Annotated in this window: 43 protein-coding genes and 4 tRNA genes (1 of these 47 running past the window's edge); 37 read left to right on the top strand and 10 right to left on the bottom strand. The window is 70.2% G+C overall.

Annotated features, from left to right (window positions below; genetic code table 11):
- From serA to SD455_RS08040, 13 genes are all read left to right on the top strand, one after another.
- On the top strand, positions 1-724 hold the 3' end of the coding sequence (gene serA, locus SD455_RS08100) for a phosphoglycerate dehydrogenase (RefSeq protein WP_344685375.1). Its footprint begins 878 nt before the window's first position; the window shows 724 of its 1,602 coding nt (coding positions 879-1,602); its start codon lies beyond the left edge, outside the window; it ends in the stop codon at positions 722-724.
- A gap of 45 nt (positions 725-769) precedes the next feature.
- Positions 770-2,377, top strand: a complete 1,608-nt coding sequence (gene metG, locus SD455_RS08095) for a methionine--tRNA ligase (protein ID WP_445507779.1) — start codon at positions 770-772, stop codon at positions 2,375-2,377.
- Between the two features lie 108 nt (positions 2,378-2,485).
- Entirely contained in the window at positions 2,486-3,598 is a 1,113-nt protein-coding gene (locus SD455_RS08090) for a 3-isopropylmalate dehydrogenase (protein ID WP_445507778.1), read from the top strand.
- A gap of 69 nt (positions 3,599-3,667) precedes the next feature.
- Positions 3,668-4,741: a branched-chain amino acid aminotransferase gene (locus tag SD455_RS08085; protein ID WP_311023983.1), complete on the top strand. Its 1,074-nt coding sequence runs from the start codon at positions 3,668-3,670 to the stop codon at positions 4,739-4,741.
- Between the two features lie 70 nt (positions 4,742-4,811).
- Positions 4,812-5,585: a fumarylacetoacetate hydrolase family protein gene (locus SD455_RS08080; protein ID WP_311023984.1), complete on the top strand. Its 774-nt coding sequence runs from the start codon at positions 4,812-4,814 to the stop codon at positions 5,583-5,585.
- Positions 5,586-5,612: 27 nt separating this feature from the next.
- On the top strand, positions 5,613-7,121 hold the full coding sequence (gene gltX / locus SD455_RS08075; protein WP_070159526.1) for a glutamate--tRNA ligase: 1,509 nt from the start codon (positions 5,613-5,615) through the stop codon (positions 7,119-7,121).
- Complete coding sequence (locus SD455_RS08070) at positions 7,118-7,849, top strand: HAD family hydrolase (protein WP_311023985.1); 732 nt, start codon at positions 7,118-7,120, stop codon at positions 7,847-7,849. Before gltX ends, SD455_RS08070 begins: the two co-directional genes overlap by 4 nt.
- 71 nt (positions 7,850-7,920) lie before the next feature.
- A tRNA-Gln gene (locus tag SD455_RS08065) sits at positions 7,921-7,992 on the top strand.
- Positions 7,993-8,071: 79 nt separating this feature from the next.
- A tRNA-Glu gene (locus SD455_RS08060) sits at positions 8,072-8,144 on the top strand.
- 83 nt (positions 8,145-8,227) lie between these two features.
- A tRNA-Glu gene (locus SD455_RS08055) sits at positions 8,228-8,303 on the top strand.
- Between the two features lie 129 nt (positions 8,304-8,432).
- Positions 8,433-10,967 (top strand): response regulator transcription factor, encoded by a 2,535-nt coding sequence (locus SD455_RS08050; protein WP_445507777.1) that lies wholly within the window; start codon positions 8,433-8,435, stop codon positions 10,965-10,967.
- Positions 10,964-13,609: a LuxR C-terminal-related transcriptional regulator gene (locus tag SD455_RS08045; protein WP_445507776.1), complete on the top strand. Its 2,646-nt coding sequence runs from the start codon at positions 10,964-10,966 to the stop codon at positions 13,607-13,609. The genes SD455_RS08050 and SD455_RS08045 overlap by 4 nt, the downstream gene beginning before the upstream one ends.
- Before the next feature lie 67 nt (positions 13,610-13,676).
- Complete coding sequence (locus SD455_RS08040; protein ID WP_445507775.1) at positions 13,677-14,969, top strand: thiamine-phosphate kinase; 1,293 nt, start codon at positions 13,677-13,679, stop codon at positions 14,967-14,969.
- Between the two features lie 87 nt (positions 14,970-15,056).
- Here the strand turns inward: SD455_RS08040 and SD455_RS08035 are convergent, their stop codons facing one another.
- On the bottom strand, positions 15,057-16,385 hold the full coding sequence (locus SD455_RS08035; protein ID WP_083277605.1) for a UDP-glucose dehydrogenase family protein: 1,329 nt from the start codon (positions 16,383-16,385) through the stop codon (positions 15,057-15,059).
- Between the two features lie 79 nt (positions 16,386-16,464).
- Entirely contained in the window at positions 16,465-17,361 is an 897-nt protein-coding gene (locus tag SD455_RS08030; protein WP_396954320.1) for an IclR family transcriptional regulator, read from the bottom strand.
- 197 nt (positions 17,362-17,558) lie between these two features.
- On the opposite strand from SD455_RS08030, the gene leuC reads away from it, so the two are divergent.
- The 6 genes from leuC (at position 17,559) to SD455_RS08000 (ending at position 24,189) form a co-directional block, all read left to right on the top strand.
- Entirely contained in the window at positions 17,559-19,004 is a 1,446-nt protein-coding gene (gene leuC, locus SD455_RS08025; RefSeq protein ID WP_070161021.1) for a 3-isopropylmalate dehydratase large subunit, read from the top strand.
- A 32-nt stretch (positions 19,005-19,036) separates the two neighbouring features.
- Positions 19,037-19,636 (top strand): 3-isopropylmalate dehydratase small subunit, encoded by a 600-nt coding sequence (gene leuD, locus SD455_RS08020; RefSeq protein WP_070161023.1) that lies wholly within the window; start codon positions 19,037-19,039, stop codon positions 19,634-19,636.
- A 184-nt stretch (positions 19,637-19,820) separates the two neighbouring features.
- Complete coding sequence (murA, locus tag SD455_RS08015; RefSeq protein WP_070161024.1) at positions 19,821-21,143, top strand: UDP-N-acetylglucosamine 1-carboxyvinyltransferase; 1,323 nt, start codon at positions 19,821-19,823, stop codon at positions 21,141-21,143.
- Positions 21,144-21,163: 20 nt separating this feature from the next.
- The gene (locus SD455_RS08010) at positions 21,164-21,907 is read left to right on the top strand and encodes a lysophospholipid acyltransferase family protein (RefSeq protein WP_445507774.1); all 744 of its coding nucleotides are present in this window, start codon (positions 21,164-21,166) and stop codon (positions 21,905-21,907) included.
- A 3-nt stretch (positions 21,908-21,910) separates the two neighbouring features.
- Positions 21,911-22,984 (top strand): NAD(P)H-dependent glycerol-3-phosphate dehydrogenase, encoded by a 1,074-nt coding sequence (locus tag SD455_RS08005; protein ID WP_311023991.1) that lies wholly within the window; start codon positions 21,911-21,913, stop codon positions 22,982-22,984.
- A gap of 8 nt (positions 22,985-22,992) precedes the next feature.
- Positions 22,993-24,189, top strand: a complete 1,197-nt coding sequence (locus SD455_RS08000; RefSeq protein ID WP_344685400.1) for a D-alanine--D-alanine ligase family protein — start codon at positions 22,993-22,995, stop codon at positions 24,187-24,189.
- Positions 24,190-24,263: 74 nt separating this feature from the next.
- Here the strand turns inward: SD455_RS08000 and SD455_RS07995 are convergent, their stop codons facing one another.
- A complete protein-coding gene (locus SD455_RS07995; RefSeq protein ID WP_344685402.1) occupies positions 24,264-24,779 on the bottom strand; it encodes a DUF3515 domain-containing protein in 516 nt (171 codons plus the stop codon).
- A 335-nt stretch (positions 24,780-25,114) separates the two neighbouring features.
- Here SD455_RS07995 and SD455_RS07990 point away from each other — a divergent pair, with 335 nt between their 5' ends.
- The 4 genes from SD455_RS07990 (at position 25,115) to rsmD (ending at position 30,091) form a co-directional block, all read left to right on the top strand.
- Positions 25,115-26,155 carry an LCP family protein gene (locus SD455_RS07990; protein ID WP_445507773.1) on the top strand — a complete coding sequence of 347 codons (1,041 nt, stop codon included), beginning with the start codon at positions 25,115-25,117 and terminating at the stop codon, positions 26,153-26,155.
- Positions 26,156-26,220: 65 nt separating this feature from the next.
- Entirely contained in the window at positions 26,221-27,234 is a 1,014-nt protein-coding gene (locus tag SD455_RS07985) for a DAK2 domain-containing protein (RefSeq protein ID WP_445507772.1), read from the top strand.
- A complete protein-coding gene (locus tag SD455_RS07980) occupies positions 27,231-29,477 on the top strand; it encodes an ATP-dependent DNA helicase RecG (protein WP_445507771.1) in 2,247 nt (748 codons plus the stop codon). The genes SD455_RS07985 and SD455_RS07980 overlap by 4 nt, the downstream gene beginning before the upstream one ends.
- A 62-nt stretch (positions 29,478-29,539) precedes the next feature.
- On the top strand, positions 29,540-30,091 hold the full coding sequence (rsmD, locus tag SD455_RS07975) for a 16S rRNA (guanine(966)-N(2))-methyltransferase RsmD (protein WP_311023995.1): 552 nt from the start codon (positions 29,540-29,542) through the stop codon (positions 30,089-30,091).
- 63 nt (positions 30,092-30,154) lie between these two features.
- Here rsmD and SD455_RS07970 read toward each other — a convergent pair whose 3' ends face one another.
- Together SD455_RS07970 and SD455_RS07965 are read right to left on the bottom strand one after the other, a co-directional pair.
- Positions 30,155-30,979 carry a spermidine synthase gene (locus SD455_RS07970; protein ID WP_445507770.1) on the bottom strand — a complete coding sequence of 275 codons (825 nt, stop codon included), beginning with the start codon at positions 30,977-30,979 and terminating at the stop codon, positions 30,155-30,157.
- Between the two features lie 5 nt (positions 30,980-30,984).
- Positions 30,985-32,310, bottom strand: coding sequence for an aminotransferase class I/II-fold pyridoxal phosphate-dependent enzyme (locus tag SD455_RS07965; protein WP_445507769.1), 1,326 nt, complete (start codon positions 32,308-32,310; stop codon positions 30,985-30,987).
- Positions 32,311-32,432: 122 nt separating this feature from the next.
- Between SD455_RS07965 and coaD the strand changes: the two genes are divergently transcribed.
- From coaD to SD455_RS07925, 8 genes are all read left to right on the top strand, one after another.
- Positions 32,433-32,915 carry a pantetheine-phosphate adenylyltransferase gene (coaD, locus tag SD455_RS07960; protein ID WP_445507768.1) on the top strand — a complete coding sequence of 161 codons (483 nt, stop codon included), beginning with the start codon at positions 32,433-32,435 and terminating at the stop codon, positions 32,913-32,915.
- An 81-nt stretch (positions 32,916-32,996) separates the two neighbouring features.
- Positions 32,997-33,905: a UTP--glucose-1-phosphate uridylyltransferase GalU gene (gene galU, locus SD455_RS07955; RefSeq protein WP_085437403.1), complete on the top strand. Its 909-nt coding sequence runs from the start codon at positions 32,997-32,999 to the stop codon at positions 33,903-33,905.
- Positions 33,906-34,061: 156 nt separating this feature from the next.
- Positions 34,062-34,625, top strand: coding sequence for a YceD family protein (locus SD455_RS07950; protein WP_311023998.1), 564 nt, complete (start codon positions 34,062-34,064; stop codon positions 34,623-34,625).
- 73 nt (positions 34,626-34,698) lie between these two features.
- On the top strand, positions 34,699-34,902 hold the full coding sequence (rpmF, locus tag SD455_RS07945; protein ID WP_070161041.1) for a 50S ribosomal protein L32: 204 nt from the start codon (positions 34,699-34,701) through the stop codon (positions 34,900-34,902).
- A 68-nt stretch (positions 34,903-34,970) separates the two neighbouring features.
- Positions 34,971-35,654: a ribonuclease III gene (gene rnc, locus SD455_RS07940; RefSeq protein WP_070161054.1), complete on the top strand. Its 684-nt coding sequence runs from the start codon at positions 34,971-34,973 to the stop codon at positions 35,652-35,654.
- Positions 35,655-35,673: 19 nt separating this feature from the next.
- Positions 35,674-36,732 (top strand): bifunctional DNA-formamidopyrimidine glycosylase/DNA-(apurinic or apyrimidinic site) lyase, encoded by a 1,059-nt coding sequence (gene mutM / locus SD455_RS07935; RefSeq protein ID WP_445507767.1) that lies wholly within the window; start codon positions 35,674-35,676, stop codon positions 36,730-36,732.
- Positions 36,733-36,852: 120 nt separating this feature from the next.
- A complete protein-coding gene (locus SD455_RS07930; RefSeq protein WP_311024001.1) occupies positions 36,853-38,121 on the top strand; it encodes an LCP family protein in 1,269 nt (422 codons plus the stop codon).
- Complete coding sequence (locus tag SD455_RS07925) at positions 38,118-40,319, top strand: glycosyltransferase (RefSeq protein ID WP_445507766.1); 2,202 nt, start codon at positions 38,118-38,120, stop codon at positions 40,317-40,319. Before SD455_RS07930 ends, SD455_RS07925 begins: the two co-directional genes overlap by 4 nt.
- On the opposite strand, the gene SD455_RS07920 is transcribed toward SD455_RS07925, so the two are convergent.
- Complete coding sequence (locus tag SD455_RS07920; RefSeq protein ID WP_445507765.1) at positions 40,285-43,686, bottom strand: glycosyltransferase; 3,402 nt, start codon at positions 43,684-43,686, stop codon at positions 40,285-40,287. The two genes, SD455_RS07925 and SD455_RS07920, sit on opposite strands and share 35 nt — an antisense overlap.
- 110 nt (positions 43,687-43,796) lie before the next feature.
- On the opposite strand from SD455_RS07920, the gene SD455_RS07915 reads away from it, so the two are divergent.
- Both SD455_RS07915 and SD455_RS07910 read left to right on the top strand, forming a co-directional pair.
- Positions 43,797-43,870 (top strand) — tRNA-Gly (locus SD455_RS07915).
- 55 nt (positions 43,871-43,925) lie between these two features.
- Complete coding sequence (locus tag SD455_RS07910; RefSeq protein ID WP_445507764.1) at positions 43,926-45,143, top strand: glycosyltransferase family 4 protein; 1,218 nt, start codon at positions 43,926-43,928, stop codon at positions 45,141-45,143.
- A gap of 19 nt (positions 45,144-45,162) precedes the next feature.
- Here SD455_RS07910 and putP read toward each other — a convergent pair whose 3' ends face one another.
- Entirely contained in the window at positions 45,163-46,707 is a 1,545-nt protein-coding gene (gene putP, locus SD455_RS07905) for a sodium/proline symporter PutP (protein WP_311024102.1), read from the bottom strand.
- 69 nt (positions 46,708-46,776) lie between these two features.
- Complete coding sequence (locus tag SD455_RS07900) at positions 46,777-47,319, bottom strand: hotdog fold thioesterase (protein WP_445507763.1); 543 nt, start codon at positions 47,317-47,319, stop codon at positions 46,777-46,779.
- Positions 47,320-47,415: 96 nt separating this feature from the next.
- On the opposite strand from SD455_RS07900, the gene polA reads away from it, so the two are divergent.
- The 3 genes from polA (at position 47,416) to rpsA (ending at position 53,412) form a co-directional block, all read left to right on the top strand.
- Positions 47,416-50,151 carry a DNA polymerase I gene (gene polA / locus SD455_RS07895; RefSeq protein ID WP_445507806.1) on the top strand — a complete coding sequence of 912 codons (2,736 nt, stop codon included), beginning with the start codon at positions 47,416-47,418 and terminating at the stop codon, positions 50,149-50,151.
- Between the two features lie 53 nt (positions 50,152-50,204).
- Positions 50,205-51,635, top strand: a complete 1,431-nt coding sequence (locus tag SD455_RS07890; protein ID WP_445507805.1) for a GNAT family N-acetyltransferase — start codon at positions 50,205-50,207, stop codon at positions 51,633-51,635.
- Between the two features lie 286 nt (positions 51,636-51,921).
- A complete protein-coding gene (gene rpsA / locus SD455_RS07885) occupies positions 51,922-53,412 on the top strand; it encodes a 30S ribosomal protein S1 (RefSeq protein WP_070160151.1) in 1,491 nt (496 codons plus the stop codon).
- 94 nt (positions 53,413-53,506) lie between these two features.
- Here the strand turns inward: rpsA and SD455_RS07880 are convergent, their stop codons facing one another.
- Positions 53,507-54,754 (bottom strand): class I SAM-dependent methyltransferase, encoded by a 1,248-nt coding sequence (locus SD455_RS07880; RefSeq protein ID WP_445507762.1) that lies wholly within the window; start codon positions 54,752-54,754, stop codon positions 53,507-53,509.
- Positions 54,751-55,461 carry an IMPACT family protein gene (locus SD455_RS07875; RefSeq protein WP_445507761.1) on the bottom strand — a complete coding sequence of 237 codons (711 nt, stop codon included), beginning with the start codon at positions 55,459-55,461 and terminating at the stop codon, positions 54,751-54,753. The genes SD455_RS07880 and SD455_RS07875 overlap by 4 nt, the downstream gene beginning before the upstream one ends.
- A 331-nt stretch (positions 55,462-55,792) precedes the next feature.
- Between SD455_RS07875 and SD455_RS07870 the strand changes: the two genes are divergently transcribed.
- Positions 55,793-57,625 (top strand): BCCT family transporter, encoded by a 1,833-nt coding sequence (locus tag SD455_RS07870; RefSeq protein ID WP_070160147.1) that lies wholly within the window; start codon positions 55,793-55,795, stop codon positions 57,623-57,625.
- Positions 57,626-57,671: the final 46 nt, after the last annotated feature.

Below are 57,671 nucleotides of genomic sequence, written 5' to 3'. Positions count from 1 at the left end.
CGGGGTCTCCGTGGCGCGTTCGGTGCGTCTGGCCCTGGCGGGCGAACTGGTGCCCGACGCCGTGAACGTGGCCGGCGGCGCGATCGACGAGCTGGTCCGCCCGGGCATCCCGCTGGTCGAGAAGCTCGGCCGGGTCCTCAACGCGCTCGCCTCCGACGCCTTCACCGACATCGAGACGGAGGCCGCCGGGGAGCTGGCGGAGCACAACGTCGACGCCCTGCAGCTGGCCGCGCTGAAGGGGCTGTTCACTGACGTCGTCTCCGAGCAGGTCTCCTACGTCAACGCGCCCGTTCTCGCCGAGCAGCGCGGCATCGCCACCCGGCTGACGACCACGCCCGACGTCGAGGACTACCGCAACGCCCTCACCGTGCGCGGGGCCACTGCCTCCGGGGTCAACCTGGAGGTCCGCGGCACGCTGACGGGTCCCAAGCAGATCGAGAAGATCGTCGGCGTCAACGGCTACGACCTTGAGATCCCGTTGACCGACCACCTGGTGATCTTCGAGTACGCTGACCGCCCCGGAGTGGTCGGAGCACTCGGCCGCATCCTCGGCGAGGCGGAGGTCAACATCGCCGGAATGCAGGTCTCGCAGGACACCCGGGAGGAGCGGGCCCTGGCCGTGCTGGCCGTCGACGCGGCCCTGCCCGCCGGAGTCCTGGACACCATCGCCCAAGAGGTCGGGGCGGCCCTGGCCGCCGAGGTCGACCTCGAGGACCGCACCTGAGCCTGGACCGCGTCTGACCGGAGAGGAACTGAGGGACCACCTGAGATGTCTCAGCCTGCCTACTACCTGACCACGGCGATCACCTACCCCAACGGTGAGCCGCACATCGGCCATGCCTACGAGTACATCTCGGCGGACGTGATGGCCCGATTCAAACGGCTCGACGGCTACGACGTCCGCTTCCTGACAGGGACCGACGAGCACGGCCAGAAGGTCCAGCAGACCGCGGACCGTGAAGGGATCACCCCGTACGAGCTCGCCACGCGCAACGCTCAGGCCATCAAGAAGGTCGACGACGAGGTCCTCGGCATCTCCTATGACCGGTTCATCAGGACGACCGACGAGGACCACTACGCCGCCTCGCAGGCCATCTGGCGCCGCATGGTCGACGCCGGAGACATCTACCTGGACCGGTACGCCGGCTGGTACTCGGTGCGGGACGAGCGGTTCTTCGCCGAGGACGAGACCGAGGTCCGGGAGGACGGTGGACGCTACGCCGTCGAGACCGGCACTCCGGTGACCTGGACGGAGGAGGAGAGCTACTTCTTCCGGCTCTCCGCGTACCAGGAGAGGCTGCTGGAGCTCTATCGCTCCCACCCCGAGTTCGCCGCTCCGGCGAGCCGCTTCAACGAGGTCATCCGGTTCGTGGAGGGCGGTCTGGAGGACCTGTCGATCTCACGGACCACCTTCGATTGGGGCGTGCCGGTGCCGAAGGACCTCACCGCGGGGGACACGGAGCTGGACCACGTGATGTACGTGTGGGTGGACGCGCTGACCAACTACCTGACCGGTGCGGGCTTCCCGGACACCGACTCCGAGCAGTTCCGTCGTCGCTGGCCCGCCGACCTGCACATCATCGGCAAGGACATCTCCCGGTTCCACTGCATCTTCTGGCCGGCGTTCCTGATGAGTGCGGGGCTGGAGCTGCCACGTCGGGTGATGATCCACGGATTCCTGCACAACGCGGGCGAGAAGATGTCCAAGTCGGTGGGCAACGTGGTCGCGCCCGCCGACTGGACGGAGACCTATGGGCTCGACGCGGTGCGCTTCTTCCTGCTGCGCGAGTTCCCGTACGGGCAGGACGGCTCCTACACGCATGAGGCCGTCGTCGGGCGCAAGAACTCCGACCTGGCGAACAACCTGGGCAACCTGGCGCAGCGCTCCCTGTCGATGATCGTCAAGAACTGCGACGGCGCACTGCCGAGCCCGGGAGAGCTGACCGCCGAGGACCAGGCGATCCTCGACCAGGCCGCGAGCCTGCTGGAGATCAGCCGGACCGCTTATGAGAAGCAGGACTTCCACAGGGCGTTGGAGCGGACCTGGTACGTGCTGGGGGAGGCCAACGCCTACTTCGCCGAGCAGGCGCCGTGGCAGCTGAAGAAGACCGATGTGGCGCGCATGGGCACCGTCCTGTGGGTGACAGCGGAGGTCCTCCGCCGAGTGGCCCTGCTGATCCAGCCCGTCATGCCGGAATCCGCCACCCGACTCCTCGACGCTCTGGGCGTGGACGCCGGAGGGGACGCCGGGGCCACCAACGCCTCCAACACCGGCCCCCGCAGCTTCTCGGCCTTCGGCGAGGAGCTGATCGGCGGATCACCGATCGACAGGCCCCAGCCGATCTTCCCCCGCCACGAGGAGCCCGCCGCCGTCTGACCCGTCCCCGCGGTCCGGGAGCGGCTCGCCCGGGCCGCGGTCTCAGATGCTGAGAGTCCCGACCTCCGCTCTCGCCGAGGCCCGCGGCGAGCACCTAGCCTGAGTGGCATGGCTGACATCGTTGCAGAGACTGCCGCCGGCGCGTCCGTGGACCCGTCCGGCACCACGTTCGACTTCGCCGTCATCCCCGGCGACGGGATCGGCCCTGAGGTGATCGCCGAGGCACGCCGGATCCTCCAGGCCGTGCTGAACTCCGCCTCCGTCGAGGCCACCTGGACCGAGTACTCGTTGGGCGCGTCCCACTGGAAAGACACCGGGGAGACCCTCTCGGAGGAGACCCTCGAGCGGCTGCGCGGTCACGACGCGATCCTCTTCGGGGCCGTGGGGGCCGACCCGCAGGACACCCGCGTCCCCTCGGGACTCATCGAGCGTGAGCTCCTGCTGAAGCTCCGGTTCAGCCTGGACCATAGCATCAACCTGCGTCCCGCCCGCACCTATCCGGGCACCGCGACGCCGCTGGCCGGGGACCCCGAGATCGACTTCCTCGTGGTCCGGGAGGGCACCGAGGGGCCCTATGTGGGCAACGGGGGCACCATCCGTCGGGGCACCGCCCATGAGCTGGCCACCGAAGTTTCGCTGAACACCGCACACGGGGTGCGCCGTGTCGTCGCGGACGCCTTCGCCCGGGCCGAGCGGCGCCGCGGCCGACTCACCCTGGTGCACAAGCACAACGTGCTCACCCATGCCGGGGACCTGTGGCGCCGCACCGTCGAGGCGGCGGCCGCCGAGCACCCGGCCGTCAGCTGGGACTACATGCATGTCGACGCCGCGACGATCCACATGGTGCAGGATCCGGGCCGCTTCGACGTGATCGTCACGGACAACCTCTTCGGAGACATCCTCACCGACCTGGCCGCCGCTGTGACCGGAGGGATCGGCCTGGCAGCATCAGGGTCCATCAACGCCGAGGGGACCGCTCCGTCGATGTTCGAGCCCGTCCACGGATCTGCACCCGACATCGCGGGGCAGCAGATCGCCGATCCCACGGCCGCTGTGCTCTCCGGGACGCTGATGCTGCAGCACCTCGGTCTGACCGAAGCTGCGAGCCGTCTGGAGCAGGCCGTCCACGCCCAGCTGGCCGCCTGGGCGGAGGAGCCGGAGGGCTCCCGAGGGCTGAGCACCGCTCAGCGCGGAGAGGCCATCCTCAGCCGCCTCGGCTGAGGCGCTTCTCAGCGGCTCGGTCGGCGGTAGAGTGGACCGCATTCACAGAACGAGCGAAAGGCTGCTCCCATGAAGTTCGACGTCACGTCACACCCCGAGCCGACGCCGGAGGCCCGTCGCCAGCAGATCCTGGCCGACCCGGGCTTCGGCACGAACTTCACCGACCACACCGCGGTGATCGACTGGACCCAGGACGCCGGCTGGCACTCCGCCCGCATCGAGGCCTACGGCCCCATCACCCTAGATCCCGCCGCCGCCGTGCTGCACTACGCGGAGGAGATCTTCGAGGGGATGAAGGCCTACCGGCACGCAGACGGCGGCATCTACACCTTCCGCCCCTATGCCAACGCCCGGCGCATGAACCGCTCGGCCCGTCGGATGGCGATGCCGCAGCTCGACGAGGAGCTGTTCGTCCAGTCCCTGGAGGAGCTGCTGGCCCTGGACGCCGGTTGGGTTCCCTCCGGAGAGGGCGAGGCCCTGTACCTGCGTCCGTTCATGTTCGCCACGGAGGCTTTCCTCGGCGTGCGGCCCGCCCGGGAGTTCACCTACCGGGTGATCGCCTCCCCGGCGGGAAACTACTTCGGCGGCGAGCTCAAGCCCGTGCGCATCTGGGTCTCCCGCGACTTCGCCCGGGCGGCTCCCGGCGGCACCGGCGACGCCAAGACCGGCGGCAACTACGCCGCCTCTCTGGCCGCCCAGGCGCAGGCTTCGGAGCAGGGCTGCGACCAGGTGCTGTTCCTGGACCCGCTGCATGACAACGCCATCGAGGAGCTGGGCGGCATGAACGTCTTCCTCGTCACCTCCGATGGACGCCTGATCACTCCCGAGCTCACCGGCACCATCCTCGAAGGCATCACGCGGGACTCCGTCATCCAGCTCGCCAAGGATCGCGGCATGACGGTCGAGGAGCGGCGTGTGACCCTGGACGAGTGGGACCGAGGGGTCCAGGACGGCACCATCACGGAGGTCTTCGCCTGCGGGACCGCCGCGGTCATCACCCCGATCGGGGAGCTGCGCGACGGTGACCGCACCATCGCCTCCACCGGCACCGGAGACGTCACCCAGGCCATCCGAGACGAGCTGCTGGGCATCCAGACCGGCGTCGTGGAGGATCGCCACGGTTGGATGCACCGGCTCGCCTGAGAGCCCTGCCACACAGGATCCTGCCCGGGGCCTCCGCGAGGACGGGCGCCGGGGCGATAGGGTGGGATGCATGCGCATCGCACGTTTCGTCACCGACGCTGAGCCCGCCTTCGGAGTCGTCGCCGGAGAGCCCGGGCAGGAGACCATCACCGAACTCATCGGGGATCCTTTCTACCAGGGCATCCAGCAGACCCAGAACACCCATGACCTGCAGGATGTGCGGCTGGTCGCGCCGATCATCCCTCGCAGCAAGGCCATCGGGGTGGGCCGCAACTACGCGGACCACGCCAAGGAGATGGGCAATGAGCTGCCGGTCTCTCCGCTGCTGTTCCTGATCCCCAACACCGCGGTGTCCGGGCCGAACGAGCCCGTGACGCTGCCCTCCTTCTCCGAGGAGGTCAGCTACGAGGTCGAGCTGGCCGTGGTGATCGGCCGGATCTGCAAGGACGTGCCCGTCGAACGCGTCGACGACGTGATCTTCGGCTACACCGTCGGCAACGACGTCACCGCGCGCGACGCCCAGCGCAGCGACGGCCAGTGGGCCCGGGCCAAGGGATTCGACGGCTCGATGCCGCTGGGGCCCTGGATCGAGACCGAACTGGATCCCGAGGGCCTGCGCATCACCGGTCGCCTCAACGGGGAGACGGTCCAGGACGGCACGACCTCGGACATGGTCTTCGGCGTCCCCGAGCTCGTCTCCCACATCTCGCAGGCCTTCACCCTGCTGCCCGGTGATGTGATCCTCACCGGCACCCCCGCCGGCGTCGGGCTGGTCTCCTCCGGGGACCGCTTCGACGCCGAGATCGAGGGGATCGGCACCCTCGTCACCCATTTCCGTCGTTAGACCATCCACAGGAGCCACCACACCGTTATGAGCATCCCCGTCGTCGACGCCTCCACCCCGGTCCGCGTGAGATTCTGCCCCTCGCCGACCGGCACGCCCCATGTGGGCCTCATCCGCACCGCGCTGTTCAACTGGGCCTATGCCCGGCACACCGGCGGCAAGCTGATCTTCCGCATCGAGGACACCGACGCCGCCCGGGACTCGGAGGAGTCCTACCAGCAGCTTCTGGAGGCGCTGCGCTGGCTGGGCCTGGACTGGGACGAAGGCGTCGAGGCCGGGGGAGACCATGGCCCCTACCGACAGTCCCAGCGGGGCGAGATCTACGCGGACGTCCTGAAGCGGCTCCAGGACGCCGGGCATGTCTACGAGTCCTTCTCCACTCCGGAGGAGGTCGAGGCTCGGCACCGGGCGGCCGGACGTGACCCGAAGCTGGGCTATGACAACGCCGACCGCGACCTGACTGATGAGCAGATCGCCGCCTACCGCGCCGAGGGACGTGAGCCGGTGCTGCGACTGCGGATGCCGGACGATGACCTCACCTTCACCGACCTGGTGCGCGGGGAGATCACGTTCTCCGCCGGCTCCACGCCGGACTTCGTGGTGGCTCGGGCCAACGGCAAGCCGCTCTACACCCTGGTGAATCCCGTGGACGACGCGCTGATGGAGATCACCCATGTCCTCCGGGGCGAGGACCTGCTGTCCTCCACGCCGCGTCAGATCGCGCTGTACCGCGCACTCCACGACGTCGGGGTGGCCCGGCACATGCCGCTGTTCGGGCACCTGCCCTATGTGATGGGGGAGGGGAACAAGAAGCTCTCCAAGCGGGACCCGGAGTCGAACCTGTTCCACCACCGGGACCGTGGCTTCATCCGTGAGGGGCTCCTGAACTACCTGGCGCTGCTGGGCTGGTCGCTGTCGGCGGATGAGGACATCTTCACCGTCGAGGAGCTGGTCGAGCACTTCGACGTCGCCGATGTGCTGGCCAACCCGGCGCGCTTCGACACGAAGAAGGCCGAGGCGATCAACGGCACCCACATCCGCCGCCTCGAGCCCGGCGACTTCCGGGACCGCCTGGTGCCCTACCTGCAGGCGCTCGGTCTGGTCGGTGACGAGCTGACGGCCCGGGAGGCACGGATCCTCGACGGCGCGGCCCCGCTGGTCCAGGAACGGATCGCGCTGCTGGGCGAGGGGGCGGACATGATGGCTTTCCTCTTCGTGGCGGACGCAGAGCTCGTCATCGAGCCGAAGGCCTTCAGCGGTTTGGGGGAGGACGTGCTCGGCACCGTCGACGCCGCCGTCGCCGCTCTCGACGCACTGAACGACGACGCCTGGACGACGGAGGCCATCGAGGAGGCGCTGCGCACCGCACTGGTCGACGGCCTCGGGCTGAAGCCGCGCAAGGCGTTCGGCGCCGTGCGCTCGGCGGTGTCCGGTCGGAAGGTCTCCCCACCGCTGTTCGAGTCGATGGAGCTGCTGGGTCGGGAGTCCTCGCTGGCGCGTCTGGCCCGCTTCCGCGCCGAGGTCGCCGCCCGATGAACGCCTGCGGGGTGCTCTTCGACGTCGACGACACGCTTGTGGACCTCGAGAGCGCGATGCGCGCGGCGTTCCGCGACCTGGCCTCGGCGCATCTTCTCCAGGAGGGGACGGTGTGGGAGGACGCGGCCTGGGAGGCTGCGCTGGGCACCTTCTGCGAGGACGCCGGGGGCCAGTACGCGCGCTATCTGGCGGGTGACCTGAGCTTCCTGGAGCAGCGGATCGCCCGCGTCCGGGACGCCTACCGGGCGGCGGGAGCGCCCGTGCCGGACCCGCAGAGCCTGCTGCGGTGGGAGGACGAGTACGAGCAGGTGGTCCGTCGCCGGTGGCGTCCGTTCGACGACGTGCCGCAGGCGCTGGACCGCCTGCGGCACGCGGGTGTGGCGGTCGGTGCGGTGACGAACAACGTGGCGGACTATCAGCGGGAGAAGCTGCGCATCGCCGGTCTGGAGAGCATCGAGGTCGTCGTGGGCACCGACACTGTCGGCGCGGTCAAGCCCGATGCGGCGATCTTCCATGAGGGGGCGCGACAGCTCGGGCTGGCTCCTGAGCAGTGTGCCTATGTGGGGGACAACCCCGTCGTCGACGGCGCGGGCGCGCGGGAAGCCGGACTGGTCTCCGTCCTGGTAGATCGGCGGGACCTCGTCGACGCTCCTGCCGGTGTGACGAAGGTCTCCACGCTCGAGGCCGCCGTCGATTTTGTGCTCGGGGCACCTGCTCGTGTAGAGTAGTTTCCCGTTGCGGGGCGCACGGAAACCTCGAAGGAGCGATCCTCAAGGGCCGAATGTCCGGCAGACGCCGATGGGCTATGGTGTAATCGGCAACACAGCGGTTTCTGGTACCGTCGTTCTAGGTTCGAGTCCTAGTAGCCCAGCTCGATCCGTTCTGCGGATCGAAAATCCAGTGGAGACACTGGTGCGGCCCTCGGAGACGAGGGCCGAACAATGACATAGGGCCCCATCGTATAGCGGCCTAGTACGCCGCCCTCTCACGGCGGTAACGCGGGTTCGAATCCCGCTGGGGTCACGGTTGGTGGTCTCTCATCCCTGCGGGGGTCGGAGACCATCTCTCCGTCAGCTGTCTGCGCAGGCGGCTGGAAAAGTGAATATGGCCCCATCGTATAGCGGCCTAGTACGCCGCCCTCTCACGGCGGTAACGCGGGTTCGAATCCCGCTGGGGTCACCATATTCGGAAATGCCTCGGATCTTCGGATCCGGGGCATTTCTCGTCGGTGGACATGGCAGAAGGCGGCGACCTCTTCCCGACAGCCGAGGACTTCCCTAGGATGCATGATGTATCGCTGAAAGGTGGTCCATGTCCCGCGCAGGCTCGGCCATTGTGCCAGGCGGCGCCTCACTCAGCTCCTGGGAGGCCCAGCGCCGGCAGGCACAGGAGCACTGGCAGTCATGCCCGGCACCCGCACTTCTGGTCGAGGGAGAGCATGGGCTGGCCCCGGAACGGATGGTCCACCAGATCGCCCGACGCACCGAGACGCACCTGGTGGAGATCCACGACCTCCACCGCCTGCCACGGCTCGGTGACCTGAGCGACCTGGGTGACCTGGGCGACTTGGAGGGCCTCCAGCACGTCGGCGACCTGGCCGACGCCGAGGCGGCCCGCGCAGAGGCCCCGACGACGGCGCTGCTGCTTCGTGACATCACTCGTCAACCTCCTGCCCACCTCGAGGCCGTCGACGCCGTGCTCAGAGCCGGCGCCGTCCCGGTGGCGGTCACCGCCCGCCCAGGGCCTGAGTACGGGCACCGGTTCGTCCGCGCAGCCGGTCAGGGCAGAGGGCTGCGCCTGAGGATACGTCCGCAGACCTTCCACGACACGGCGAGGACGCTGGCGGAGATGCTCGGGGCCCCTCCCACCGCCGCGCTGGCCCGCCTGATGCACCAGCATTCCCAGGGACGGATCCTCGAGCTGGAGAACCTCGTGGCGATCGGTACAGCCGAGGGCTGGATCGTCGACTCAGCCGGACGAGCGGCGGTCGCGCGGCTGCCTGCCTGGACGGATCGACGCACCAGGTCGCTCGTGGTCGACCGGCTCGCCGCGGCTGTCGGAAGTGACGGTCTGGAGGTGATGCGGCGGCTCGCCCGACGGGGCCCCCGTGAGCTGGAGGAGCTTCTGCACGGCGACCAGCCCCCTGAGGCGGTCTTCGCCCTGGAGGCCGAGGGTCTGGTCCGCCTGACGGGACGCACTGCGTCGCTGACGCACGCTCTGCATCGGCATGCCCTGTGGGAGCCGGGGGCGTCCGCGGGGAACCCCACTGGACGGGACGTCGCTGGACCCGGCGGCACCGCACAGGACGAGGGCCACGACGCCCTCGTCGCGGCCGCGGCTCTGCTGGGCGCCGGAGAGATCACCGCGATGCACGTCGCGCTGCTCAGTGCCGACGGATCGGGGACCGGCGAGCCCTGCCCGCCAGAGCCCGGTGCGGGGCGTCCTCCGGGCATGGTGGCCGAGGCGCCGGACCCCCGAGTGCGCTGTCTCTCCGCTGCCGCGCTGGCGGCCACCGGAGAGATGCACGCCGCGTTGGCGCTGCTGGGCCCGCCGCACGCCGACGTGCGGTCCGCGAGCCTGCCCGGGACCCTGCATGCCTTCATCCGATGGGGCCTGCTCCAGGACAGGATGGGACGCCCCCATCACCTCGGGACGGGTTCTGAGACCGGACTCGCCGGACGACTGCGGTCCTTCCACGATGGGGGTCCGCGGGAGTGCCTGCGCCGATTCTCGCCACCGGCGCGGCGCCCCGCGGAGGACTCGTCCCGCGGAGGAGAGCAGATCCTCCCCGATCTGGACGCCCGCCGTCTCGAACGCTGTGTCGCCCTGGCCTTGGAGGCCTACGCGGCGGCCCAACTGGATGAATGCGCGCGGGCCCGGGAGTCGCTGGCGGAACTGGAGGCGATCGGCGAGCCGGGCGTCCCGGTGGTGTGTCTGTCCTGGGTGACAGACCGGATGGGCGTCGCCCGCACTCTGCTGGACCTCAGCCTGCCGACGGTCCCCGGGGCCTTCCGGGACCGGCAGCCTCCTGAGCGGATGCTCCTCACAGCCCAGGCCGCCGGTGCGGTGGAGCTCTTCGCGGAGGTCGCCCGCGGCACCCCTCCTGAGGAGCTGCGGGAGCGCCTGGACGACCTGTGGAGCCAGTTCGAGGCCGAGGGGCCGATCGGGCATGTGACGCGTAAGCATCTGGAGGCCCTGGACTTCCTCGTCGACGGCGACAGGTCCCGTCAGCTCCAGGGCCCGCCCGGAGCGTCGGTGGCGCTCGTCGGAGAGAGTCTCGCGGATCCGTGGGTGACGGTGATCGTCGAACTCGCCCGACTCCTGCATGCCCCGGTCGAGGAGCTGACGGCGACGCTTCGCGCTCGCGGAAGACGGACCGAGGCGCTGCCAGGGGTGCGCAGGCTCATGGTTCGCTGTGTGGCGCTGCGCCGAGGCCATGACCTGCCGAGGACCGCGCTGGTGGAACTGAGGCGAGCGTGCCGACGTCTGGACGTCGAGACCGAGCTCGTCGATCTGCTGACCGCGCATCTGGCGGATGATGATGCGGCGAAGGACGAGGCCGAGGAACACCTGCGACGCCGACGTCCGCACCTGCGGCCGAGGCTGGAGGGCTCCGGCCTCGGCCCGGGTGGTCCCGTGTGGACCCAGGCGCGCATGCTGCTCTCGCCCAGGGAGCAGGAGATCGTCGAGCTGCTGCTCCGGGGGCTCTCTTCGGCCGATGTCGCCGATCGGGCCGGGATCAGCGTCAGGACGGTGCAGACGCATGTGCGGCATGTGTATCGCAAGCTGCGGGTGACCTCCCGCACTGAGCTTCGGGCGCGGCTGATCAGCAGGAGCACGCCATGATGCTGCCCTCTCCGCTGCTCGTCGACGCCCCAGACCTCCGCCCAGACCGCGCGATCGCGGATGCGGTGCTGGGGTCGCACCCGCGTGATGTGGTGCTGGCGCTGATGCCTGCCCTGTGGGGAGCCGAGGAGCTGGTCCTGCGGCTCGGCGAGCGGGCACCGCTGCATCGACTCCACGACGCGACCGCGGGCATCCCGCCCGGGCACCCGACAGGCGGGCTGCTCGTGCTGGACGAGCCCGCGGGCCAGGACCCGTCCGCCCTGGAGGCCCTCATCGCGTCCGCCGCGCAGGCCCGTCACCGGCTGGTGATCCCCCTCCGGAGCGACCTCGACGTCCCCGCACCCGTCAGGGCCCACGGGGGGACGGGGAGGGTCGTCCTCGCGGGCGTGCGCAGCCTTCGTCCCGAACAGGTGGTCGAGGCGATGGTCCGTCACCTGGAGGGGCCAGTGACGTCTTCAGCGGCGCGCCGTGTCGTGATGCTCAGCGACGGACAGCCGCAGGCGGTCCGGATGGTGCTGGAGCGCGCTCGACGGACGGGTGTCCTCCACGCCGTCGACGGGGCATGGCGGTGGCGGTCCCAGGACCAGTCCTTCCGGTGGGCCTTGGCCGAAGGGCTGCCCGAGCTGCTGGCGGGCCTCGACGCGGCCGAGCATGAGCTGCTGCGTGTCATCTCCTGCGCTTGGAGGCTTCCGGAGTCCTGGGCGGTGGGGCGTTTCGGCGTCGAGGTGGTGGACAGCCTCCTGGCGCAGGGCCTGATCTCCGCGACGGACGGCACCCCGCACGGTCCCACCGTGCTCGCGGTGAGGTCGGGGATGCTGGGTCTCGGGCTGAGCACGGAGCTGCGGCCGGCAGAGGACGCTCGGCTCTGGTACACGGCCGGGTCCGCCGTCCACCAGGAGGCGGTCGGTCCCGCCGCCCAGGCCGGGATCGCCTGGTGGGCCGCTCGAGTGGGTCGGTCGATCCCGGCCGGAGAGGCCCTCGGCGCCGCCGAAGCCGCACTGCAGCGGTCCTGGCCGCGGGCGGCGCTGAGCATCCTCGACGCCGCCGCGGGGCAGCCCGACGGTGCGCGGACAGCTGCCCGGGTCCGCAGCCTCCTGGGGCTCGGCCGCGTCAGGGAGGGAGTGCGGCACATGGAGGATCTCGTCGACGCCGCGCAGCCGCCCCTGACGCCGGGGTTCACCGCGGTGCTGCGTGAGGTGCTCCTGCTCGCTCGTCGACTCGAGATCTTCCGTCCCGAGCTCGTCGGTCCGGTGCGGCGTCGGCTGTCAGCCGCTCTCGGCCCCTCGGCGACTCCGAGCATCGACCGGGTCACCGTGCTGCTCGAGGAGCCCTGTTCGGCCGGCGCCGCAGACCCGGAAGGGCTCGGGGAGGTGCGTCAGTGGCTTCGCGAACTCGGTCGGGTCCGCGAGGAGGCGCCGCGGGACGAGGGCGTGATGGCTCAGCTGATCATCGGCACTCGACTGGGGCTGCGGCGGCATCCGGACTTCGGCAGACTGGTGCTCTCCTCGCTGGTCGACGAGCTCTCCGCCGACGGCGGCAGCCCGGACGTGGAGGAGTGCGCCCGCGCGGTGCTGCAGATGCTGACCATGATCGCCGGTTGGCGCACGGACACTCTGCGCCTCGAGCTGGAGGCATGGCGGCACGCCGACGGCGATGCCGGCACGGCCCTTGCCGTGGACGACATCATCGGCGCCGTGGCGGCCATGCAGGGGGACCGCATGGCCACCGCCGCGCAGCTGGCCGTCGCAGCGCTGGAGGCGTGGTGGGAGGACGATCCCTACGGCCTCGCGGGGTTCGCCGCAGCCGTCCACGCCGCCTGCGCCTCCTACGTGGGCCCGGTGCGCCACCGGCAGGCTCGCGAGCTCCTGCAGGAGGCCACGCAGGGGGAGGGACGCTCGGTGACGTGCGGCGAGACGGGTCTGCCGGAGCTGCGCCTCGTCTCCGAGGGGATGGCGCTCATCGGCGGCGGCCCGCCGGCGCAGGAGGTGGCCCACCAGCTGGCGAGCCTCGGAGCGAGGGCCCGAGCCGCAGGGGAATGGGCGCAGGAGCAGCAGCTGCTGCTGCTCAGCGTGCTCAGCGGGTGGCCGCCCGCCGCGCAGGCCATCCTCAGCTCCTCCTGGGTCCGATCGGGCGGCAGGGCTCGGATGATCGTCCTGCTCGCCGAGGCGATGACGACCGATTCCGGAGATCGTGCGCTGGAGATCGCGGAGACGCTCCTGGACGCCGACGCGGAGTTCTTCGGCTGCTCCATCCTGCTGGTGCGTTGGCAGTCTCGGGCCGAGCTCGACGTCGGCCAGCGCGCTCGCCTCGTCGGGGCGGTGCGCCGGGCCCAGCGGTCCGCCCCGGAGGCGTCCTGGGTGTTGGGTGCCTTCACGGAGCTGGCCCTGAGCCTGCGGGAGCACCGGGTCCTGACCTTCCTGCAGGAGGGGTTGAGCACGCGGGAGGCTGCCGCGGAGCTCCACCTCTCGCCGCGGACGGTGGAGGCGGTGGTCTCCGGGCTGCTGCAGCGCTTCTCGTGCCGGAACCGGCTGGAGCTGCTGCAGCTGGGACTGGTGGAGGACGAGCCGCCGGCACAGGACGAGCAGACGGTGGAGGCCACCGGCCGCGGGTGGCCCCTGGCAGGCCCGCCAGGTGCGGGGTGATCGGTGAGCCTGACGGGCGGCAAGGACCGGGGGAGGGGTGCCCGGGTCTGCATGGGATCATGGAGACATGTCTGACCTGCGCCGACAGGACTCGGCCCTCTCCGCCGACGGCTCCGTCCATCCGGCCCCGGTGCCGCTGAGATCTGACGCCGGGGCTCACACCGATGCTCACACTGATGCTGACACTGATGCTGACACCGTCGGGCAGCTGGGTGAGGACCGCGTGCTGTCCGCCTTGCGCGAGGTCATCGACGCCCACAACCGTGAGGCTCTCCGCGCCGAGGCCGCCACGCAGAGCCGGGCCGCCGGAGACGCCGCCGCCGGACCGATGCCGGTGGGACCGGGTGACGACGCCGCGGTCCTGCAGCTCGCGGACCATCGGCTGGTGGCCACTACGGACACCATGAGCGAGGGCCAGGACTTCCGGCACCGCTGGTGGTCCGACCCTGCGCAGGAGGCGCGGAGCGTCGGTGTCAAGGCCGCCGCCCAGAACCTCTCGGACCTCAGTGGCATGGGGGCGCGGCCGACGGCTCTGCTGGTCAGTCTGACGCTGCCCCCGAGCACCGCCGTGTCCTGGGCGGTCGGCGTCATGGAGGGCATCTCTGAGGCAGCCTCGGTCGCCGGTGCGGCGGGATGCCTGATCGCGGGCGGGGACCTGGGCTCGGGGGAGACGGTGTCCGTGACCATCACCGCGTTGGGGCGTCCTGCTGGTGCCACGAGCCTGCTGCGCGACGGCGCCCGTCCGGGAGACCAGCTCGCCGTCTGCGGAGCACTGGGGCATGCGGCGGCCGGCCTGCGCCTGCTGGAGTCCGGGCTGCAGGCTCCCGAGCCGACGGAGGGGCTCGGCGACGGGATGCTGGAGGCCTGCCTGAGCGCTCAGACCTGCCCGGCCCCGGACCTCACCGCGGGACCGCGGGCGACCGCCGCCGGCGCCACCGCCGGCATGGACGTCTCGGACGGGCTGCTGCGCGACGCGGCCCGGCTGGCCCGGGCCTCCGACGTCGCCCTGCTGCTCGACACCCATGCGCTGCGGGAGCAGGCCGCCGCTCTGGAGGGGATCGCCGACCGTCTGCGGCCCCGAACGGGTCAGGATGTCCAGGAGGTCCCTGAGACGCAGGAGGCCCACCCTGCGCCGTCGTCGGGGGCCCTCTCGGAGGTCGCGATGACGGCCCTGCGGCTCGTGCTCCACGGCGGCGAGGACTACGCGCTGCTGGCCACCTTCCCAGGTGGGTCCCCGCTGCCCGCGGGGTTCCGCCGCATCGGCGAGGTGCGCAGACACGACGGTGCCCCCGGCGTGATCACCGGGGGCACCGTCGAGCGTCTTGTGGACGAGGGCTGGGACTCCCTGCACGAGTCCTGATCCGCTGGCGTCCTGGGCCGCCCGTGGTCCGAACGGCGCCGTCCGGGCTGGCCCTCAGCCGTGGCCGGACCCAGTCATGGCTGGGTCTCAGTCCTGCGGGAACATCCGGCCCAGCTGGGCGAAGGTCCATCCGGCGGACTCCCACTGGCCCGCGTCCAGCACGTGGCGCGCGTCCAGGAAGTTCCTGGCAGCCACCACGTCCTCCAGATCCGCGGGCGTGAGGGCCTTGAACTCGTTCCACTCGGTGGTGAGCACCACGAGGTCGGCGTCCCGGGCCGCCTCGGCCAGCGAGTCGACGTATCCGAGCCGGGGGAAGCGCTTCGCGGCGTTCGCGTTGCCCTCCGGGTCGTAGACGAACACGTCGGCGCCGGCGTTGAACAGGCGGTTGGCCACATCCAGACCGGGGGAGTCCCGCACGTCGTCGGAGAGCGGCTTGAACGTCACGCCGAGCACGGCGATGCGCCGCCCGGCGAGGTCGCCGAGGATCTGTTCGGAGAGGGTGACCACGCGCTCGCGGCGACGCAGGTTGATCTGGTCCATCTCGTTGAGGAAGGTCATCGTGTGGTCCAGGCCGAGCTCGGAGACACGGGTCTGCAGGGCTCGGATGTCCTTGGGGAGGCAGCCGCCGCCGAATCCGACGCCGGCGTTGAGGAACTTGCGGCCGATGCGGGTGTCATGGCCGATGGCGTCCGCCAAGGTGCGGATGTCGCCGCCCACGGTCTCGGTCACCTCGGAGAAGGCGTTGATGAAGGAGATCTTGGTGGCCAGGAACGCGTTCGCGGCGACCTTGACCAGTTCCGCGGTCTCGAAGTCGGTGCTGACCCAGGGGGTCTCACGGCCGAGCGCCTCGGCGTAGACCTCGCGCAGCACGGCCTCGTCGGCCTCGGAACCGACGCCGACCACCAGCCGGTCGGGGCGGAGGGTGTCCTCCACAGCGAAGCCCTCGCGCAGGAACTCGGGGTTCCATGCCAGCGAGACGGAGACGTCGTCGCGGGACTCCTCGGCGATGAGGCTGCTGAGCCGACGCGCGGTGCCCACCGGCACGGTGGACTTGCCGACGATGAGGGAGTCCTTGGTGATGGCCTGAGCCAGGGAGACCGCGGCGGTGTCCACGTAGGTCAGGTCGGCCCCGGTGCCGCCGGCCTGCTGCGGGGTCCCGACGGCGATGAAATGGACGTCCGCCCATCCGCCGACGGCCTCCAGGTCAGTCGTGAAGCGCAGCCGGCCGGAGTCGACGTGGCGGCGGATGAGCTCGGGCAGGCCGGGCTCGTGGAAGGGCAGGTCTCCGCGGGAGAGATGTTCGATCTTCTCCGGGTCGACGTCGACGCCGACGACGTCGAAGCCCAGCTCCGCCATGCAGGCGGCGTGCGTGGCGCCCAGATATCCGGTACCGATGACACTGATGTTCTTGATCACGGACCCATCATAGGTGGGAGGTGACCGGCAGTGAGGGACGGCCCTGTCTGCGGCCTGTCTGTGACGGCTCGGAGCCCGGTCAGTGCCGTCCGAGATCCTCCCCCAGCCCGTGCTCGGCAGCGTCCGGGTTCTTCCTCACCAGCTCGGTCAGCTGGTGGGCGGCCTGGACCACCACCTCGGCGTGCTGGCGGCCCGGCTGCCTGGTCAGCCGCTCGATCGGGCCGGAGATGGACACTGCGGCGATCACGCGTCCGGAAGGGCCACGGACGGGGGCGGAGACCGATGCCACTCCGGGCTCCCGTTCGCCCAGGGACTCGCCCCAGCCGCGCCGCCGGACGCCGGCCAGCACCGTGGGGGTGAACCGGGCGCCCTGCAGCCCCTCGACGAGGCGCTCATGGTCCTCCCAGGCCAGCAGGACCTGCGCGGCGGAGCCGGCCTTCATGGAGAGCTGGGTCCCCACGGGGATGGAGTCGCGCAGGCCGATGGGCCGCTCCGCCGAGGCCACGCAGACGCGGGCGTCGCCCTGGCGGCGATAGAGCTGCGAGCTCTCTCCGGTGGCGTCCCGCAGCTTGAGCAGGATGGGGCCGGCCGCCGAGACGAGTCGGTCGTCTCCTGCGGCGGAGGCCAGCTCCGCCAGGCGGGATCCGATCACGTAGCGTCCCCGCACGTCGCGGCTGAGGAAGCGGTGGTGGATCAGCGCGGAGGCGAGTCGGTGCACGGTGGGACGCGCCAGCCCGGTGCACTCCACGAGCTGCGCCAGGGACGCCGGTCCGGCCTCCAGGGCGTCGAGGATCATCACGGACTTGTCCACGACGCCGATCCCGGACGGAGTGTGCAGCGGCCGCGGCGGATCCAGGGGAGGCTCGGTGGGCCTCGTGCGCGGCGGGGTGCTCGGCGAAGCCCCGGCCCGGGCGGAGGCGGGGCCGGTCGGTCGGGAGGCGCCGGATCGGGGAGCGCCGGATCGAGGGCTGGACATGGTCGACATCATACTGCGAAAAGCCCGGAAATCTCAGATAGTGAGACCTCGTGTCGCTGTCGGGGAGGGCACGGGACGCGCACACTCCTCTCTGCCGACCGGGCGTGTTCAGATAGTGAGACCCGGGCCTGCAGGTCTGGATACCATCTGGCATCGGTGCTTCTGTAGTGGTATAAGGCCGATTTCAGGAGGACCCCATGGCGGACAAGCCGCTGACGATGGCGGAGAAGGTGTGGCGCGAGCACGTCGTCGTGCCCGGTGAGGAGAAGGGCGGGCAGCGCACGCCGGACCTGCTCTACATCGACCTGCACCTCGTCCACGAGGTGACGTCGCCGCAGGCCTTCGAAGGGCTGCGGCTGGCCGACCGGCCCGTGCGCCGGCCTGATCTCACGATCGCCACCGAGGACCACAACACCCCGACCCTGGAGATCGACAAGCCGATCGCCGACCCGATCAGCCGCAAGCAGGTCGACACGCTGCGTGCGAACGCCGAGGAGTTCGGCATCCGGCTGCATTCGCTGGGCGATGACGACCAGGGCATCGTCCACGTCGTGGGCCCGCAGCTCGGACTCACCCAGCCCGGGATGACCGTGGTGTGCGGAGACTCCCACACCTCCACCCACGGAGCGTTCGGAGCTCTGGCCATGGGCATCGGGACCTCCGAGGTCGAGCATGTGCTGGCCACCCAGACGCTGTCGCTCAAGCCGTTCAAGACCATGGCGATCACAGTGGAGGGCACGCTGAAGCCGGGAGTCAGCTCCAAGGACATCATCCTGGCGGTCATCGCCAAGATCGGCACCGGAGGCGGCCAGGGCTATGTGCTCGAATACCGCGGCTCGGCGATCGAACAGCTCTCGATGGACGCCCGGATGACCATCTGCAACATGTCGATCGAGGCCGGCGCCAGAGCCGGCATGATCGCCCCCGATGAGACCACTTTCGACTACATCAAGGGACGTCCCCACGCGCCGCAGGGCGCGGACTGGGACGCGGCCGTCGAGAACTGGCGTGCGCTGCGCACCGACGCCGGCGCAGAGTTCGACGCCGAGGTCGTGATCGACGCCGATGCGCTCGAGCCCTTCGTCACCTGGGGCACCAACCCGGGCCAGGGCGTGAGCCTCTCCGACACGGTGCCGGCTCCGGAGGACTTCGACGACCCCGTGGACCGGGAGTCCGCCGAGCGGGCCCTGAAGTACATGGACCTCGCCCCGGGTACGCCGATGCGGGACATCCGGGTGGACACCGTGTTCCTGGGATCCTGCACCAACTCGCGGATGGAGGACCTGCGGGCGGCCGCGGGGATCATCCGCGGTCGGGAGAAGGACCCTCAGGTGCGCATGATCGTGGTCCCCGGCTCCCAGAGGGTCCGTCTGCAGGCTGAGGCCGAGGGGCTGGACCAGGTGTTCAAGGAGTTCGGGGCCGAGTGGCGCTTCGCCGGGTGCTCGATGTGCCTGGGCATGAACCCGGACCAGCTGCAGCCGGGGGAGCGGTGCGCCTCCACGTCGAACCGCAACTTCGAAGGGCGCCAGGGCAAAGGTGGTCGCACGCACCTGGTGTCTCCGGTCGTGGCGGCGGCCACGGCGGTCCGCGGCACGCTCTCTGCGCCGTCGGACGTCCTGTCCACCGAGCCCCAGCCGGCCTGACCGGCGTGCCCCGACGAGGAGCTGACATAGCTATGGAACCCATCATTCGACACACCGGCGTCGGCGTGCCGCTGCGCGCCTCCAACGTCGACACCGACCAGATCATCCCGGCGGTGTACCTGAAGAGGATCACCCGCACCGGATTCGAGGACGCTCTGTTCTCGTCCTGGCGCAAGGATCCGGAGTTCGTCCTGAACCAGCCGGCCTACGCCCAGGGCACGGTGCTGGTGGCCGGCCCCGACTTCGGCACCGGCTCTTCCCGGGAGCACGCCGTCTGGGCGCTGAAGGACTACGGCTTCCGGGTGGTCGTCGCCTCCCGCTTCGCCGACATCTTCCGCGGCAACTCGGGCAAGCAGGGGCTGGTCACCGCTCAGGTGGCCCAGCCCGACGTCGAACTCATCTGGAAGGAGCTCGAGAAGGAGCCCGGCGCCGAGGTGCAGGTCGATCTGGAGGCCCGCACCGTGCGCTGCGGCTCGGTCGAGGCGAGCTTCGAGATCGACGACTACACGCGCTGGCGCCTCATGGAGGGGCTTGACGACATCTCCCTGACCCTCACCCGGGCGGAGGACATCGAGCAGTTCGAGGCCACCCGGCCCGAGTGGAAGCCGAAGACGCTGCCGGCCAGGATCTGAGACGGCTGCGGGTGTGACGCGGATCGCCGTCATCCTGGGGATCTGCTGAGTGCGAGCTGGACATCCGGTCCGTCATGGAATCGTTGCCTTCCCCCACGGCGGAATTGTCCGGGGGAGGCGTCCGGGTTGGATACAGTGGCATGGCTACATCTCCTGTGCTTCACGAAGGGACCGTCGAGTCACTATGGCCAAACTGCTCACCATCCAGGGTGGAAAGCCCCTCGAGGGCAGCGTCCGCGTCCGCGGCGCGAAGAACCTCGTCCCGAAGGCCATGGTCGCCTCTCTGCTCGGCAGCGAACCCTCGGAGCTCCGGAACGTCCCGGAGATCAAGGACGTCGAGATCGTCAAGAATCTGCTGACCATCCACGGCGTGACCGTCGACGTCGACCCGGAGACGGGGGACCTCACTCTGGACCCGCGCCGGATGCGCAACGCCGAGCACTCGGAGATCGACACCCACGCCGGAGACTCGCGGATCCCGATCCTGTTCTGCGGTCCGCTGATGCACAAGAACGGTGAGGCGTTCATCCCCGATCTCGGCGGGTGCCGCATCGGAGACCGTCCCATCGACTACCACCTCGAGGTGCTGCGCAACTTCGGCGCCGTGGTGGACAAGCAGGTCACGGGCATCCACATCACCGCTCCGAAGGGCCTCAAGGGTGCCAAGCTCGACCTGCCCTACCCGTCCGTGGGGGCCACGGAGCAGGTGCTGCTCACGGCCGTCATGGCCGAAGGCATCACGGAGCTGAAGAACGCGGCGGTCGAGCCGGAGATCCACGATCTGATCGCCATCCTGCAGCAGATGGGCGCGATCATCTCCGTGAACACCGATCGCACCATCCGGATCGAAGGTGTGGACCGACTCAGCGGCTTCAAGCATCGGGCCATCCCGGACCGCAACGAGTCGGCGTCCTGGGCGTCGGCGGCGCTGGTGACCCGTGGTGACATCTACGTGCGCGGAGCGGCCCAGCGGGACCTGACCGCCTTCCTGAACACCTATCGGAAGATCGGCGGCGAGTTCGAGGTCGACGACGACGGGATCCGGTTCTGGCATGCCGGCGAGCCGCTCAAGCCCTTGGTGCTGGAGACCGACGTGCACCCGGGCTTCATGACCGACTGGCAGCAGCCCATGGTCGTGGCCCTCACTCAGGCCCACGGCGTGTCCATCGTCCATGAGACGGTCTATGAGAACCGCTTCGGCTTCACCGAGGCGCTCAAGCGCATGGGGGCCTCCATCCAGCTGCACCGTGAGTGCCTCGGGTCCAATCCCTGCCGCTTCGGCCAGCGCAACTTCCTCCACTCCGCTGTGATCTCCGGGCCGTCGGAGCTGAAGGGCACCGACATCGACGTGCCGGACCTGCGCGGCGGCTTCTCCCACCTCATCGCCGCGCTGGCAGCTCAGGGCACCTCCCGGGTCACCGGGATCGAGATCATCAATCGCGGCTATGAGCGGTTCATCGACAAGATCGCAGGACTCGGCGCCGACGTCGAGATGACTGAGCGCTGAGCCTCGGTAGGCTTCTGTCTGTGACTTCCCGACGAGACGACGCGCCCTCGCTGGGCTTCCGCACCGCCGCCGCCGTCGTGCGCCCTGCCCTGAACCTCGTGATCGGCAAGCAGTGGGACGGGCTCGACCGGCTGCCCCGGCAGGGGTACATCGTGGTGGCCAACCACGTCACCGAGATCGACCCGCTGGCCGTGGCCCACGCGGTCTACAGCTCCGGGAGCACGCCGCACTTCCTGGCGAAGGACGCCCTGTTCCGGGCTCCGGCGCTGGGGACCCTGCTGCGTCGGCTCCAGCAGATCCCGGTGGCCCGTGACCAGCGGGACGCCCAGTCGTCGCTGGCCGTGGCGGGTGAGGTCATCGCTCAGGGCGGGGCCATCATCATCTATCCCGAGGGCACGCTGACGCGGGATCCGCAGCTGTGGCCCATGCGTGCGAAGACCGGGGCGGCGCGTCTCGCGCTGACCACCGGAGCGCCGGTGGTGCCGATCACCCACTGGGGCGTCCAGGACCTCCTGGCGCCCTACGGCCGCGTGCCCACGGTGCTGCCCCGTCCGCGCTATCGGCTGCTCGTCGGTGACGAGGTCGACCTCTCGGACCTCCGGGAGGGCCCCATGACCCGCACGGCGCTGGCCCGGGCCACGGAGCGCATCGAAGATGCGCTCACGGCCGGCGTGGCTGAGCTGCGCGGTGAGGAGCCCCCTGAGCTCATCTGGGACCGTGCCCTGCGCCAGCGTGTTCCGCGCCGTCAGATCGAGGAGTCGTGATCCATGAGCGCACAGAGCGTCAGACCGTCCACCGGGGCTCCTGAGGGAGCGCCCGGGGCCGCACGCATCGCCGTGCTCGGCGCCGGCAGCTGGGGGACCACCTTCGCCAAGGTCCTCGGCGACGCCGCCGTGGCCTCGGGGGCCCCTGCGGAGATCGTGCTGTGGGCTCGCCGCGAGGAGATCGCCCGTGAGATCACCGAGCGACGGACGAACTCCACCTACCTGGGGGACATCGTCCTGCCTCCGGGCATCCGCGCGACCACCGACGTCGCCGAGGCCGTCACCGGTGCCGAGGTCGTGGTGCTGGCGGTCCCGGCGCAGTCGCTGCGGTCGCACCTGGCCGCCGTCGGTGCGGCGTTGGGTGAGCGTGCCGTGCTGGTGTCCCTGATCAAGGGGCTCGAGCGAGGCTCGGACATGCGCATGTCCGAGGTCATCATCGAGGAACTCGGCGTCGGGGCCGATCGTGTCGCCGTCGTCTCCGGCCCGAACCTCGCCATGGAGATCGCCCGCCAGGAGCCCACCGCGTCGGTCGTCGCCTGTGAGGACGCCGCCGTCGCCGAACGTGTCGCCGCGCTGTGCAACAATCCCTACTTCCGGCCCTACACGAACACTGACGTCGTGGGCGTGGAGATCGCCGGCATCGTGAAGAACGTGATCGCCCTGGCCGTGGGGATCTGCGACGGACAACGGCTCGGAGACAACTCCAAGGCATCCGTGATCACCCGCGGCCTCGCCGAGACGACCCGTCTGGCGACCGTGCTCGGCGGTCGTCTGGAGACCTTCTCCGGCCTCGCAGGGCTGGGGGACCTGGTGGCGACCTGCGCCTCTCCGCTGTCCCGGAACCGGACCGCGGGGCGTCTGCTGGGAGACGGCCTGTCCGCGGATGAGGTGACCGCCGAGCTGACACAGACCGCCGAGGGCATGAAGTCCGGATCGGCGGTGGTCGATCTGGCCCGCCGCCACGGTGTGGAGATGCCGATCTCCGAGGCCGTCGTAGCAGTCCTGGACGGATCCCTGGCTGTGGACCGGATCGCCACCCTCCTGCTCGCCCGAGACCTCAAACCCGAAGGGAAGTGACTCCTTCCATGTCCGAGAGCACAGCGCCGCGCACCACCGTCGATGACGGACTGCGGGTGGCTTCCCAGGGCTCGAGCGCCCGTCCGCGCGTGCTGGTCCTCTACGGCGGGCAGTCCTCGGAGCATGCCGTCTCCTGTGTGACGGCCGCCGGAGTGCTGAAGGCCGTCGACGGGGAGCGGTTCGACGTCGTGCCTGTCGGGATCACCTCGAACGGGCAGTGGACCCGTCCGGCGGTGGACCCCCGCACCCACACCTTCGCCGACGGCGAGCTGCCCCGGGTGCTGCCCACCGAGTCCACCGTGGCCCTGCACGGCGCCTCCAACGGCACCGGGGAACGTCGGTGCGAGCTCCTGGAGGTCGGTCCGGCGGGGAAGACGTCCTCCCTGGGTCCGGTGGACGTCGTGCTGCCGCTGCTGCACGGCCCCTTCGGCGAGGACGGCACGGTGCAGGGGCTGCTCGAGTCGGTCGGCGTGCCCTATGTGGGAGCTGGGGTGCTCGCCTCCGCCGTCGGAATGGACAAGCACTTCATGAAGCTGGCCTTCGAGGCCGCCGGGCTGACGGTGGGGCCCTATGAGACGCTGACGGCCCGCCAGTGGCGCCGAGACCCGGGGGCAGCCCTCCAACGGGTGCGCGGCCTGAATCTTCCGGTGTTCGTCAAGCCCGCTCGGGCCGGGTCCTCGGTGGGGATCACCCGGGTCGATGCCTGGGAGCAGTTGGAGGAGGCCGTCGCCCTGGCCCAGAAGCATGACCCGAAGGTCGTCGTGGAACAGGGGATCTCGGGCCGCGAGATCGAATGCGGCGTGCTGGACGGCCATGACGGTCAGCCGCCCCGGGCTTCCCAGCTGGGGGAGATCGTGGTCCACGACGGCGGCGAGTCCCACCAGTTCTATGACTTCACGGCCAAATACACGGATGCTGCGGCCGCCGACCTCAGCTGTCCTGCCGACCTGCCTGTCGAGGCGGCCGAGGAGATCCGGCGTCAGGCGGTCGTCGCCTTCGAGGCGGTGGACGCTGAGGGGATTTCGCGGGTGGACTTCTTCTACACCGACGACGGCGACGTCGTGATCAACGAGATCAACACCATGCCGGGGTTCACGCCGATCAGCATGTATCCGCAGATGTGGCACGCCACCGGGATCCAGTACCCGGAGCTCATCGCCGAGCTCATCACGCTGGCCCTGCAGCGGCCCGTCGGCCTGCGCTGACCCGGCCTGCGCTGATCCGGCCTGGGCTGCCCCGGCCGGGACGGCGGAGAGGCCGCCGCGCCCGAGCGTCAGGGTCAGTGATGGGACTCCGCATGGTCGGAGTCGGCCGAGTCCTCGGTCACCGCGTCCGAATCCTCGGTGCCCTCGATCTCCTGCTCGGTGGACGTGCACCCGCGCGTCTGCTCCACCCGCTCCACGGCCCCGGCCAGGGCCAGCATGACGGTGGAGGACGGGATCTCGTCGACGTCGAGAAGGACCTCCACCGCGGGCTCCCGGCCGTAGCTGACCAGTCGCCAGTCCGACCCTTCCTCCTCGACGGCGAGCCAGTCGACGCCGTCGGCGGTCACGCAGTGCTCCGGACTCGGTCCGGGCGGCTCGACGCCGCATCTCGCCACCACGCGGCTCGGGTCGCCCCAGACCGAGGTCCCCTGGGAGTTGGTCTCCCGCTGGTGGTGCCCGTCGATGGTCTCCGGCAGCGCGAGCATGACCTCCGCACAGACCGGGTCGGAGGCGTAGGGGGCGGGCTCCACGGTGGCGGCGCCTCCGGGGGCGCACGAGCTCAGCACCAGCGCGGCAGGGGCGAGCAGCATCACCGTCTTCCGTCGCCCGGCGGGCGACGCTGACCAAGGACGCATCCAGCTCCGAGCCGGGGCGGACGGTCCGGTGTACGAACCGGTTCCCGGCCGAGCACGCAGTGAGGCACGGGATGATGCGCGGAACGTTGCTGGGGACGAGGCGGAGCTCATGGAGGACACGCTAGCGGAGGACTGCGGACTGAGGATGCAGCGCCGCTGTCATGGCCTGTCACAGTTCTGGCATATCCTGGAACGACGTCGACCCATCCGTTGCACGTCGACCGCCGGACGCCGTGTGGGGGCATAGCCCGCCGTCCGGGGGCATGGGCGCGCTCAGCTGAGGAGAACACATGGCAGAAGAGACCGTCGAAGAGTCGCGCCGGCGCAGGAAGCGGCGCAGCCGGCTCACCATCGGCATCGTGCTGGGGTCCCTGGTGGTGCTGGTGGCGGGTGCCCTGGTCGCTTCGCTGCTGTACCTGAACTCGCTCTCTCGCAGCTACGAGGAGAACGTCCAGACGTTCGGGGACGAGGAGACCTTCCCCGATGAGGCGGACCGTCCGGAGAAGGACGAGGACGACGAGTCCATCAACATCCTGCTCATCGGCTCCGACGACCATGGAGGCTCCGGCGAGTCGGAGGACCTGCCCCGTGTGCCGCAGGGCGGACGCTCGGACACGATGATGCTGGTGCACATCCCGGCGGACCGGGACAGCGTGCAGGTCATGTCGATCCCGCGTGATCTGTGGGTGGAGGTGCCGGGCCACGGCTGGCACAAGGTCAACGCTCCGCTGGCGCTCGGTGGGATCTCGCTGACCGTCCAGACCCTGGAGGGCCTCTTCGACGCGCGGATCGATCACATCGCGTCGGTGGACATGCTCGGCTTCATCGGCCTGGTGGACGCCCTCGGCGGCGTCGACGTCAACTCCAGCTACCCGGAGTCCTTCACCACCGGTGAGGGCTACACCTTCGAGCCCGGGGTCCAGCACATGGACTCTGAGCAGGCGCTGTCCTTCGTCCGCCACCGCGCGACGTTCCCTGACGGCGATCTCCAGCGCGTGCGCAACCAGCAGGCCTTCATCCGCGCCGTGATCCAGGAGTCGGTCTCCCCGTCGAACCTCACCAATCCGGGGCAGGTGCAGGACATGGTGGAGACTTTCGCACCCCACCTGGTGGTGGATGAGACCCTCGACTCCTCGACGGTGGCCTCCCTGGGCTGGCAGGTGCGCGGCGCGGTCAGCGACATCCAGCTGTTCACCCTCCCCACCGGGGACTCGGGCCGATCGGCGGACGGCCAGTGGATCTGGAACCAGGACACCCAGGCGATCTCGGAGATCTCCGAGGCGCTCAGCGACGGCACGCTGCAGGAGTACGTGGACGACAACGACCTCTGAGGGCACCGCCGCGAGGCGGAGTCCGACAACCGGGGTGGTGGGGTCGGCAGGACCGGAGGAGGGCCATGAGAGGAAAGGTCAGAGGTCGGCAGGCGGTGCTGGCATGGTTCCAGCTCGCCGAACAGACCCTGGAGTCCCGCCGCGGACAGCTGGACCGGCTCAACGTCTTCCCAGTGCCGGACTCGGACACCGGAGCGAACATGCTTGCGGCCATGCGGACGTGTCGCGCCGCGGTGGAGGCATCCCGGGAGGATGACCTGGGGGCGCTGCTGGCGACGGCAGGATCGACGGCGATGGTCGAGGCCCACGGCAATTCCGGGACCCTGCTGGCGGTCCTGCTCTCCGGCATCGCGGAGCCGCTGCACGGGCATGAGCGGCTCACCGTGCCGGGCCTGGCCGACGCCCTGGAACGAGGGAGCCTGCGGGCCTGGACCGCTCTGTCCGAACCGGTGGCAGGCACCATGCTCTCCGTGATCGATGCCGTCTCCGAGCGGGTCCGAGCCGGTCTCGCCGGTGCTGCGGAGCTGGAGAGCCGCGCCGCCCTGGAGGGGAGCCTCCGTGAGGCGATCGCGGCCGGCAGGACCGCCGTGGCCGCCACCGTCGACGAACTGGACGTGCTGCGCCGGGCGGGCGTCGTCGACGCCGGAGGCACCGGACTGCTGCTCATCCTGGACGCCCTGCGCGCGACCGTGTGCGGCGAGGAGCTCGACGACGACCTGCTCGACGGTCTTCCGGGCCTGCCCGGTGCACCCGCTGCGGGCGGCGCGCGAACTCCCGAGGGCGACCTCCACGGACGGAGCGTCGGCCCTGCCGCGCCGGCGAGGGAAGCACCGGGTCCTCCGCTGGTGGAGATCATGGCCACGGTCCGGCTCGACCCGCTGGGGGCGGCCTCTCTGCGCCACCGTCTGGACGAGCTGGGGGACTCGGTGATCATCACCCCGGTGGACGTCGAAGCGGATGCCGCCGGCGCGTACCGATGGCGCATCCACGTCCACACCGCACGGCGCGGACCGACCTCCGAGGCCATCCGATCGGCCGGCTCGGTCGAGGCCCTGACCCTCACGGAGCTCGGCGCATGACGGCTCACGGATCCGTCCAGGGCCCGGAGACCCCGCTGGATCGACTGCTGGGCGACGCCTCGGCGCGGACCCTGGAGCGGGAGCTGAGCCTGCACACCGCCGAGGACCTGCTCAACCACATCCCGCGTCGGTGGGTCGAGCACGGGCAGCTCTCCTCTCTGGCGGAGCTCCGCGAGGACGAACACGTCACGTTCGTCGCGCGGGTGGTGAGCGCCTCGAAGCGTCGCATGCAGCGGCGTCGTGGGTTCCTCGTGGAGGTCGTGGTGGAGGACGACGACGGCGTCCGGCTCCAGATGGCGTTCTTCCAGGGGCATCAGGCCTTCCGTGACCTGACCTCGGGCGCCCGGGCGATGTTCCACGGGAAGGTGGGCAGCTACGGCGGGCGCCTCACGCTGAACAATCCCGACTACTCGGTGCTCCCCGAGGACGGGGACGTCGGACCGGGAGCTGACTCCCGTGGTCCGGCGGGCGTTCCGCTGCCCGGCGAGGGGCAGTCGACGCCGGTGCCTCTGTATCCGGCCACGGCGAAGGTCTCCAGTTGGGAGATCTACCGGTGTGTTCGTCTCGTCCTGGACATGGTGGATCTCGACGCCTGGCCGGATCCGGTCCCCACGGAGGTGTCCGAGAGTGAGGGCCTGCGCGGACTGGCGACGGCGTATCTGCTGATCCATCGGCCCGCTCGTCTGGAGGACCCCGCCGAAGGGCTGAAGCGACTTCGCTTCCAGGAGGCGTTCCTGCTGCAGGCTCTGCTCGCCAGGCGCAGAGTGCTCGCCGGCTCCGGGGTCGGGCGTCCCGCCCCACGCCGGGAGGACGGCCTGCTCGGCGTGTTCGACGCCGCCCTGCCGTTCACCCTCACCGAGGGCCAGCGCCGCTGCGGGGAGCTGATCGCCGAGGACCTCTCCGGTGCGGCGCCGATGAACAGGCTCCTGCAGGGCGAGGTCGGCTCGGGAAAGACGTTGGTGGCGCTGCGAGCCATGCTGCAGGTGGTCGACGCCGGCGCCCAGGCGGCACTGGTGGCGCCCACCGAGGTGCTGGCGGCCCAGCACGAAAGGTCCTTGCGGGGCATGCTCGGAGCTTTGGCGGGCACGGATCTGCTCTCGGCCTGGGACGCCCCTGACGACGCGCCGGCGGTCACCGTGACCCTGCTGACGGGGTCGATGAGCACGGCGGAGCGGAAACAGGCGCTGTTGGACATCGCCTCCGGCAGGGCCGGCATCGTGGTGGGGACCCATGCTCTGCTGGGGGAGAAGGTGCAGTTCGCGCACCTCGGCCTCGTCGTCGTCGACGAGCAGCACCGGTTCGGCGTGGAGCAGCGGGACGCCCTGCGGCACCGGTACCCGGTGACCCCCCATATGCTCGTGATGTCGGCGACCCCCATTCCCCGCTCGGTGGCGATGACGGTCTTCGGCGATCTGGAGCTGACGATGCTGGCCGGCCTCCCGGCCGGCCGCCAGCCGATCCGCACCCATGTGGCGCGGATGACCCAGGGGCCTCGGATCATCGGCAGAGTCTGGGAGCGGATCGCCGAGGAGGTGGCCGCCGGACATCAGGCCTACGTGGTCTGTCCCAAGATCTCCGAGTCGGACCAGCGTGAGGACCCGGCCACCGGTGTGCAGATCGAACAGGACGCCTCCGTCGAGCTGCTGGCGGACCGGCTGGCGGAGCATCCGCTGATCGGCCGGCTGCGACTGGCGAGCCTGCATGGCCGGATGGACTCCTCCGAGAAGGAGGAGGTGATGACGGCCTTCGAACGCGGCGAGATCGACGTGCTGCTCTCCACCACGGTCATCGAGGTCGGGGTCGACGTCCCCAACGCCACGGTGATGGCGGTGCTCGACGCCGACGCCTTCGGCATCTCCACCCTCCACCAGCTGCGGGGCCGGATCGGACGAGGCTCCGCCCAGGGGCTGTGCCTGCTGGTCACCCGGCTGCCGGACGGCCACCCGTCTCTGGAGCGTCTGGAGGAGGTGGCCGCGCACAGCGACGGCATGCAGCTGGCCCGGCTGGATCTGCAGCGCCGTCGGGAGGGCGATGTGCTCGGGGCCTCGCAGGCGGGACGGAGCTCCACGCTGAAGCTGCTGCGCATCGTGCGCGACGAGGGGATCATCAGCTCGGCCGCCGACCATGTCCAGGCGCTCACCGCGAACGACCCTGGATGGGAGGGCCATCCGCAGCTGCGGGAGGCGATCGACTCCTGGATCGCGCGCAGCGACGGCGCCGACGCCTATATCGAACGCGGCTGAGGCGCCGGAGACGACGCCGGAGACGACAGGGAACCGGAGACCCACCGAGAAGGAGGACCGCCGTGGCGCGGATCATCGCGGGCACGCATAAGGGACGTCGTCTGGCGGCCGTTCCGGGGGAGGGGACGCGTCCCACCAGCGACCGGGTCAAGGAATCGCTGTTCTCCCGGCTGGAGGGCTATGACGCGATCGGCGACGCCGTCGTGGTGGACCTGTTCGCCGGCTCCGGGGCACTGGGACTGGAGGCGCTGAGTCGTGGTGCCCGTCGCGCGGAGCTGGTGGATCGGGCCGAGCCGGCGCTGCGGACCCTGCGACGCAACGCGGCCCTGTTCGACGCCGGGGCGGTCACCGTCCAGAAGTCCGAGGCGCTGCGCCATCTTCGCCGCCGGGAGGGCGAACCGATCGAGCTGCTGTTCCTGGATCCGCCCTATGCCTTCACCGAGCAGCAGCTCGCCGAGGTGCTCGCCGCCGCGGTGCCGCAGCTGCATCCGGCGGCCACCGTGGTGGTGGAGCGGGAGTCCCGCAGTCCGGAGCCGCAGTGGCCCGCTGGACTGGAACGGTTCCAAGATCGTGCGTACGGCACCACGCGGCTCTGGTTCGCGGAGCCGGCCTGAGCGTGCGCCTCTCCGCCAGATGATCTCAGCGGCGGCTTCGCCCGTCAGGGGCTTCGGCGTCGGTCAGAGGCCGAGCCATTGCCGCAGTTCGTCTCCGGTGAGGACGTCCCCCGGATGGGGGCCGGCCGCCCATACGGCTTCGGCGGCCCGGGTGGGCACCGGCTCCCCGAGGGCGGCGACCACCAGGTTCCCCGCCGTCGCGCCGGCGAGCACGTCGGCCGGGGCGGTGACCAGCAGCCGGGAGGGGTCCGCGCCTGCGGCTGCGTGGAGGATCCGCCGGATCAGGGGCCGGGCGAAGTGCAGCCCCGGGTCGTCGCCGAGGTTCATCACCAGCACCCCGTCATCGTCCACGGTGCGAGCCACGTGGGCGCAGAACGTCGCCGAGGTGAGCTGGTCCGGAGCGTGGGCGCCGTTGAAGAGATCGACGACGACGGCGTCGTGACGCTCGCCCTCGAGCTCCCCGCCGTCGGCCAGGGCCGCCGCGGCGTCGGCGACCACGGTGCGGGGGCGGGTGCGCATGGGCAGATGCTTGAGCACGAAGTCCATCAGCTCGGGCTCGAAGTCCAGCACGGTCTGCTCAGGGGGCGGCAGCCGGCGCTGCCCGGCGCGGTGCTCCACCCATCGAGGCAGGGTCAGGGCGCCGGCGCCGAGATGCAGCACGGACCAGGGCCGCTCCGCCGACCACCCCGCCAGCGCGTCCAGGACGGCGGCGATGCGCAGCGTGTAGTCGTGGAGCAGCCACCCTGGGTCGTCGGTCTCCACATGGGACTGCTCCACGCCGTCGATGGTGAGCATGACCCCGGCCTCGGTGAGCTCGTCCTGGCGGAGCTCTGCCACGGTCCCGGAGGCGGAGAGACGGATGCGTCGGGGGAGGCGGGCGCGGTCCACAGGAATCACTCCAGGGCCGCGGGGAGGTGGGTGCGCAGGCGGCGCACCGCCTCTTCGAGGGTCGCAGGGTCCTTGCAGAAGGCGAACCGGACCAGATGTTGGAGCTCGTCGTCGAGGGAAGCGCGATGCTGGATGGTCAGCGCGGAGACGGGGATCGCGGCGACGCCGGCCCGGCGGACCAGAAGATCGCAGAACGCCGGTCCGGGAAGGTCGGTGATCTCGCGGATGTCGGCGACCACGAAGTATCCGGCCTCAGCGCGGTGCGGGCGCAGTCCCACGTCGGCGAGGCCGGCGCGCAGCAGGTCGCGGCCCGCGGCGAGCTCGGCGACGTTCGCGGCGAAGAATCCGTGATCGTCCCGCAGCCCCTGGGCGACCGCCCACTGGTAGGCGGGACCGGAGGAGAAGCTCAGGAACTGCTTGACGCCGCGCACCTGGTTCAGCAGCCGCGCGGACCCGGTGACCCAGCCGACCTTCCAGCCGGTCACGGAGAAGGACTTCCCGGCCGATCCCACCGCCACGGCGACCTCGTCGGCGCCCGGCACGGCCAGGATGGTCTGGTGCTGGTGGGCGGCGTCCTCGAAGACGAGATGCTCATAGACCTCGTCGCACATGATGCGCAGGCCGTGCCTGCGCGCGATGTCCACGATGCGCCGCAGCTCCTCCGCACTGAAGACGGTGCCGGTGGGATTGTGCGGGGTGTTCAGCAGGATCAGCGACGTCCGCTCGGTGACGGCCGCTTGGAGCGCTTCGACGTCGGGCCTGAAGTCCGGCCCCCGCAGCGGCACCCCGATGAGCTCGGCCCCGGCGAGCGCCGCGCAGGCTCCGTAGGAGTCGTAGTGGGGCTCGAACGTGAGGACTTCGGATCCGGGCTCGGCGAACGCCAGGATCGCCGCGGTGATGCCTTCCGTGGCGCCCGTGGTGATCATGACCTGGTCGACGGGGTCCAGCTCCACGCCGTAGCGGGCCCGGTGCGCATCGGCCACGGTGGCCCGAAGCACCGGCAGCCCCGTGCCGGGGGCGTACTGGTTGGTCGGTCCGACGTCGGGGTCCGTGATGGCTTCGGCCGCGGCGTCGGTGAGCCACCGGGGTCCGTCCCGGTCGGGGAAGCCCTGGCCGAGGTTCACGGCTCCGTGGTGCAGCGCCGCCGCAGTGGTGCGTTCGTAGACGGTGGGCAGGACGCGCCCGGAGGCGAAGTCATAGGTGTTCGCGCCGATGGACGCCTTGACCCACAGGGGGCGGTGGTCCAGGGGCGCCCGGGAGGCCGTCGCGCCTCCGGCCTCGGCGGCGGACTCGCCACCGGTCGCGGAGCTGGGGTCAGGGCGGGAGAGCATGCCTCCCATCGTAGACAGTTCCTGCTCGACACTTCCTGCTCGGGTCTTCCCGTTCGACATCCGGCAGACACATCGCCGTCGGCTCCCACTCGGCGGTGATCACCTGCAGTAGGGTCCTGTACATGCAGTCTGCTGTGTGCCCCGGATCATTCGACCCCCTGCACAATGGGCATGTCGAGATCATCGCCCGTGCCTCGAACCTCTTCGACGAGGTCATCGTCGCTGTGTCCCCGAACATGCACAAGGCCCCGATGTTCTCGGTGGAGGAGCGCATGGAGATGGCGCAGGAGACCTTCTCGTATGTGCGCGGCGTGACGGTCAAGCCGCTCGGGGAGGGGCTGCTGACGGAGTTCTGCCGTGCCCACGGAGCCAATGCGGTGGTCAAGGGGCTCCGCGACGCGAGGGACCTGGCCTATGAGACGCCCATGGCCACGATGAATCGCCATCTCTCCGGCCTGGAGACGGTCTACCTCCCGGCGGACGGCCGGTACACGCATCTGTCCTCGACGCTGATCAAAGAGGTGCACCGCCTCGGAGGGGACGTCTCGGAGCATGTGCCGCGCGCTGTGCAGCGGCGGCTCGCCGACCGGCGTCATGAGAGCTGACCGGGGGCGGGGCGACGTCGGCGTCGTGTTAGATTCCCGGATACCAGTGTCGTCCAGTCCAGAGAGAGGTCGAGGAGCACCATGAAGCCGATCACCAAGGCCGTCATCCCCGCGGCGGGTCTGGGGACCCGTTTCCTTCCGGCGACGAAGGCGATGCCCAAGGAGATGCTGCCGGTGGTCGATGAGCCGGCCATCCAGTACGTGGTGGCTGAAGCCTCTGCGGCGGGCCTGGACGACATCCTGATGATCACCGGGCGGAACAAGCGCTCGCTGGAGGACCATTTCGACCGGGTCCCCGCGTTGGAGGCGACGCTGGAGGCCAAGGGTGACGAGGAGAAGCTCGCCGCCGTCCGGGAGGCCACCGAGCTGGGGGACATCCATTATCTGCGACAGGGCGATCCCAAGGGCCTCGGGCATGCGGTCCTGTGTGCCCGCCAGCACGTCGGCGAGGAGCCCTTCGCCGTCCTGCTGGGCGATGACCTGATCGACTCGCGTGATGAGCTCCTGACCACGATGCTGCAGACGCAGCGTGACCTGGGAGGGTCCGTGATCGCGGTGATGGAGGTCCCGCTCGAGGACATCAGCGCCTACGGTGTGGTCGACACCGGTGGGCGGGGGACCGGGCAGGCCGAGAACGGCGACACCGTGGTGCCGGTGACGCGGCTCGTGGAGAAGCCGCCGGCCGAGGAGGCGCCGTCGAACCTGGCGATCATCGGCCGCTATGTGCTTCATCCGGCGATCTTCGACCAGCTCGAGCAGACCCCTCCGGGGCGGGGCGACGAGATCCAGCTGACCGACGCCCTGGAGGCGATGGCGCAGCGGCCCGTCGAGGAGGGCGGCGGCGTCCACGCCGTCGTGTTCCGCGGACGTCGCTATGACACCGGGGACAAGCTCAGCTACATCAAGGCCGTGGTGACCCTCGCCGTGGACCGGGAGGACCTCGGCCAGGACCTGCGGGGCTGGCTCAAGGAGTTCGTGACCCAGCTGTGAGCGTCAGGGCGGTCGCCGAGCCGCCCAGGTGCTGACGGGTCGCGACACGCCTGGAAGGGCGCCGTCCCAGGATTCGTCAGCGGCGCATCGTGTGGGATAGACTGGCACGTCGGTCCACAGGATCGAAGTGTTCGTCGTCCTCAGGGAGTGTCCACCGTGGTTGCACCGCGCGGAAGCCACCTGGTGATCGATGTGAAGGAGCTCCGGGACAGGCCCGGCACCCAGCAGCATCTCACCAGGACCGTCGGCGTGCCCGCGGAGTTCTCCACAGTGCTGGTGGGATTCCGCCAGGGCGAAGACCTCGAATTGGACCTGCGGCTGGAGTCGGTGCATGAAGGTGTGCTGATGACCGGCACCGCCTCGGCACAGGTGGCCGGCCAATGCGGACGCTGCCTCGATGAGCTGGGCTACCCGCTCACCGTGGACGTCATGCAGCTGTTCACCTTTCCGGAGCGCGCCGCTCAGGCGTCCGGAGAGGCTGAGGACGAGGACGAACGCCTCATCGGCGACGACCTCACGATCGACCTGGAGCCGGTGCTGCGGGACCTGATGGTCTCGGCGCTGCCGTTCCAGCCGGTCTGCCGCGAGGAATGCCCCGGGCTGTGCTCCCAGTGCGGTTTCCGCATGGAGGACGACCCCGAGCATTTCCACGAGCAGATCGACCCCCGCTGGGCGGCCCTGGCCGACCTGCGGAACGGGCTGGACGAGCCCGAAGACTGACCGAGACTCCATCGGGGAGGGGCGAGCGTCCCTCCTGCTGACCTGACCGACACCGAGAGAGAAGAGAGACACCGTGGCTGTTCCGAAGCGGAAGAAGTCCCGTGCCAACACCCGTCACCGTCGTTCGCAGTGGAAGGCCCAGGCGCCGACGCTGGTCAAGACGGTCGAGAACGGTCGTGTCGTCTACAGCCAGCCGCACCAGGCCAAGCTCGTGACCGACTCGGCCGGCACCCCGCTGTTCTACGAGTACAAGGGTCGCAAGGTCGCCGACGCGTGACCTCGGCGGCTCCTTCCGACGGTCCCGTCGGAGCGGACGACCATGAATCATTGGTGAAGAGTCTCGGGGTGCACATCGCCCCCGAGACTCTTCGCTGTGCCCTGACGCACCGGTCCTACGCCTACGAGAACGACGGGATCCCCACGAACGAGCGCCTCGAGTTCCTGGGCGACTCGGTGCTGGGCTATGCCGTCACCGACTATCTGTTCCGGACGTATCCGGACCTCTCCGAAGGTGACCTGGCCAAGCTGCGCTCTGCGCTGGTGAGCACCCGGGCGCTGGCGCGCATCGCCCGAGGCCACGACGTCGGCCCGCACATCAGTCTCGGAACCGGCGAGCTGCGGACCGGGGGACAGGACAAGGACTCCATCCTCGCGGACACCATGGAGGCGCTCATCGGAGCCGCCTACCTCTCGACCTCCTTCGAGACCGCGCGGCGCCTCGTGCTGCGACTGGTGGTGCCGCTGCTCTCCGACGCCCAGGCCATGAGCGCCGGCAAGGACTGGAAGACCACCATCCAGGAGATCTCCGCACAGCGTGACTTGGGCGAGGTCCGCTACGTGATCGAGGATTCCGGCCCCGACCATGACAAGACGTTCACAGCCACGCTGACCATCGGCGGCGAGTCGTATGCCTCCGGCACCGGCAAGTCCAAGAAGGAGGCCGAGCGGGAGGCCGCCCGCCTGACCGCTTCGACGCTGTCCACCGGCTCCGACGGCGACGACGTGCTGCGCGCCGTCCTGGACCGCTGACCCTTCGGACCCGAACGCCATGCCGGAGCTTCCTGAGGTCGAGGTCGTCCGACGCGGGATCGCCGACTGGGCGACCGGCCGGGTGATCACCGCCGTCGACGTCCATGACGAGCGCAGCCTCCGACGGCACGAGCCGCGGATCCCTGCAGGACCGGAGTCCGCAGTCGGAACACCGCCTCCCCTCGGAGAGGATTTCCGTACCCGGCTCGTGGGGCGGCTGCTGGAGACTCCGCAGCGGCGCGGCAAGTACCTGTGGATCCCGCTCGGGCCGTCGCCGGCCGACGAGGGTCCCTCGACGTCGCAGGACGCCGCCTCCACGGCCACCGCCCGCCCTGCCGTCCCTGTGGCGGAGGAACAGCCCTCCGCGCTGCTGGTGCATCTGGGGATGAGCGGCCAGGTCCTTGTCGAGGACCGCGACGCTCCCGTGGAGAAGCACCTGAAGATCTCGTTGGACCTCAGCCCCCGTGCCGGGGCTCCCGAGCAGCTGCGCTTCGTGGACCAGCGGATCTTCGGCGGTATGCAGGTCAGCCCTCTCGTGCCGGCCGACCACTGGTCCGGAGCCGTCCCTGCTCCGGTGGTCCACATCGCTCCGGACCCGTTCGAGGACCTGGTGTCCTCGGAGGGGCCGGCGGCGGAGGAGACCGCGGCAGAGAGGCTGTTCCGGGCACTCCGACGCCGGCGTTCCGGGCTCAAGCGCTCGCTGCTGGACCAGACGCTGATCTCCGGGATCGGCAACATCTACGCGGACGAGGCGCTCTGGAGAGCGCGGCTGCATTTCGCCCGGCGCACCGAGACCATCACCCGGGCTGAGGCTGGCCGTGTCCTGGCCGCCGCCCGCGAGGTCATGGAGGAGGCGCTGGCCGCCGGAGGGACGAGCTTCGATGCGCTCTACGTCAACGTCAACGGTGCCTCGGGCTACTTCGACCGGTCCCTGGCGGCCTACGGTCAGGAGGGCCGGCCCTGTCCCCGATGCGCTGGAACGCCCCGCGCGGGCGTGATCCGGCGCACAGCCTTCATGGGGCGATCCTCCTACTGGTGCCCCACATGCCAGCCCAGACCTCGGCGCGGACGCTGGTGACTCTCCAGCGGTCCGCTAGCATGGCTGGGATGGTCGCGGGGCGGCAGGTCGTTCCGCGGCTCTGCGGCGTGCGCACCGGCTCGCCGATCGTCCGATCGTTCCGTTCCGAGGGGAGGCCCCGTGGCCGACCATGACTCCGCCGCAGGGCGGCAGCCTCACCGGCCCCGCCGGGCCAAGCGGCTCAGCGAGACCGCTGCGTCGGCCGCCTCCGCATCCGAGGCTGCGCCGACCCGCCCGTCGGCCGACGCCTCGGACGAGAAGCGGACGCGACGACGCCGGCGCCGCCGGATCGCCGGCTGGTCGTTGGTCGCTGTGACCGCAGTGGTCGTCGTGGCGGTGGTCGCCGCCGGGCTCTATCTGCGTCAGCTGCAGACTGACTTCGACGAGAACCGCAACGTGCTGCAGATGGACCTGGAGGACGAGACCGCCGACCGCACCAACGACGGCGTGATCAACATGCTGCTGCTGGGTTCCGACAGCCGTGGCGAGGGCCTCGACCTGGCGGAGGTCAAGGGTGAGGACGGGGAACGCTCGGACACCATGATGTTCGTCCACATTCCGGCCGACCGCTCCGGGGTCTACGTCATGTCGATCGTTCGGGATCTCTGGGTGGACGTCCCCGGGCATGGAGAGGGCCGCATCAACTCGGCCCTCGACGCCGGGGGGTACGAGCTGGTGATCGACACCGTCGAGGAGCTGCTCGACACCCATATCGACCACATCGGGATCATCGACTTCGACGGCTTCGAGGAGCTGACCACCGCACTGGAGGGTGTCTACGTGGACAACCCGGTCGCGTTCTCCGCGGGCCAGCTCAACCCCTCCTTCTACCCGGAGGGCACCATCCGTCTCGAAGGGTCGGACGCGCTGCGCTATGTGCGCGAGCGCAAGTCGTTCCTCGAGGGCGACTTCATGCGCGTGCAGAACCAGCAGCGTGTGGTCCAGGCGATCGTCGACCGCTTCCTGAGTGCGGACACCCTGACCAGCCCGCAGCGGATCTCCGACGCCGTCAACAGCATCGTCCCGTACCTCTGGATGGACGAAGGGCTGGACTCCGGCACCGCGGTGGACTACGCGATCCAGCTGCGGGACCTGCGGTCCCAGGACATCCACATGTTCACCATCCCCACCGGCGAGCCGACCGTGACCTCCGGCGGAGCGCAGGTCCTGCTCAAGGATGAGGAGGCCCTCGAGCTGCTGAGCCGCTCGCTGCGCCAGGAGAACATGGACGGCTTCTTGGAGTACCTGGATTCCCAGGAGGAGCAGGACGCGCCCGAGGACCTCACGGTGGACCCGATGGAGGACCAGGAGCCGGGGCAGGGTGAGCTCACCGAGGAGGAGTCGGCGGAGGGCCTCGTCGAGGATGGGGCGGAGGTCACTCAGCCGTGAGGCGCCTGCAGCTGCTCACCCATTCCTATTGGCCCGAATCCACGCCGCCGCAGCGACGCTGGCAGCGGCTCACCGCGTCCTTGGTGGAGGAGGGGTGGGACGTCGACGTCGTCACCCCCTCTCCGGACCCGCGGCTCACCCCGGATCGCGGCCCGGCAGGGGAGCCGCCCCGGTCGGCCGCGTCGGGCCCGGCCGGGGAGCGGGTCCTGCGGCTCCCACGCGTCCTGCTGCCGAACTCGCGGATGGGGAGGTTCGCCTCCGACGCCGTCGCCTCATTGCTGATGGCACCGCGGGCGCTGATGGCGCGTCGCCCCGACGTCGTCGTGGCCACGGTGCCCGCCCTGCCGGTGATCTGTGCGGGCTGGGCGGCGGCACGCCTGCGGGGCGTGCCGCTGGTGGTGGACATGCGGGATGCGTGGCCGGAGCTGGCCCGCGAGGCCGGTGTCCGCGCCGGGCCTGCCGGACGACTGATGGAGGCTGTGGTCACCGGGGTGCAGCGCGACGCGGACCTGGTGGTCACGGTGACGCAGGGCTTCGCCCGACGCCTGGCAGAGCGGGGCGTGGAGCGGGTGGCCACGGTCAGCAACGGTGTGGATCTCGACGGCGTCCCGTCCCTGGAGCACCGTGAGCGGGAGCCCGGCAGCCTGCGGGTCGCCTACCTGGGCAATCATGGAGAGAGCCAGGCCCTGGAGTCCGTGATCGACGCCGTCCGCGCGGTGCACGCCGCTGGAGAGGTCACGGTGACGCTGCGCCTCATCGGCTCCGGGACCCAGAAGCCGCGGCTGCAGGAGCGGGCCGGCGACTGCCCGGCCATCGAATTCCATGATCCCTGCCACGGCGAGGCCGTGTGGGAGCACTGCCGCTGGGCGGACACGCTGCTGGTGAGCCTGCGCACCGACTGGGCCTCCTTCGCCTGGACGGTGCCTTCGAAGACCTTCGAGCTGCTCGGTCTCGGCAAGCACATCACCGCCGCGGTGACCGGGGAGGCCGCCGAGATCCTGCGGCAGGCAGACAACGTCACGGTGCTCGATGACGCTGTGGACGATGACGCTGTGCTCGACGGCGCCGACGCCGACGCCGGCTCCTGCCCTCGGACCGCTGATCGCGCCGACCGGCTGGCGGCGACCTTCACGGACCTGGCCCGGGACCCGGCCTCCACTCCGATCTCCCGGAGCGGGCGTCGCTGGGTGGCCCAGCACGCGGATCTGCCCGGCCTCGGTCGCCGCTACGCCGGACTGCTCGCCGACCTCGTCGGAGACACCGCCGAGACGGTCGACCCGCGAGCTCGCAGCGCGCGCGGCCCGATCGACTGGGACCGGCTGTGGATCTGTGTGTGCACCTATCGGCGCAACGATCTGCTGGCCGAGCTCCTGACGTCCCTGCAGGCCCAGCGGGCACCGCAGAGGCCGCATCTGCTGGTGGTGGACAACGATCCGGACGGCGGCTCCGAGGAGACGGTCCGGCGCCTCTGGCCCGAGGCCAGGTGGGTGCACCAGCCACGTCCCGGGATCGCGGCGGCGCGCAATGCGGCTCTCGACGCGCTGCCGGACGATGCGGATGCCGTCGTGTTCCTCGACGACGACGAGCGGGCCCATCCGGACTGGCTCGCGGCGCTGGTGCGCACCGCAGATCGGTCAGGAGCGGACACGGTCTCCGGTCCGGTGCGCTCCGTGCTGCCGGCAGGTGCTCCCGCAGAGGCAGCGGGTGAGGGCTTCATCCGCCGCATCGATTTCCCCACCGGACCGTGGAGGTATCGACCCGCCACCAACAATGTGCTGGTCCGTGCGGACTGGTTCACCGGTGAGCCGGCGTTCCGGTTCGACGAGGACTTCAACTTCAGCGGCGGGGAGGACTCCGAGCTCTTCGGTCGCCTTCAGGCCGCCGGCGCCACCAGCTGGTGGTGCGCCGAGGCCGTCGTGGAGGAGGACGTTCCTCCGGAGCGCGCCACCCGCGAGTGGATGCGCGCGCGCGGAGTGCGCGCCGGACATGTCCGGGCGAAGAAGGCCGTCAAGGCCGGGAAGTCGGCCGCCCGGATCACCGGCGAGGCCGTGGCCCGCATCGGGCTGGGCGCCGGCCGCGTGGCGCTGAGGCGTCTGCGGGGTCAGTCTGTGACCTATCAGGACAGCCTGTGGCTGCGCGAGGGAGTCGGGATGGTCCAGGCCGTCACCGGGCGCGCCCGCGAGGAGTACGCTCGCTGAGCTCCTCGGCCGTGTCCTGCGGAGCGACGGCGTGTGTCGCTGGGCGCTGGGGGGACGGATCCTGCGCTGCGGTGTCCTGTGTCTCCGTGTCCTGTGTCGCGGAGTTCCGGGCCGCGGGGTCCTGTGGCACGGACTCCCGCGCGGCCGGGCTCTGCAGGGCTCGGTCCACGGCATCTTCGGCGGCCATCACCGACTCCCACGGTCCGTCGGCGGCCTCGAGCCTGCGCTGGTCCTCCCGAAGGTCGGCCATCATGGCGAGCTGCGCCGTCGGCTCCGGCTTGATCGTGCGCCGGTAGACCGCGCCGAGGGCACGCCCGGGCGGGGAGCCTTTGAAGGAGCCGACCTTCGCGGAGGCCTCCGCGCGCAGACGGTCCCGGGCCGCGCCGAGCGCCGGGCGCAGCGCCGCCGGGGCTGGGAGACGCCCCCGGAGGACCTGCTGCGGGTTGGCCAGCCCGAAGAAGCGCAGCGCCTTGGGGGAGCGCCACCGGTGGGACCAGGGATCGGGGACGTACTCCATGATGATCTGGCGGAGGATCTCTTCGGCCTCGCGGCGATGCACCGGGGCGACACGCGTCAGCTTCCACAGGTACCAGGTGACCAGGAAGTGCTCGAACCGGGTCTCCAGGTAGTCCTGCATGAGGCCGGTCTCGCGCAGCCAAGCCGCGCGCGCGGCCTCCAGGATCTGATACTTCCGGAAATACTTGGGAGTCACCACATTGACGATCGAAGTGTCCACGGCGCCGTAGTACACGTAGACCGGGTCCGGCACCGCCACGTAGGCCTTGGTGTGGTGCAGCATCTGCTGGAAGAAGAAGGTGTCCTGGCCGGTGGCGCCCACCGGCTGGGTGAGGCCCAGGCTCTTGAGCCAGTACGTCCGGGCCACCAGTCCTTCGATGCTGGCGGGCCGGAACTTCACCGCCCGCAGGGACCCCGCCTCGGGGCGGCGAAGACCGTCGACCTCGGGGATGCCGGCGTTGAGCCACCGGTGCACGTCCAGCACGGTGCGTCGGTGGGTCCAGGTGATCTGGGTGCCGAGGGCGAAGTCGGCCTCCTCGGCCTCGTGGAGGCGCTCCATGAGGTGGATGTAGCCGTCTTCGTGCTGCTCGTCGTCGGGATCCAGGTAGGTCACGAACGGCGTGAACGTCAGCTCCAGCCCGGTGTTGCGGGGCCGGGAGGCGGAGCCGGATCCGCCGGGACCGTGATGGAACGCGGAGACGTTCGGGTAGGTGCGGGCCAGTTCGTCGACCACCGCCGCGGTGGTGCCGTCGGTGGACCCGTCGTCGATGAGCAGCACATGCATCTGCTCGAAGGAGGCCGATCGCCGCAGCGAGGCGAAGGCCTTGTGCCGCAGATGGTGTCCGTTGTTGTAGATGGGCACGATGACCGCCAGCTGCAGGGCATGGTCCTCGGCCGTGCTGCGGAACATCCGCCGGGCCGCCGCCAGACTGTCACCCTCGGGCGCCCGCTCCTTGAGCGCCGGCTCCTCGTCCGAGGCTGAGACCTCCAGGGAGTGGAGTCGATCTGCCTGGCGCCTGTCCGTCCGGGGCTGGACGGTCGACTGCGGATGGACCCGATGCTGAAGGTGGTCGAGCGCGTAGGCACGTTCGTCCTGCAGGGCGGAGGCCAGCTGCTGGGGCCCGGTCAGAGCTCGGCGGGACAGCGATCCCTCCGCGATGCGGTCCGCGGGGCGATGCACGGCTGCGAGTTCGAGCGCGCCGGCCTGCCCACCCAGCAGGTCGAAGCGGTGGTGGCGGTGGGCGAGAGGATCGGTGGAGGCGGCATCGCCGTCGAGCTTGACGGTCAGGCCCGCAGACTGGAATCTCAGCGCGGCGGTGTGGTCGGCCACGTACTCGGGGTCGTAGCGTCGGGCGGGGGAGACCGGCAGCAGGATCTCGGCCTCGGCGGCCCGCTGCGGGAGCTCCTCCCAGCTGACCACGTCGACCGCGCCGCGGCTCTGAGTCGCGAAGTCCGTGCGCAGCTGCTCGGTGGGGGCTTCGGCCACCGCGAGCACCCGTTCACCGGGCAGCTCCACAGTGAGGCCGACGATGCGGGCCAGCCGCGCCAGCAGGTCAGCGCCGTGGTTCTCGAGGAACACCTGGCGGACGCCGTCCCCCTGCGCCCGGCGGAGGGTCTCCAGGTCCAGATCCCGCAGCGAGGCCGCCACCTCCGTCGCGGAGTTCGCGATGCGCACCTGCGGATGGTAGGAGTTCAGACCCTGATTGTAGGTCGAGAGGACCAGGGTGCTCGCCGCCTGGAGCTCGAGCGCCCGGTTGGCGAACATGGTCTGGCTGGCCAGCACGGAGTTCAGATTGATCGCGACGTCGGTGACCCTCTGCAGATCCATGAGTCGGCGATGGTCGATCGCGGGCACGCGGTAGGGCCAGTACTCATAGGGGAGGAGCTGGTTGGGGGTCGGCACCTCGACGTCGTGATAGCGGTCCACCACGGCCAGCGGACGACCGGCCTGGAGCACGCCGTCGAAGATCCAGCGCGCGTAGGCGGCCCGCTCCGGGTACTTCCGGCCCATCCAGGAGCCGGCGAACAGGACCGGGCGGCGGGCCGAGGACCAGTTCGGTTCCCCCGCGGCGGGCCGGGATCCGAGGGGGGAGTGCAGCAGCGGGTTGACCGCGAAGGGCATCACCTCGATGCTGCGCGCCCCGGGGCAGTCGTGCTGGTAGGACTCGACCATCTCGGCGGCCGTGGTGAGGATGTGCTCACAGGCGCGGGCGACGTCGAGGAACTGCCGGTAGTCCGGCGGATCCTCCTTGCCGTAGTAGACCGTGGGCACACCGGCTCGGCGGTAGGCCGGGATGAGGGTCTCGGTGAGCAGCCGGCGCCGTCTGCGCGCCTGCGCACCCGTCACGTCCCAGGAGCTGCCGTCATGGCCGCGCCAGGTGGCCGCCACCAGGAGCACGTCCACGTCATGCAGGTGACGCCGCCACGTGGTGGGAGTCAGCGGGATGAGCTCGGCGATCCCTGAGAAGGTGTCGAACAGGAACCGGTCACAGATGATGCCGATCCTCAGTCGGAGCCGCGGCCGGGTGGCGCCCTCCTCCGGCGAGGGCAGGGCGGCGGCCGCCTCGAGAGCCTCCTCGATGGCGCGGCGAGCCGTGGCGCGGGACTGGGCCGACTCGGTGATCGGCGTGTCGGCAGGGTCCTGCTCGGCGGCACGGGCACGCATGGCCGAGGCCCGGCGGCCATGGGCCTGGGCCAGCGGGGCCCAGATCTCAGGGCGACGGGTGCGCGCCAAGGCGGCGGCGGCGTCGTCATGCGCGGAGGCGGCGGTGATCAGGCTCGCCGAGGTGGAATCCTCGGGAGGCTGCTCCGTCGGATGCTGCTCCTCGGGGCGGGGAAGCTCTGAACTCATCACTGTCGAGGGTATCCCGACACGCGCCGGGATCGGTGGCGGCGCGTCGGTTTTGGCCTCAGCGGAGCGCATTGCTAAGCTGGGTGATCGTTGCGACGACGGTCGCGAACGGGGATGTAGCTTAATGGTAAAGCTTCGGTCTTCCAAACCGACGACGCGGGTTCGATTCCCGTCATCCCCTCCAACTCTGCTCTGAGGTTCCCTCGAGTTCCCCTCTCGGTCTCCAACGAGGAGCGTGCATGCGAGTCCCCGGTCGTCGAACGTCGCGGGAGCAGGATTCGCCGCCGAAGGTCTTCCTCGTCGTCCAGCCGACCGTCTCGCACTACCGGGAACCGCTGCTGCGCCGTCTGCTTTCCAGCACCCGCCTCGATGTCGACCTCGTGGGACGGTACCGCAACTCCGAGGGCACGGCGGCCGACCGTATCCAGTCCGCCTCGGAGGAGCTGCTGGCTCAGGTCACCCCGCTACGCTTACTTTCCTGGGGCGAGCTGTGGTGGGAACGCGGCCAGGTGCGGGACGTGCTCTCCGGCCGCCACGACGTCTACGTCCTGGCGGGACGGATCTATACGCTCTCGGCCTGGGCCGCGATGCTCGCCGGCAAGCTCACCGGGCGGACGGTGCTGCTGTGGGGGCACGGCTGGAAGCGTCCCGAAGCCGGGCTGAAACGTCGGCTGCGTCTGGCCTTCTACGCGCTGTGCGACGGTCTGCTGGTCTACGGCGACCGGGCCCGCGAGCTGGGCGTCTCCTACGGGGTCCCCGCGGAGAAGATCGCCGTGGTCTACAACAGCATCTACGCGGAGGACCAGATCGCCGCTGCACCTGCTGACGCCGACCCGCACGCCGCCGACCAGCAGGACGCCGTCGGCGCGCCCGAGGCGCCGCGCCGACCCACTCTGATCTACAGCTCCCGACTCACCACCCGGCACCGTCTGGACACGCTGGCCGAGGCCCTGGAGCTCATGCCCGCCGCGGCGCGTCCTCGTGTCCTGGTGGTCGGAGACGGCGTCGAGCGTCCCCGCCTGGAGCGACGTTTCGTCGAGGCCGGCGTCGACGCGGAGTTCCTGGGTGCGGTCTACGACCTGCCCACGTTGCGTCAGCTCTACGCACGCGCCGACGCCGCGGTGTCCATCGGCGGCGCGGGCCTCAACGTCACCCAGGCGCTCAGCCTGGGCGTGCCCGTAGTGGCGGAGGACGGCAACCCGGACTCGTCTCCGGAGATCGAAGCGGTCATCGACGGCGAGACCGGACGGCTCTACCGCAGCGGAGATCCGGAGTCGCTGCGGCAGGTCCTGCAGGAGCTCGTCGATGACCCAGCCGGTCTGCGGCGCATGGGTGCCCGAGGACTCGAGATCATCCGGGACCGGTACACCGCGGAGCGACACGCGGAGGCGATGGAGGCGGCGATCCTGGCCTTCCTGGACGCCCGCCGGGCGCCCAGGAAGGCCGGCAGCCGCTGAGCGGCCCCGGCAGGCGGGATCAGCGTGCCGCCGTGCGGGCCCCAGAGGCCTCCAGCATCGCGTCGAACTCGGCTGCGACCTCAGCGGCGGCGTCGTCCTCACGCCAGGTGAGCCGGGAGACGACCCAGGCGGCCAGCGTGGCCAGCACGAAGCCGGGGACGATCTCGTAGAGGAACCCGGACAGCGCGTCGACGTTGCCCCAGATGCCCACGGTGACCGCCCCGGTGATCATCGCGGCCAGCGCACCGGCCATGGTCAGGCGGCGCCAGTACAGGCTCAGCAGGATGACCGGCCCGAAGGCGGCGCCGAAGCCCGCCCAGGCGAAGCCGACCAGATCCAGGATAGTGGAGTCGGTGTCCAGGGCCAGCAGCGTGGCGATGATCGCGACCGCCAGGACCGCGCCGCGGCCCAGCATCAGCTGCTGGCCTCTGCTGGTGGTGCGGCCGAACGACAGGTAGATGTCCTCCACCAGGGCGGAGGAGCAGACCACCAGCTGGGATGAGATCGTGGACATCACGGCCGCCAGCACCGCGGCGAGCAGCAGCGCGGCGACGAACGGATGGAACAGCGCCTGCGAGAGCAGCAGGAAGACCTGCTCCTCCCGGCCGTCCTGGGTCAGGTCCACGCCTTCACCGTGGAAGTAGGCGATGCCCACCAGTCCGGTGAAGATGGCCCCCGCGCCGGCCAGGGCCATCCAGCCGATGCCGATGCGGCGGGCCGCCGGAGCGTCGGCGGCCGAGCGCATGGCCATGAAGCGGACGATGATGTGCGGCTGGCCGAAGTACCCCAGACCCCAGGCGGCCGCGGAGATGATGCCCAGGGCGGAGGCGCCCGCCAGGAAGCTCATCCGGTCCACCTCGGCGCCTGCCGCGGTGGCCTGCACGGCGTCCGCCGCCGACACCCCGGAGCCCACATCGCCGACGCCGCCGAGGACCACCACGGCGAACAGCGGCACCAGCAGCAGGCCCAGGAACATCATCGTCCCCTGGACCACGTCCGTCAGTGAGGCGCCGAGGAAGCCGCCCACCAGCGTGTAGACGACCGTGACGCCGGCGACGATGAGCATGCCCTGCAGGTAGTCCAGCCCGAAGGCCACGGTGAAGAACTGTCCGCCGGCGACCAGACCGGAGGACACATAGAAGATGAAGAACGCCAGGATGATGAGCCCGGCGATGATCCGCAGCGCGTGGTTGCCGGTGCGGAAGCGGGCCTCCAGGAAGCTGGGGATGGTGATGGAGTTGCTGGCGACCTCCGTGTAGGCGCGCAGGCGCGGTGCCACGAACTTCCAGTTCAGCCAGGCACCGATGGTGAGCCCGATGGCGATCCATGCCTCGACGAGCCCGCGGGCATAGATGGCGCCGGGAAGCCCCATCATGAGCCAGCCGGACATGTCGGAGGCACCGGCGGACAGGGCGGCCGTGGAGGGCCGGAGGTTCCGCCCGGCGAGCATGTAGTCGGTGAGGTCCGTGGTGCGGCGGTACGCGTAGTACCCGATGGCGACCATGCACGCGAAGTACAGGATCACCGCCACGAGCTGGACTGTGGTGTTCGCGGTCTCGATCATAGGGGCGAGTATCGCACCCGGTGACCTGTCTCGCCGAACAGCGCCGCGCGGGCGGAGCCGCGGCGCCGATCAGTCCCGCGGCGTGAGGATGATGTTCGTCATCCGGGCCGTGGACAGCCGCCGACCCTGCTCATCCCGCATGACGATCTCATGCGAGGTCAGCGTGCGCCCCAGGGTGATCGGAGTGCACGTCCCGGTCACCACGCCGTCGGTGACCGCCCGGTGGTGGGTGGCGCCCAGCTCGGTGCCCACCACCGCGTTCGGCAGGCCCAGGGTGAGCCGCACATGCAGGATCGCCGCCAGAGACCCCAGCGTCTCGGCGAGGACCATGTGAGCCCCACCGTGGAAGAGCCCCATGTTCTGCTCGTTGCCGGCCACCGGCAGCGTGGCGACCACCCTCTCCGGGGTCATCTCCTCGAAGTGCAGCCCCATCTTCCGACCCAGCGGGGCGACCCCGTGGGGTCCCATCAGACCGTGCAGGTGCTCCGGGACTCCGGCGGCCTGCAGGAGGGCGGTCCGCTCGGCCTCATCGGGCAGGCGGCTGGGCACGGGGGCCATGTGTGTCTCGGCGCTGCAGGCAGGCGCGGCGCCGGCGGTGAAATCTCCACTCATGCCCACTAGAGTTGCACTGTGAGCCCGAAGAGTGAAGCCAGCCCCCAGCCGTCCTCAGCCGCCGCCGCCGACGCCGGGGGTGAGAAGCTCCTCGTCATCGACGGTCATTCCATGGCCTTCCGGGCCTTCTACGCCCTGCCGCCGGAGAGCTTCATCACCGACTCCGGGCAGTACACCAACGCCGTCCACGGCTTCACCAACATGCTGCTCAAGCTCATCCGCGAGGAGCAGCCCACGCATGTCGCCCTGGCCTTCGACCTGGACACCCCGACGTTCCGGCACGAGTCCTATGACGAATACAAGGGCGGGCGGGACAAGACCCCGGAAGAGTTCCGTGGCCAGATCGCGCTCATCAAGCAGGTCGCCGCCGCGATGAACATCCCCGCGGTCACCGTGGAGGGCTACGAGGCCGATGACATCGTCGCCACCTACACGACCCTGGCGGAGGCGGCCGGCTGGGAGACGCTCATCGTCTCCGGCGACCGCGACGCCCTGCAGCTCGTCACCGACCGCACCACCCTGATGTACCCCACCTCCGGCCTGTCCAAGGTCACGCTGCTCGACCCCGCCGGTGTGGAGGCCAAGTACCTGGTCCCTCCGGAGAAGTATCCCGACCTCGCGGCGCTGGTGGGCGAGACGGCCGACAACCTCCCGGGCGTGCCGAAGGTCGGCCCCAAGACCGCCGCCAAGTGGCTGGCCCAGTACGGCTCGACCCGCGAGATCATCACCCAGGCCGACCAGATCGGCGGCAAGGTCGGCGAGAACCTCCGCGCCGCCGTCGCCGACGTCGAACGCAACCTCGAGCTGAACCGGCTCGTCTGCGACCTGGACCTGCCCGTGGCCCTCGAGGACACCGCGCTGACGCTTCCCGACCGTGAGGCGATCGAGCCCCTGTTCGACGCCCTGCAGTTCAACCAGATCCGCGAGAGGCTCTTCGAGACCTTCGCCCAGCGGTTCCCGGACGCGGAGGTCGCCGCCGAACCGACGGAGGCGCTGCCCGCACTGCGCCTGATCACCGACGCCGAGGAGCTGACCGGTGCCCTGGAGGCATCCCAGGGCCCGATCGCGGTCGCCCTGTGCCTGGACCGCAGCGGCGAGAGCCTGTCCACCAAGGCCAAGCGGGACGAGGCTGCCCGCGTGGCGGAGGCTCTCGCCGTCGTCCTCGTCCCCGAGGGGGCCGAGGAGGCGCTCGCGGTCTCTCTGGCCGAGGCGGACGCCGCACTGGAGGGTGCGCTGGCGGACTGGCTCGCCGATGCCGAGCGGCCCAAGCTGATGCATGACCTCAAGGACGCCGGCCGTCGGCTGGCCCGCAGGGGTCTGCGGCTGGCGGGGGCCGTGGAGGACACGCTCATCTCCGGGTACCTGATCCAGCCGGACCGTCGGAGCTTCGCCTTCGCGGATCTCGTGACCCAGTACCTCGGCACCTCCACCGAGCCGAAGGACTTCATCGGCGGCGCTGAGGACGACGGCGGAGCTCCCGACCTGTTCTCCGCGCAGGACGTCGTGCCCGGCGTGAACCGCAGCGACTTCGACACGGCCGCCCTGCACGGGATGCTCCTGCACCGACTCAGCGCGGTGCTGCGGGAGCAGGTCGCCGGACGGGAGGCGACCACGCTGCTGCAGGACCTGGAGATCCCGCTGGCGGAGGTGCTGCTGCAGATGGAGCTCACCGGCATCGCTGTGAGCCGGGACCGCCTCGAGACGCTCGACACCGACTTCGCCGCCTCCATCGGCGCCTCCGCGGAGGCCGCCTACGCCGTGGTGGGGCATGAGGTGAATCTGGGCTCGCCCAAGCAGCTGCAGACTGTGCTGTTCGAGGAGCTGGGCCTGCCGACCACGCGCAAGACCAAGACCGGCTACTCCACCGATGTCGAGTCCCTGCAGGACCTGCTGGTCAAGACTGAGAACGAGTTCCTCGTCCACCTGATGGCCCACCGGGACGCCACCAAGCTGCGGCAGACGGTCACCGGGCTGCAGGGCTCCATCGACGACGACGGGCGCATCCGCACCACCTACGCTCAGACGGTCGCGGCCACCGGGCGGCTGTCCTCCCTGCATCCGAATCTGCAGAACATCCCGGTGCGCACCGCCGCCGGTCGGCGCATCCGGGACGCCTTCGTCGTGGGCGAGGGGTACGAGGCCCTGATGACGGCCGACTACTCGCAGATCGAGATGCGCATCATGGCTCACCTCTCCGGGGATCAGGCGCTCATCGACGCCTTCCGCGCCGGCGAGGACCTGCACAGCTTCGTGGGCGCGCGGGTCTTCGGCGTCGGCACCGAGGAGGTCACCGCGGAGATGCGCTCCAAGGTGAAGGCGATGAGCTACGGCCTGGTCTACGGCCTCTCCAGCTTCGGTCTGTCGAAGCAGCTCGGCATCGGAGTGGATGAGGCGCGGGATCTGATGAATGAGTACTTCCAGCGCTTCGGGGCGGTGCGCGACTATCTGCGTGAAGTGGTCGAGCAGGCCCGCGCGGACGGCTACACCTCGACGCTCTACGGACGCCGCCGGTACCTGCCTGACCTGACCAGCGACAATCGGCAGCTGCGCCAGATGGCCGAGCGCGCGGCGCTCAACGCCCCCATCCAGGGATCCGCCGCGGACATCATCAAGCGCGCCATGCTCGATGTGGACGCCGCCCTGCGCGCGGAAGGTCTTGCCTCCCGGATGCTGCTGCAGGTCCATGACGAACTCGTCCTCGAGATCGCCCCGGGGGAGCGGGAGGCTGTCGAGCGGCTGGTGGTGGAGCGCATGGGAGCCGCCGCGGAGCTCTCCGTGCCATTGGACGTCAACGTCGGGGTCGGCTCCTCGTGGCACGAGGCGGCGCACTGATGCCTGGCCACGACGTTCCCGGGGCATGCCGCTAGGCTGGGCCTGTGACCACCATGACTCCCCGCTCCTCAGCATCTGACACACCGGCTGTGCCTCGCCCGCCGGCCGTCGCCCCGCTCGCCGACGGTCTGCGCGTCGAGACGTTCCCGATCGAGCCCGACGCCTCGAGCGACGGACGCGCGGCCGCCTTCACCCGGAGCGTGGCCCAGGGGTTCTATGAGGGGTGGCTCTCCTCCGCCAACGTCGAGCGTTGGCAGGAGGCCTTCGTAGAGGACGGCCAGGTGCTCACCGGTGTGTACGTGGACCCCGGCCACGCCGCCCTCGAGCCCTGGGGCGGGGCCCTGGAGCGCCTCGGGCACGGCCCGGAGCATCCGGTGGGCACCTTCGTGGAGTGGGACAAGACCCTCAACCTCGGGGCGGGGCTCCTTCCGGCCCGCCTGATCTCCGGAGTGACCGTCAACCCGGGCTTCCGACGTCGGGGGATCCTCAGCCACATGATGACCGCGCGGCTGGCCGCCGCGGTGGACGACGGACTGCCGGTGGCCGCGCTGACCGTCTCCGAGGGCGGCATCTACGGCCGATTCGGGTTCGGCGCCGCCACCCGGGAGCAGCGGATCCGCCTGAACACCACACCTGCCGGTGACGGCTTCGCGCTGCGCGGCGCACCCACCGGCACGGTCCTGCCGGTGGACCCGACGCGGCTGGGCGATGTCCTCGCGGAGGTCTTCGCCGTCCAGCATGCCCGTGAGCGCGGCTCGGTGGGGCGCCACGCCGCCTACCGGAACTACGCCACAGCCCGGTGGAGCCGCGACGATGCCGCCTCCTGGGATCGGGCCGTGCGGGGCATCGTCCACGTGCGCGAGGACGGAGAGATCGGTGGCTGCGCCGTCTTCCGCTTCTCCGGCTGGGACAGCGAGCCGCCGACGATGGAGCTCATGGACATAGTCTCCCGGGACGCGACGAGTCGTCTTGAGCTGTGGCGCCACCTGGCGGAGATGGACCTGGTGCGTCGGGTGACCTTCTCCCGCGCTCCGCTCGAGGATCCGCTGTCCCATGCGCTGGTGAACCCCCGCGCCCGTGAGGTCGTCGGGGAGACCGATGTGCTGTGGGTCCGTGTCCTCGACGTCGCGCAGTGCCTGCAGGCTCGGGACTGGGGCGCGGACGGGCAGATGCTGCTGCAGGTCGAGGATCGGCTGGGCATCGTCGACGGCGCCTACCGCGTGGAGGTCCACGAGGGGGCGGCCGGGGTGGAGGCCCTCGTGGGGGAGCCGTCACCGTCGGATGTGGGGCACCGGTTGCCGGTGGTGACCCTCGATGCCGAGACGCTGGGCTCGCTGCTGCTCGGCGACGTCTCAGTGCGCGCCCTGCACGCCGTGGGTCGCCTCGCCGTGGACGGGGGAGCGACCGAGGAGCAGGAGCTGCTGGCCCGTCTGTCGGCCAGCTGGGACCTGCCCACGGCGCCGCACTGCGCGACGCACTTCTGATCGGTCGGCTGCGGCCGCCGTCGGGGCGATCCGACCGTCTCTGGGTGCCGTCGCACGGCGGATCAGGACCCGGCCGCCGCCCGGTTGAACCCGATTGGCCGCGCAGTATAGACTGGGCGGGCGCGTTCTGCGCACAGAGTCGAATCAGACCTCTGACACTGATCCTGCTCGGCCCTGACGCCCTGTGGCGCCTGGGCCGGCAGTCTGTCATTCGTCCGTCGCTCAGTGCATGGAGAACCGTGCACTGACCAGTCCAGCACACAATCCATATCGGAGCCCCTACTACATGACCACCACCGCAACCGCCCCGCAGGTCGCCATCAACGACATCGGCACTGCTGAGGAGTTCCTCGCCGCCGTCGACGAGACCATGAAGTACTTCAACGACGGCGACCTCGTGGAAGGCACCATCGTCAAGGTCGACCGTGACGAGGTCCTTCTCGACATCGGGTACAAGACCGAGGGCGTCATCCCGTCCCGCGAGCTGTCCATCAAGCACGATGTCGACCCGGACGAGGTCGTCGCCGTCGGCGACCAGGTGGAGGCTCTGGTCCTCACCAAGGAGGACAAGGAAGGGCGTCTGATCCTCTCCAAGAAGCGTGCGCAGTACGAGCGCGCCTGGGGCGACATCGAGCGCATCAAGGACGAGGACGGCGTCGTCTCCGGCACCGTCATCGAGGTCGTCAAGGGCGGCCTCATCCTCGACATCGGGCTGCGCGGCTTCCTGCCGGCCTCCCTGGTCGAGATGCGTCGCGTTCGCGACCTGGCCCCGTACATCGGTCAGGAGATCGAGGCCAAGATCATCGAGCTGGACAAGAACCGCAACAACGTGGTTCTGTCCCGCCGGGCGTGGCTGGAGCAGACCCAGTCCGAGGTCCGCTCCTCCTTCCTCAACAAGCTGGAGCGCGGCCAGGTCCGCACCGGCACCGTCTCCTCGATCGTCAACTTCGGTGCCTTCGTGGACCTGGGCGGCGTCGACGGTCTGGTGCACGTCTCCGAGCTCTCCTGGAAGCACATCGACCACCCGAACGAGGTCGTCGAGGTCGGCCAGGAGGTCACCGTCGAGGTCCTCGAGGTGGACATGGACCGCGAGCGTGTCTCGCTGTCCCTGAAGGCCACCCAGGAAGACCCGTGGCAGACCTTCGCCCGCACCCACGCCCTCGGCCAGATCGTGCCCGGCAAGGTCACCAAGCTGGTGCCCTTCGGCGCGTTCGTGCGCGTCGAGGACGGCATCGAGGGCCTGGTGCACATCTCCGAGCTCGCCGTGCGCCACGTGGACCTGGCGGAGCAGGTCGTGTCCGTCGGCGAGGAGCTCTTCGTCAAGGTCATCGACATCGACCTGGAGCGCCGCCGCATCAGCCTGTCGCTGAAGCAGGCCAACGAGGGCGTGGACCCCGAGGGCACCGAGTTCGACCCGGCGCTGTACGGCATGGACGCCGAGTACGACGACGAGGGCAACTACAAGTACCCCGAGGGCTTCGACCCGGAGACCAACGAGTGGATGGAGGGCTTCGAGGAGCAGCGCGCTGCCTGGGAGGCTCAGTACGCCGCCGCTCAGGAGCGCTGGGAGGCCCACAAGAAGCAGGTGGCCGCCGCCATCACCGCCGACGCCGAGGCCGTCGCCCAGGCATCTGTGGGCGGCAGCAGCAGCAGCTCCAAGTCGTCGGAGCCGGCTCCGTCCAACTACTCTTCGGCTCAGCCGACCGAGGACGCGGGCACCCTGGCCTCTGACGAGGCGCTGGCCGCTCTGCGGGAGAAGCTGACCGGCAACGCCTGATCCGCACGGATCTGCTGAGTCGCTGAAGGCCCCGTCCCACCTCTGGTGGGGCGGGGCCTTCGTCGTGGGCGGCGGCGAGCCGGGCGACGCCGGGTCAGCGTCGTCTGGTCGACTCGGTGACGGTGAAGGTGGGGTTCCGTGCGAGCTGCCGGGTGGGGCCCACCCGGCGTTCGAGGACCGGCCGGTGTCGCAGGTGGGAGTTCCAGACGCACACCAGGTGGCCGCCCGGAGCCAGCACCCGACCGGCCTCGGCGATGAGCCGGTGGGCGACCGTGGGGTCCACCGCGTTGCCCCGGTGGAACGGGGGGTTCAGCAGGATGGTGGAGACGGAGCCGTCCGGCCAGCGGGACAGCCCGTCGTCTCGGACGGTGCGGACCCGGTCGGCGACGCCGGCCGCCTCGGCGCTGAGCCGCGTGGAGGCCACGGCGGAGGCGGACTGGTCCACGGCGGTCACCTGAAGGTCGGGGTCACGGAGGGCCGCCCACACGGCGATGGTGCCGTTCCCGCAGCCCAGGTCCAGCAGTGTGCCGTCGGCGGAGGGCAGCGCCTCGGCGGACCCGTCGGCCAGAGTGCTGAGCATCAGGCGCGTGCCCGGGTCCAGGCTGGTCCCGCCATAGACGGCCCCCTGTGCGTGCAGCGTCAGCGGCGGCCGGAGGCCCAGGTCGGAGACCCCCGAGTGGTCCTGACGTCGGGGGAACGGGGCGGTGCGTCCCCGGCGCGGTCCTCGGGCGGTCAGCACACGGGCCTTGCCGCGGCCGCGCCCGGGCACCACGTCGGTGAAGCAGGCGGCCAGCACCTCGTTCATGGAGCGGGTCATGTGCTTGTCCCGTCCGCCGGCGAGCAGGACGACGTCGTCGGCGGCGTGCTCGGCCACCAGCCAGGTCCAGTCCTGAAGGGTCTCCAGAGCACGGGGAAGCGGCATCAGCACGGTCCGGGCCCCGGCGACCAGCTCCTCGGTGACGCCGCAGGTCCGGGGGAGCGCCTGGAGGCTGTCGGTGAGACCGTGCCGGACGGCGTTGGCCTGTGCGGCGAGCTCCCCGCTGCGGGCGTCCTGACCCGTGCGCAGCGTCAGTGGGCGCAGCTCCGGCGGCGCGGCCAGCAGGCTCAGCGTCAGTGCGCCCCAGCGGTCGTCGGCGACGGCGACGGCCTCGCGGGGATGTCCGGCCGTCCACCAGGCGGCCGCCGTATCCAGCAGCAGCCGGTCGGCGGCATCGGCGCCGGGCCCCTCGGGAGGGTGCTGATCGAGGTCATCGAGGAGCGCGAGAGACGTCAGGGCCGAGGGCCGGACCGCCGGCGTCCGGCCCTCCGGCACAGGGGACGCGGGGACGTCAGAGGGGCTCATGGCCTCTGCTCCACCCAGATGTGGCCGTCCTCCTGCAGGCAGGGGCGCCCCGAGCTCAGCTGGGCGAGCCGCGCCTCGAGGTCCTCGCGGTCCTGGGCCGTGTCGTCGACGGCCAGGCTGAGCCGGGCGGTCGCGTCGGTGCTGTACTCAGTGCTGTACTCGGTGCTCACCACGGTCACCCCGGCGGCCCGGAGCTCGTTCTCCCAGCGCCCGACGACCGCGACCGGCGCCGGCAGACTCACCTGGCGCAGGCGACGGCGTCGGCGCAGCAGGCCGTGGGCGCGCGCCTGCTCGACCGCGGCGACCACGGAGTCGGAGTAGGCGCTCACAAGTCCGCCGGCGCCCAGCAGAGTGCCGCCGAACCAGCGCACCACCACCGCGGTGACATCCGTGAGGTCCTGTCGTCCGTCCATGGTGGTGGCGTGTGTGAGGGCCTCCAGCATCGGTGCCCCGGCGGTGCCGGAGGGCTCCCCGTCGTCGTTGCCGCGCCGGAGCTCCTGGGACGGTCCGATCACCCAGGCGCTGCAATGGTGCCGAGCGGTGTGGTGTTCGCGGCGCAGCCGGTCGACCAGCGCTTGGGCGTCTTCGAGCGTCGGGGTGCGTCGGAGCACGGTGAGGAACCGTGACTTCCTGCGCTCCAGCTCGACGACGACCTCGGCGTCCTCGGTGAGGACGGTGCTCAGGCGGCCGGCGAGGGAGGGGCTCATGGGCCACCAGTCTAGAGGAGCTCGCCGAACCTGCTGGCATTCAGGTGATGATCAGCCGATGTTCAGGAGTCATTGCGGACCATCATGAATGCCGTTCTCGTGAGGGGATGATCCGCGGCGAAGATGACATGCGGAGGGGTGCCGAGGGCCTGGTCGCGGGAGGCGACGGCCCGTAGAGTGTACGCATCCACCTGGGGCTACACGCCGTCATCGGTGAAAACGTGAAAACAATCCCATATTCTCCTACGGTGAGTGACACGTTCCGGAACACCGAGACCGCACCTTGAGATCGGCGCCCCGGACACCAGGCAGACCGACGAAAGGCATCCTGATGCTCGAAAGGTTCCACGACCTGTTCAGACTGCGGACAAGCCCTGTGGTGTTCTTCGCCTCGGCGGCGATCATCCTGGGATTCGTCGTGCTCACCCTGCTCAACCCGACCGGCATGGGGGAGTTCTTCGGCACCGGATCGGGGTGGATCTATGACAACCTCGGCTGGTTCTACGTCTCCGGCGTGACGATCTTCCTGCTCTTCCTCATCTACATCGCCCTCGGACGCTTCGGACGGATGCGCCTCGGTCAGGACGACGAGACCCCTGAGCACTCGGACGTCTCCTGGTTCGGGATGCTCTTCGCCGCTGGGATCGGAACGATCCTGATGTTCTGGGCCGTGGCCGAGCCGGTGAACCACTTCGCGAACCCGCCGCGGGGCATCTCCGCGGACGAGGCCGCGGAGATCGTCGACGGCGGAGGCAGCGTCGACCCCACCACCGTGGTCGGCGGCACCGCGGAGGCGGCGTCCGAAGCGATGGGCTTCACGCTGTACCACTTCGGACTGCACACCTGGACGATCTTCACGCTGCCCGGCCTGGCGTTCGCCTACTTCATCTACAAACGTAACCTTCCCCCGCGAGTGTCCTCCATCTTCCAGCCGCTGCTGGGGGAGAAGATCCACGGACCGGCCGGGAAGGCCATCGACATCCTGGCGATTGTGGGCACCGTCTTCGGCGTGGCGGTGTCGATCGGTCTGGGCACCATGCAGATCAACTCGGGTCTCGCGGAGCTCTTCGGCATCGACGAAGGGGCGCTGTCTCAGATCATGATCATCACCGCGGTGACGATCGTGGCCCTGATCTCTACGCTCCTCGGGGTGAACCGAGGCATCAAGCGGCTCTCCAACTTCAACATCTGGGTGGCCATCGCGCTGCTGGTCTTCATCCTGATCACGGGGCCGACCGTCTACCTGTTGCGCGGCATGATCGAGTGGACGGGCGTCTATGCGGCGATGCTGCCCGAGCTGGCGTTCTGGAACGACACGATGGCGGACACCGGCTGGCAGAACGGCTGGACCATCTTCTACTGGGCCTGGACCATCACCTGGTCGCCCTTCGTGGGGATCTTCATCGCCCGCATCTCACGGGGACGCACCGTCCGGCAGTTCGTGGCCGGAGTCCTGGGGCTGCCCACGGCGTTCACCATCATCTGGTTCGGCGTCTGGGGCACCGGAGTCTTCGACATCGAGATGCACGGCGACGGGGGCCTGGTGGAACGCGTGGTCGGCGAAGGAGACATCCCCGGGGCGCTGTTCGCCTTCCTCGGCGACTTCCCGCTGGTGACGTTGACCTCGGCGGTCGCGATCATGCTCGTCTCGATCTTCTTCATCACCTCCATGGACTCCTGCGCTCTGGTGCTCAACGACATGTCCTCAGGCTTCGAGGGCAAGGTGCCGGCCCATCAGAAGGGCTTCTGGGCGGTGTCCATCGGCCTGATCGCGGCGATCCTGCTCACCGCCACAGGCGACGGCGGCCTCGAGGCCCTGCAGAACGTGGCCATCGTGCTGGGCCTGCCCTTCTTCCTGCTGGGCTATCTGATGATGTTCAACCTCTCTCGAGCTATGCGGGAGGATGCCGGAGAGGTCGGCTACCTGCGGACCCGTCGCTGGCTGAAGACCCTGCCGCCCGAGGAGTACGAGCGCCGCATGGAGGAGGCCGACGACTCCCTGGTCGAGGCAGTGGTGGCCCCCGACTTCCAGGAGGGCACCCAGCCGGAAGGCGCCCCGGAGGTGGAGCACGTCGAGCAGCCGGAGATCGTCGAGGAGTATCGGATCCGCACGGGAGAGACCCCCTTGGTCGACCCGACGGACCCCGACGGCGTCCGGCGCTGAAACGGGCACGGGCACGGCGGGTCGGACCGCGGTCCGACCCGCCGTG

Source organism: Nesterenkonia sp. K-15-9-6, from assembly GCF_052656005.1.
This window is presented reverse-complemented; position numbering and strand designations above follow the sequence as displayed.

Bases quoted from the DNA above. Each gene is read 5' to 3' on its own strand.
- metG (WP_445507779.1), top strand. From the start codon at position 770: ATGTCTCAGCCTGCCTACTACCTGACCACGGCGATCACCTACCCCAAC.
- SD455_RS08090 (WP_445507778.1), top strand. From the start codon at position 2,486: ATGGCTGACATCGTTGCAGAGACTGCCGCCGGCGCGTCCGTGGACCCG.
- SD455_RS08085 (WP_311023983.1), top strand. From the start codon at position 3,668: ATGAAGTTCGACGTCACGTCACACCCCGAGCCGACGCCGGAGGCCCGT.
- SD455_RS08080 (WP_311023984.1), top strand. From the start codon at position 4,812: ATGCGCATCGCACGTTTCGTCACCGACGCTGAGCCCGCCTTCGGAGTC.
- gltX (WP_070159526.1), top strand. From the start codon at position 5,613: ATGAGCATCCCCGTCGTCGACGCCTCCACCCCGGTCCGCGTGAGATTC.
- SD455_RS08070 (WP_311023985.1), top strand. From the start codon at position 7,118: ATGAACGCCTGCGGGGTGCTCTTCGACGTCGACGACACGCTTGTGGAC.
- SD455_RS08050 (WP_445507777.1), top strand. From the start codon at position 8,433: ATGTCCCGCGCAGGCTCGGCCATTGTGCCAGGCGGCGCCTCACTCAGC.
- SD455_RS08045 (WP_445507776.1), top strand. From the start codon at position 10,964: ATGATGCTGCCCTCTCCGCTGCTCGTCGACGCCCCAGACCTCCGCCCA.
- SD455_RS08040 (WP_445507775.1), top strand. From the start codon at position 13,677: ATGTCTGACCTGCGCCGACAGGACTCGGCCCTCTCCGCCGACGGCTCC.
- SD455_RS08030 (WP_396954320.1), bottom strand. From the start codon at position 17,361: ATGTCCAGCCCTCGATCCGGCGCTCCCCGATCCGGCGCCTCCCGACCG.
- leuC (WP_070161021.1), top strand. From the start codon at position 17,559: ATGGCGGACAAGCCGCTGACGATGGCGGAGAAGGTGTGGCGCGAGCAC.
- leuD (WP_070161023.1), top strand. From the start codon at position 19,037: ATGGAACCCATCATTCGACACACCGGCGTCGGCGTGCCGCTGCGCGCC.
- murA (WP_070161024.1), top strand. From the start codon at position 19,821: ATGGCCAAACTGCTCACCATCCAGGGTGGAAAGCCCCTCGAGGGCAGC.
- SD455_RS08005 (WP_311023991.1), top strand. From the start codon at position 21,911: ATGAGCGCACAGAGCGTCAGACCGTCCACCGGGGCTCCTGAGGGAGCG.
- SD455_RS08000 (WP_344685400.1), top strand. From the start codon at position 22,993: ATGTCCGAGAGCACAGCGCCGCGCACCACCGTCGATGACGGACTGCGG.
- SD455_RS07995 (WP_344685402.1), bottom strand. From the start codon at position 24,779: ATGCTGCTCGCCCCTGCCGCGCTGGTGCTGAGCTCGTGCGCCCCCGGA.
- SD455_RS07990 (WP_445507773.1), top strand. From the start codon at position 25,115: ATGGCAGAAGAGACCGTCGAAGAGTCGCGCCGGCGCAGGAAGCGGCGC.
- SD455_RS07985 (WP_445507772.1), top strand. From the start codon at position 26,221: ATGAGAGGAAAGGTCAGAGGTCGGCAGGCGGTGCTGGCATGGTTCCAG.
- SD455_RS07980 (WP_445507771.1), top strand. From the start codon at position 27,231: ATGACGGCTCACGGATCCGTCCAGGGCCCGGAGACCCCGCTGGATCGA.
- SD455_RS07965 (WP_445507769.1), bottom strand. From the start codon at position 32,310: ATGCTCTCCCGCCCTGACCCCAGCTCCGCGACCGGTGGCGAGTCCGCC.
- coaD (WP_445507768.1), top strand. From the start codon at position 32,433: ATGCAGTCTGCTGTGTGCCCCGGATCATTCGACCCCCTGCACAATGGG.
- galU (WP_085437403.1), top strand. From the start codon at position 32,997: ATGAAGCCGATCACCAAGGCCGTCATCCCCGCGGCGGGTCTGGGGACC.
- mutM (WP_445507767.1), top strand. From the start codon at position 35,674: ATGCCGGAGCTTCCTGAGGTCGAGGTCGTCCGACGCGGGATCGCCGAC.
- SD455_RS07920 (WP_445507765.1), bottom strand. From the start codon at position 43,686: ATGAGTTCAGAGCTTCCCCGCCCCGAGGAGCAGCATCCGACGGAGCAG.
- SD455_RS07910 (WP_445507764.1), top strand. From the start codon at position 43,926: ATGCGAGTCCCCGGTCGTCGAACGTCGCGGGAGCAGGATTCGCCGCCG.
- putP (WP_311024102.1), bottom strand. From the start codon at position 46,707: ATGATCGAGACCGCGAACACCACAGTCCAGCTCGTGGCGGTGATCCTG.
- SD455_RS07900 (WP_445507763.1), bottom strand. From the start codon at position 47,319: ATGAGTGGAGATTTCACCGCCGGCGCCGCGCCTGCCTGCAGCGCCGAG.
- SD455_RS07890 (WP_445507805.1), top strand. From the start codon at position 50,205: ATGACTCCCCGCTCCTCAGCATCTGACACACCGGCTGTGCCTCGCCCG.
- rpsA (WP_070160151.1), top strand. From the start codon at position 51,922: ATGACCACCACCGCAACCGCCCCGCAGGTCGCCATCAACGACATCGGC.
- SD455_RS07880 (WP_445507762.1), bottom strand. From the start codon at position 54,754: ATGAGCCCCTCTGACGTCCCCGCGTCCCCTGTGCCGGAGGGCCGGACG.
- SD455_RS07875 (WP_445507761.1), bottom strand. From the start codon at position 55,461: ATGAGCCCCTCCCTCGCCGGCCGCCTGAGCACCGTCCTCACCGAGGAC.
- SD455_RS07870 (WP_070160147.1), top strand. From the start codon at position 55,793: ATGCTCGAAAGGTTCCACGACCTGTTCAGACTGCGGACAAGCCCTGTG.